This window comes from Mucilaginibacter sp. (assembly GCF_025359345.1).
Lineage (GTDB): Bacteria > Bacteroidota > Bacteroidia > Sphingobacteriales > Sphingobacteriaceae > Mucilaginibacter.
On sequence record NZ_JANYGQ010000035.1, the window covers coordinates 115343 to 173013 of the forward strand.

56 protein-coding genes (2 of these 56 running past the window's edge) are annotated in these 57671 nt (G+C 43.6%); 8 read left to right on the forward strand and 48 right to left on the reverse strand.

Going from position 1 to position 57671, the window contains the following annotated elements; genetic code table 11:
- Both ispF and porV read right to left on the reverse strand, forming a co-directional pair.
- On the reverse strand, positions 1-426 hold the 5' portion of the coding sequence (gene ispF, locus Q0R52_RS25060; RefSeq protein WP_295800199.1) for a 2-C-methyl-D-erythritol 2,4-cyclodiphosphate synthase. 60 nt of this gene lie to the left of the window's left edge; only the first 426 of its 486 coding nucleotides appear in the window; it begins with the start codon at positions 424-426; its stop codon lies off the left edge, out of view.
- A complete protein-coding gene (porV, locus tag Q0R52_RS25065; protein WP_295800202.1) occupies positions 426-1607 on the reverse strand; it encodes a type IX secretion system outer membrane channel protein PorV in 1182 nt (393 codons plus the stop codon). The genes ispF and porV overlap by 1 nt, the downstream gene beginning before the upstream one ends.
- Before the next feature lie 232 nt (positions 1608-1839).
- Here porV and Q0R52_RS25070 point away from each other — a divergent pair, with 232 nt between their 5' ends.
- Positions 1840-3534: an SUMF1/EgtB/PvdO family nonheme iron enzyme gene (locus Q0R52_RS25070; RefSeq protein WP_295800205.1), complete on the forward strand. Its 1695-nt coding sequence runs from the start codon at positions 1840-1842 to the stop codon at positions 3532-3534.
- A 73-nt stretch (positions 3535-3607) separates the two neighbouring features.
- Here the strand turns inward: Q0R52_RS25070 and Q0R52_RS25075 are convergent, their stop codons facing one another.
- The 32 genes from Q0R52_RS25075 to Q0R52_RS25230 all read right to left on the reverse strand — a co-directional run bounded on the left by Q0R52_RS25075 (position 3608) and on the right by Q0R52_RS25230 (position 32662).
- Positions 3608-4105 carry an acetyl-CoA carboxylase biotin carboxyl carrier protein subunit gene (locus tag Q0R52_RS25075; RefSeq protein ID WP_295800208.1) on the reverse strand — a complete coding sequence of 166 codons (498 nt, stop codon included), beginning with the start codon at positions 4103-4105 and terminating at the stop codon, positions 3608-3610.
- Between the two features lie 62 nt (positions 4106-4167).
- Positions 4168-4830, reverse strand: coding sequence for a DUF4159 domain-containing protein (locus tag Q0R52_RS25080; protein ID WP_295800210.1), 663 nt, complete (start codon positions 4828-4830; stop codon positions 4168-4170).
- Between the two features lie 84 nt (positions 4831-4914).
- A complete protein-coding gene (locus tag Q0R52_RS25085) occupies positions 4915-5622 on the reverse strand; it encodes a 16S rRNA (uracil(1498)-N(3))-methyltransferase (protein WP_295800213.1) in 708 nt (235 codons plus the stop codon).
- Positions 5623-5761: 139 nt separating this feature from the next.
- A complete protein-coding gene (locus tag Q0R52_RS25090) occupies positions 5762-7099 on the reverse strand; it encodes a hemolysin family protein (RefSeq protein ID WP_295800216.1) in 1338 nt (445 codons plus the stop codon).
- Between the two features lie 7 nt (positions 7100-7106).
- Positions 7107-7652 carry an inorganic diphosphatase gene (locus tag Q0R52_RS25095; RefSeq protein WP_252788687.1) on the reverse strand — a complete coding sequence of 182 codons (546 nt, stop codon included), beginning with the start codon at positions 7650-7652 and terminating at the stop codon, positions 7107-7109.
- On the reverse strand, positions 7653-8303 hold the full coding sequence (locus Q0R52_RS25100) for a VTT domain-containing protein (RefSeq protein ID WP_295800220.1): 651 nt from the start codon (positions 8301-8303) through the stop codon (positions 7653-7655).
- Positions 8304-8557: 254 nt separating this feature from the next.
- Positions 8558-9943, reverse strand: coding sequence for an NADH-quinone oxidoreductase subunit N (locus tag Q0R52_RS25105; RefSeq protein WP_295800223.1), 1386 nt, complete (start codon positions 9941-9943; stop codon positions 8558-8560).
- Positions 9944-11407: an NADH-quinone oxidoreductase subunit M gene (locus tag Q0R52_RS25110; RefSeq protein WP_295800226.1), complete on the reverse strand. Its 1464-nt coding sequence runs from the start codon at positions 11405-11407 to the stop codon at positions 9944-9946. It lies immediately after the preceding gene.
- Positions 11408-11433: 26 nt separating this feature from the next.
- Positions 11434-13338: an NADH-quinone oxidoreductase subunit L gene (gene nuoL, locus Q0R52_RS25115; RefSeq protein WP_252788691.1), complete on the reverse strand. Its 1905-nt coding sequence runs from the start codon at positions 13336-13338 to the stop codon at positions 11434-11436.
- A 104-nt stretch (positions 13339-13442) separates the two neighbouring features.
- Positions 13443-13772, reverse strand: coding sequence for an NADH-quinone oxidoreductase subunit NuoK (gene nuoK / locus Q0R52_RS25120; RefSeq protein WP_252788692.1), 330 nt, complete (start codon positions 13770-13772; stop codon positions 13443-13445).
- A complete protein-coding gene (locus Q0R52_RS25125) occupies positions 13772-14269 on the reverse strand; it encodes an NADH-quinone oxidoreductase subunit J (RefSeq protein WP_295800232.1) in 498 nt (165 codons plus the stop codon). The genes nuoK and Q0R52_RS25125 overlap by 1 nt, the downstream gene beginning before the upstream one ends.
- A 61-nt stretch (positions 14270-14330) precedes the next feature.
- The gene (locus Q0R52_RS25130) at positions 14331-14828 is read right to left on the reverse strand and encodes an NADH-quinone oxidoreductase subunit I (protein ID WP_252788694.1); all 498 of its coding nucleotides are present in this window, start codon (positions 14826-14828) and stop codon (positions 14331-14333) included.
- Between the two features lie 12 nt (positions 14829-14840).
- Complete coding sequence (gene nuoH / locus Q0R52_RS25135) at positions 14841-15869, reverse strand: NADH-quinone oxidoreductase subunit NuoH (RefSeq protein WP_295800235.1); 1029 nt, start codon at positions 15867-15869, stop codon at positions 14841-14843.
- On the reverse strand, positions 15869-16870 hold the full coding sequence (locus Q0R52_RS25140; protein WP_295800238.1) for a 2Fe-2S iron-sulfur cluster-binding protein: 1002 nt from the start codon (positions 16868-16870) through the stop codon (positions 15869-15871). Before Q0R52_RS25140 ends, nuoH begins: the two co-directional genes overlap by 1 nt.
- A gap of 128 nt (positions 16871-16998) precedes the next feature.
- A complete protein-coding gene (nuoF, locus tag Q0R52_RS25145) occupies positions 16999-18363 on the reverse strand; it encodes an NADH-quinone oxidoreductase subunit NuoF (RefSeq protein ID WP_252788697.1) in 1365 nt (454 codons plus the stop codon).
- Positions 18364-18370: 7 nt separating this feature from the next.
- The gene (locus Q0R52_RS25150; protein WP_252788698.1) at positions 18371-18550 is read right to left on the reverse strand and encodes a hypothetical protein; all 180 of its coding nucleotides are present in this window, start codon (positions 18548-18550) and stop codon (positions 18371-18373) included.
- The gene (locus tag Q0R52_RS25155; protein WP_295800243.1) at positions 18551-19075 is read right to left on the reverse strand and encodes an NAD(P)H-dependent oxidoreductase subunit E; all 525 of its coding nucleotides are present in this window, start codon (positions 19073-19075) and stop codon (positions 18551-18553) included.
- The gene (locus Q0R52_RS25160; protein ID WP_295800246.1) at positions 19068-20279 is read right to left on the reverse strand and encodes an NADH-quinone oxidoreductase subunit D; all 1212 of its coding nucleotides are present in this window, start codon (positions 20277-20279) and stop codon (positions 19068-19070) included. Before Q0R52_RS25160 ends, Q0R52_RS25155 begins: the two co-directional genes overlap by 8 nt.
- Before the next feature lie 5 nt (positions 20280-20284).
- Entirely contained in the window at positions 20285-20788 is a 504-nt protein-coding gene (locus Q0R52_RS25165) for an NADH-quinone oxidoreductase subunit C (RefSeq protein WP_295800248.1), read from the reverse strand.
- The gene (locus tag Q0R52_RS25170) at positions 20788-21330 is read right to left on the reverse strand and encodes an NADH-quinone oxidoreductase subunit B (RefSeq protein WP_252788702.1); all 543 of its coding nucleotides are present in this window, start codon (positions 21328-21330) and stop codon (positions 20788-20790) included. Before Q0R52_RS25170 ends, Q0R52_RS25165 begins: the two co-directional genes overlap by 1 nt.
- Positions 21331-21622: 292 nt before the next feature.
- Complete coding sequence (locus tag Q0R52_RS25175) at positions 21623-21994, reverse strand: NADH-quinone oxidoreductase subunit A (RefSeq protein WP_295800252.1); 372 nt, start codon at positions 21992-21994, stop codon at positions 21623-21625.
- Positions 21995-22074: 80 nt separating this feature from the next.
- Positions 22075-23814, reverse strand: coding sequence for a tetratricopeptide repeat protein (locus Q0R52_RS25180; protein ID WP_295800256.1), 1740 nt, complete (start codon positions 23812-23814; stop codon positions 22075-22077).
- Positions 23815-24052: 238 nt separating this feature from the next.
- On the reverse strand, positions 24053-24961 hold the full coding sequence (locus Q0R52_RS25185; RefSeq protein WP_295800259.1) for a substrate-binding domain-containing protein: 909 nt from the start codon (positions 24959-24961) through the stop codon (positions 24053-24055).
- Complete coding sequence (locus Q0R52_RS25190; RefSeq protein ID WP_252788706.1) at positions 24951-25178, reverse strand: hypothetical protein; 228 nt, start codon at positions 25176-25178, stop codon at positions 24951-24953. Before Q0R52_RS25190 ends, Q0R52_RS25185 begins: the two co-directional genes overlap by 11 nt.
- Before the next feature lie 14 nt (positions 25179-25192).
- Positions 25193-26008 (reverse strand): energy transducer TonB, encoded by an 816-nt coding sequence (locus Q0R52_RS25195; protein ID WP_295800262.1) that lies wholly within the window; start codon positions 26006-26008, stop codon positions 25193-25195.
- A gap of 47 nt (positions 26009-26055) precedes the next feature.
- Positions 26056-26595, reverse strand: a complete 540-nt coding sequence (locus Q0R52_RS25200) for a biopolymer transporter ExbD (protein ID WP_295800264.1) — start codon at positions 26593-26595, stop codon at positions 26056-26058.
- Positions 26596-26598: 3 nt separating this feature from the next.
- Entirely contained in the window at positions 26599-27222 is a 624-nt protein-coding gene (locus Q0R52_RS25205) for a biopolymer transporter ExbD (protein WP_295800267.1), read from the reverse strand.
- A gap of 93 nt (positions 27223-27315) precedes the next feature.
- The gene (locus tag Q0R52_RS25210) at positions 27316-28146 is read right to left on the reverse strand and encodes a MotA/TolQ/ExbB proton channel family protein (RefSeq protein WP_295800270.1); all 831 of its coding nucleotides are present in this window, start codon (positions 28144-28146) and stop codon (positions 27316-27318) included.
- A gap of 376 nt (positions 28147-28522) precedes the next feature.
- Complete coding sequence (gene pckA / locus Q0R52_RS25215) at positions 28523-30127, reverse strand: phosphoenolpyruvate carboxykinase (ATP) (protein ID WP_295800273.1); 1605 nt, start codon at positions 30125-30127, stop codon at positions 28523-28525.
- 400 nt (positions 30128-30527) lie between these two features.
- Positions 30528-30980 carry an IS200/IS605 family transposase gene (gene tnpA, locus Q0R52_RS25220; RefSeq protein WP_295800277.1) on the reverse strand — a complete coding sequence of 151 codons (453 nt, stop codon included), beginning with the start codon at positions 30978-30980 and terminating at the stop codon, positions 30528-30530.
- Between the two features lie 375 nt (positions 30981-31355).
- Positions 31356-31691: a translation initiation factor gene (locus Q0R52_RS25225; RefSeq protein WP_295800280.1), complete on the reverse strand. Its 336-nt coding sequence runs from the start codon at positions 31689-31691 to the stop codon at positions 31356-31358.
- A gap of 86 nt (positions 31692-31777) precedes the next feature.
- Complete coding sequence (locus tag Q0R52_RS25230) at positions 31778-32662, reverse strand: diacylglycerol kinase family protein (protein WP_295800281.1); 885 nt, start codon at positions 32660-32662, stop codon at positions 31778-31780.
- A 272-nt stretch (positions 32663-32934) separates the two neighbouring features.
- On the opposite strand from Q0R52_RS25230, the gene metK reads away from it, so the two are divergent.
- Positions 32935-34185 (forward strand): methionine adenosyltransferase, encoded by a 1251-nt coding sequence (metK, locus tag Q0R52_RS25235; protein WP_295800285.1) that lies wholly within the window; start codon positions 32935-32937, stop codon positions 34183-34185.
- A gap of 493 nt (positions 34186-34678) precedes the next feature.
- Positions 34679-34855: a hypothetical protein gene (locus Q0R52_RS25240; protein WP_295800287.1), complete on the forward strand. Its 177-nt coding sequence runs from the start codon at positions 34679-34681 to the stop codon at positions 34853-34855.
- Between the two features lie 60 nt (positions 34856-34915).
- On the opposite strand, the gene Q0R52_RS25245 is transcribed toward Q0R52_RS25240, so the two are convergent.
- From Q0R52_RS25245 to Q0R52_RS25280, 8 genes are all read right to left on the reverse strand, one after another.
- The gene (locus Q0R52_RS25245) at positions 34916-35473 is read right to left on the reverse strand and encodes a hypothetical protein (protein WP_295800289.1); all 558 of its coding nucleotides are present in this window, start codon (positions 35471-35473) and stop codon (positions 34916-34918) included.
- 484 nt (positions 35474-35957) lie between these two features.
- Positions 35958-36521 carry a DUF3109 family protein gene (locus Q0R52_RS25250; protein ID WP_295800295.1) on the reverse strand — a complete coding sequence of 188 codons (564 nt, stop codon included), beginning with the start codon at positions 36519-36521 and terminating at the stop codon, positions 35958-35960.
- 2 nt (positions 36522-36523) lie between these two features.
- Entirely contained in the window at positions 36524-37303 is a 780-nt protein-coding gene (locus tag Q0R52_RS25255; RefSeq protein ID WP_295800296.1) for a DUF3108 domain-containing protein, read from the reverse strand.
- A 287-nt stretch (positions 37304-37590) separates the two neighbouring features.
- The gene (locus tag Q0R52_RS25260) at positions 37591-38106 is read right to left on the reverse strand and encodes a DUF2480 family protein (RefSeq protein ID WP_295800301.1); all 516 of its coding nucleotides are present in this window, start codon (positions 38104-38106) and stop codon (positions 37591-37593) included.
- A gap of 69 nt (positions 38107-38175) precedes the next feature.
- Positions 38176-40290 (reverse strand): peptidylprolyl isomerase, encoded by a 2115-nt coding sequence (locus tag Q0R52_RS25265; protein WP_295800303.1) that lies wholly within the window; start codon positions 40288-40290, stop codon positions 38176-38178.
- 361 nt (positions 40291-40651) lie between these two features.
- Positions 40652-43135, reverse strand: coding sequence for a YfhO family protein (locus tag Q0R52_RS25270; protein ID WP_295800305.1), 2484 nt, complete (start codon positions 43133-43135; stop codon positions 40652-40654).
- Between the two features lie 206 nt (positions 43136-43341).
- A complete protein-coding gene (locus Q0R52_RS25275; protein WP_295800307.1) occupies positions 43342-43632 on the reverse strand; it encodes a hypothetical protein in 291 nt (96 codons plus the stop codon).
- A gap of 2 nt (positions 43633-43634) precedes the next feature.
- Complete coding sequence (locus Q0R52_RS25280) at positions 43635-43892, reverse strand: DUF4834 family protein (RefSeq protein ID WP_252788725.1); 258 nt, start codon at positions 43890-43892, stop codon at positions 43635-43637.
- A 367-nt stretch (positions 43893-44259) separates the two neighbouring features.
- Here Q0R52_RS25280 and Q0R52_RS25285 point away from each other — a divergent pair, with 367 nt between their 5' ends.
- Together Q0R52_RS25285 and Q0R52_RS25290 are read left to right on the forward strand one after the other, a co-directional pair.
- A complete protein-coding gene (locus tag Q0R52_RS25285) occupies positions 44260-45033 on the forward strand; it encodes a class I SAM-dependent methyltransferase (protein ID WP_295800310.1) in 774 nt (257 codons plus the stop codon).
- Positions 45034-45042: 9 nt separating this feature from the next.
- Entirely contained in the window at positions 45043-45960 is a 918-nt protein-coding gene (locus Q0R52_RS25290; RefSeq protein ID WP_295800312.1) for a glycosyltransferase, read from the forward strand.
- A 187-nt stretch (positions 45961-46147) separates the two neighbouring features.
- Here Q0R52_RS25290 and Q0R52_RS25295 read toward each other — a convergent pair whose 3' ends face one another.
- Positions 46148-47551, reverse strand: coding sequence for an aminopeptidase P family protein (locus tag Q0R52_RS25295; RefSeq protein ID WP_295800316.1), 1404 nt, complete (start codon positions 47549-47551; stop codon positions 46148-46150).
- A gap of 282 nt (positions 47552-47833) precedes the next feature.
- Positions 47834-51025, reverse strand: coding sequence for a S41 family peptidase (locus Q0R52_RS25300; RefSeq protein WP_295800318.1), 3192 nt, complete (start codon positions 51023-51025; stop codon positions 47834-47836).
- Positions 51026-51213: 188 nt separating this feature from the next.
- Between Q0R52_RS25300 and Q0R52_RS25305 the strand changes: the two genes are divergently transcribed.
- Positions 51214-51435 carry a hypothetical protein gene (locus Q0R52_RS25305; protein WP_295800321.1) on the forward strand — a complete coding sequence of 74 codons (222 nt, stop codon included), beginning with the start codon at positions 51214-51216 and terminating at the stop codon, positions 51433-51435.
- Positions 51436-51475: 40 nt separating this feature from the next.
- On the opposite strand, the gene Q0R52_RS25310 is transcribed toward Q0R52_RS25305, so the two are convergent.
- The 3 genes from Q0R52_RS25310 to Q0R52_RS25320 all read right to left on the reverse strand — a co-directional run bounded on the left by Q0R52_RS25310 (position 51476) and on the right by Q0R52_RS25320 (position 53400).
- A complete protein-coding gene (locus Q0R52_RS25310) occupies positions 51476-51913 on the reverse strand; it encodes a hypothetical protein (RefSeq protein ID WP_295800323.1) in 438 nt (145 codons plus the stop codon).
- Positions 51914-52001: 88 nt separating this feature from the next.
- Entirely contained in the window at positions 52002-52748 is a 747-nt protein-coding gene (locus Q0R52_RS25315) for a methyltransferase domain-containing protein (protein ID WP_295800327.1), read from the reverse strand.
- Positions 52749-52893: 145 nt separating this feature from the next.
- The gene (locus Q0R52_RS25320; protein ID WP_295800328.1) at positions 52894-53400 is read right to left on the reverse strand and encodes a DapH/DapD/GlmU-related protein; all 507 of its coding nucleotides are present in this window, start codon (positions 53398-53400) and stop codon (positions 52894-52896) included.
- Positions 53401-53553: 153 nt separating this feature from the next.
- Between Q0R52_RS25320 and Q0R52_RS25325 the strand changes: the two genes are divergently transcribed.
- Both Q0R52_RS25325 and Q0R52_RS25330 read left to right on the forward strand, forming a co-directional pair.
- A complete protein-coding gene (locus tag Q0R52_RS25325; protein WP_295800333.1) occupies positions 53554-54813 on the forward strand; it encodes a glycosyltransferase family 4 protein in 1260 nt (419 codons plus the stop codon).
- Positions 54813-55568, forward strand: coding sequence for a glycosyltransferase family 2 protein (locus Q0R52_RS25330; RefSeq protein WP_295800336.1), 756 nt, complete (start codon positions 54813-54815; stop codon positions 55566-55568). The genes Q0R52_RS25325 and Q0R52_RS25330 overlap by 1 nt, the downstream gene beginning before the upstream one ends.
- A gap of 144 nt (positions 55569-55712) precedes the next feature.
- Here the strand turns inward: Q0R52_RS25330 and Q0R52_RS25335 are convergent, their stop codons facing one another.
- Positions 55713-57671, reverse strand: partial view of a hypothetical protein gene (locus Q0R52_RS25335; RefSeq protein WP_295800338.1) — the 3' portion only. The gene runs 603 nt beyond the window's last position; only the last 1959 of its 2562 coding nucleotides appear in the window; its start codon lies beyond the right edge, outside the window; its stop codon occupies positions 55713-55715.

A 57671-nucleotide genomic window follows, 5' to 3' on the forward strand; every position in this document is an offset into this window, starting at 1 on the left:
GAAGCCTAGCTGTTCGTTTGTAGTAGCTTTTATAGAGATATCTTCCACATCGATACCGGCAGCTTTGGCGATATTGGCTTGCATTGCAGGAATATGCGGGTTAATTTTCGGCGCCTCAAGGCATACCATTGCGTCGACGTTGTTTATTTCCCAGCCTTTTTCGCGCAGCAGTACCATAACGTGTTGCAGCAACAACAGGCTGCTGATACCTTTCCAGCGATCGTCTTTGTTTGAAAAGTGAAAGCCGATGTCGCGAAGATTAGCTGCACCTAAAAGCGCATCGCAAATGGCGTGTAATAAAACGTCGGCATCTGAGTGTCCAAATGCTCCGGCATGGTGCTCTAAATTAACTCCTCCTAAAACAAACGGATGCTGCTCTTTTAGCTGGTGCACATCAAACCCAAAACCTACCTTAATTTTAGTCATTAATGTTTACGGGAATTTTTCTCGCCGCCAAAACTGGCCGATAAAGTGAAACGTAAAGTATTAGCCAGGGGGCTGTTTTGCTGGCTTGCAGCAAGATATGAGAAATCGAACGTAAAGCTTTCGTATTTAAAGCCAACGCCTGCAGTTAAATAGTGGGCGCCGCCTTTGTTGGCATTTTGATAATAGTAGCCTGTCCTTATGGCAAACAATTGATTATACCAATATTCAAAACCCGGCGAAATCGAAATTTCCTGCATCTCCTCTTTAAAGCCACCCGGAGCATCGGCAAATGAGCCAAAAATACCTGCCGGCACCGATATATTGTCGTCTTTACCTTTTATAATATTGCCATCCACATCCCTTATGGGCGGTGTTGGCACCAACAGCTTGTTAAAGTCAACAGTAAGTGTTATTTGGTTAAAATCATCAAGGTTGATGGTGTTGGCAAACCCAATTTTTAAGTTAGCCGGCAAAAAGTATTTAGGCCCGGCATCGCTGTAACTTATTTTTGAACCGATGTTTGAGATGTTTGTACCGAATGAAAAAACTCCGTCGGTGCCAAATTCCTGCATCGGCTTATTATAGTACAATGATACACCGGCCGAAAGTGCGTTGCCCGCCTTTGCCTGCTGACCTGAGCCCGTTGCAAAGTATGCGTTTGACAGGCTGGAGTGTATAAAACCAACTGTTAAGCCCAACGAAAAGTTTTCGCCAAATTTACGTGCAAACGAGCCATTTACTGAAAATTCATTTGGCGTATAGGTTCCCTGCGGATTTTGGCTATTGTCGAAAAGTTGAATGCTGCCGTAATTAAAATACCGCAATGATGCGCCTATGGTATTGCGGTCGTCAACCTTATGTGCATAACTTAAATACGATAAACTGATGTCGGGAACCAATTGGCGCAGCCATGGGCTGTACGATAAAGACACATTGTCGTTATTTTCGAGATAGGCAAGTTTGGCAGGGTTCCAGTAGTTTGCATTCACGTCGGGTGTTAGTGCAACACCCGCATCCCCCATCGCCCCTGAGCGCGAATCGGGCGTAATATTTAAAAAAGGCACAGCTGTAGGTATGGCTGTAGCGTAATTTGAGCCATTAGAGCTGGTTTGTGAAAATGCCAGTGCAGGCAGTAAAACCGAGACTCCGACTAAAATGGCTTTGCTGTATAAAAACTTCATCTGTGAAATTTACCCTTACTTTTAAAGTAATAAATATATGCTAATTGATGCCTATTACGTACATCCGGGCAAATAAGTTTTCCACCAAAAAAACAGGGGCAAATGTAACATACCTGGTACTTTTTTCGTTAAATGCCCGATAAAGTTTTAATTTCTTTTAAAGATTAGGGTTAAATAATTAGCATTTTAGGCAAAATGTTTTAAATTTACCCTTTAAATTAACTGTAGGAACATGAAAGTACTTTTTACTAAAACTGCAATAGTACTAATTTGCGCAAGCGCAGTGCTCAGCAGCTGCAGTAAGCATCAGCAATCTGACAAAACCGGAATGGCTTATAACGACAAAAACAATGGTGGTTATGAGAAATTCAGGCAAACACACCCATCACCGGGACCAGGCCTTATCCCTATTGAAGGCGGTACCTTTGTGGTTGGTGGCAGTGCGGACCAGGATGTTACTTATGAGTATAACAATATAAAACGCAGGGTAACCATCCCGTCGTTTTATATGGATGAAACTGAAGTTTCTAACCAGGATTGGTTAGACTACCTGCACTGGATAAATATCACCTACCCCCAGGACCACGGGTTGTATTACAATGCAATCCCCGACACGCTGGTATGGCGCAAACCCTTGTCATATAACGAGCCTTATGTTGATAACTATTTAAGGCACCCTGCTTTTCAGGACTACCCTGTTGTAGGTGTGAGCTGGGACCAGGTACAGGATTATTGCCAATGGCGTACTGACCGTACCAACGAAAACATTTTGCGCGAACGCGGAAATTTAGTGGCCTGGAAAGATATGAACGGCAATGGCAAAGGCAAAAATGCCGCCCCTGCCCCCGCAAGTAAAGAGCCATTTAACACAGACATTTATTTGAACGGACAAATTAGGGGAGCCGGTATAGATGGCAAAAAGATGCTTCCCGATTTAAGCCCTAATGCAAAACCTTCGACCACCGGTAACGGAAAAGCTGGTAAAACGGTAAGGCCTGTGCGTTTAGAAGACGGTATATTAAAACAAGGCTATCGTTTACCATCTGAAGCTGAGTGGGAATACGCAGCATTGGCATTAATAGGCAATACCGAATTTGAAAATATTGACGATAACAAAGTATATCCATGGAACGGTCTTGGCGTACGTTCCTCAAAAAGGGCTACCCGTGGTTTACTGATGGCTAACTTTAAACGTGGCCAGGGTGATAATGCCGGCGTTGGCGGTTACCTCAATGATAAGGCCGACATTACTGCGCCTGTTAGGCAATACCCGCCGAATGATTTCGGCTTGTATAACATGGCCGGAAATGTAAATGAATGGGTACAGGATACTTACCGCCAAACTTCGTTTGAAGAGTTTGATGACTTTAACCCATTCCGTGGTAACGAGTTCACCAACAAAAGGTTAGCCGATCCTACAAAGGGTTTATATGCCAAAGACAAATACGGCAAACCGATTAAAGATCCTTCGCATTCGAACAAAAAAATGAAATACAGCGAGTTGGTTGCTATGCAGGCACAGGCGCAGGCAAATGGTAACGCTCCGGCTACTCCAGGTGCAGCCCCCGCTAATGGTAATAACCCTGCTGCTCCAACCACTACGTCTGCTATTCCGGGTGTTAGGAACGATTTGGCTGGAAAACCTTATAACGCTGACTACAGGGGCTATAATGATACTGTTGTTACCTCGCTTTATGGCAAAACCACGCTGGTTAACGACCACTCGAAGGTCTACAAAGGTGGCTCATGGAACGATCTTGCATTTTGGCTAAACCCTGCAACGCGTCGTTTTATGGACCAGGACGATGCAAGCGCCGAAGTTGGTTTCCGTTGTGCAATGACCTTGGTTGGTGCTCCTGAAATTCACCCTGAAGGTAAACCGCATTACAGCATTAAAAAAGGGAAACCTTACAAGGCAACAAGATAATTTGAATATTATATAATAAGAAAGGCGCTCCAAAACCGGGCGCCTTTCTTATTTCTACGCGTTACGATCCTTTTTAAAACATCATCAAGACCTGCCCTTTTTCAACTTTATCGCCAGGCTTTATTTTCACGTTTTTTACTGTAACATCGGCTGGTGCTTTGATGATATTTTCCATCTTCATAGCCTCCAGTACAAACAGGTTATCACCTTTCTTAATTTCCATGCCTTCGTTCACAAATACTTTCAACACCATGCCTGGCATTGGCGCCATTATTTCGCTGACCTTTGCAGCGTTCAGGCTGCTTAAACCAAGCTTGTCCAGCAGGATATCAAACTGATCTTTAGCCGTAACATTGTAGGTATTGTTGTTAACCTTTATTTCTGCAGTTTTCTCCGCGGTATTAAAGCTAACTACTTCAACGTTGTACGATTGCAGGTTATTTATAACGTGATAGGCTGATGGATTTAACTGCTGCATATCCGCAGTTATTTTGTTGCCATTTATCAGCAAGCCTTTGCCATTCTGGTCTACGTCGAAATTGTATTTTTCGTTAACTTTTACCTGGAGCATGGAGTTAGAGATTAGTGATTGGAGATTAGTGATTAGTTAAGAAAGACTTACGAAATTTTTGGCTATTGGGTAAGCACGTACTGTATCATGTTTGCACCCATTTTAAGGGCCTTCACGCGATTTTCCTGGGTATCGTTGGCATAGGTGCCATAATCTTCCCAACCGTTGCCTAAATCGCACTCATAGGTATAAAAACAAACCAGCCTGCCTTTGTAAATAAGACCAAAACCCTGCGGGCGCTTGCCGTCGTGTTCGTGTATTTTTGGCAGACCATTTGGGAACGGGAATTTTTGGTGATAGATGGGATGATTCATCGGCAACTCCACAAAATCAAGCTCCGGGAAAACCTTTTTCATTTGGGGCCGGACAAACTGGTCGAGCCCATAATTGTCATCGATATGCAGAAAGCCGCCGCCTGTTAAGTATTTACGGAGGTTACGCACGTCCTGGTCGGAGAAGATAACGTTTCCGTGCCCGGTCATAAAAATAAAAGGGTAATTAAATATTTCGGCACTGCCGGCTTCAACCACCTCGTCCTCTTGCTGAAAGTTGGTTTTCAGGTTATCGTTGCAAAATTTTATCAGGTTTGGTAAGGCAGTGCGGTCGCCATACCAATCGCCGCCGCCGTTATATTTTAGCTTGGCCATTTTATAGGTTGGCGCATTGAAGCTGCTGATAACAGCTACCAGGAAAAAGGCACAGACTATATAAACAGTTTTCTTCATAAATATATTACCCGCGTTACCCGCCCTTTTTGTCATTCTTCATTGCCTTCAGGAGGCGAAAAAGAAGAATTCAAATATATCAAATTACCGGTTCAAAAAATTCACTTCAAAACAGGCTTCCAGCGCAGCTGTCTCAGTTCTTAAACGGCTTTCGCCTAAAGTTATGGCTTTAAAACTATTTTTTAACGCGTCTGCGATTTCAGTCGGGGCAAAATCGCCTTCGGGGCCAATCAATATCAAATAGTTGCCGTGCGTCTTTAACTCATCACGCAAGCTCACTTTTTCACCGGCATCACAATGCGCTATAAATTTCTGGCCGCTAAATGGCTTCGCCAGTAGTTGGTTAAAAGTTAAGGGTTCATTTAAAACCGGGTGATATGCTTTGATGGATTGTTTAATAGCCGAAGTAATTATTTTATTCAGCCGCTCAACCTTTGCATCTTTACGTTCGGACCGCTGGCAAATAATCAACGATATTTCGTCAATGCCAATCTCAGTGGCTTTCTCTAAAAGCCATTCGGTACGCTCGATATTTTTTGTGGGAGCAATGGCGATGTGCAGGTAATGGTTACGCTTGTTAAACTCCGCTGTAACCGAATTTATTTGGAGGATTGTTCTTTTGGGGTGTGGGTCCAATATACTGGCAGCGTAAAGCCCGCCTTTGCCATCAATCAATTGTACTTCGTCCCCCTTCTCCAAACGCATCACACGTATGGCGTGCTTACTCTCCTCCTCGTTAAGAAAATATTTGGGATGTGCTGGATTGATGCCGGGTGTATAAAATAGCTGCATATTTTGAGGAAAAAGCTGAAAGCGTAAAGCTAAAAGGTATAAATGAAATATCCGAGCGATTGCCCGATTATTTGGGGGATGCTCAAAGATGACCCGTTTTTAGTTATTACCCGGTGCCTCCGACTATGAACTATTAGCTTTAACGCAAATCCACAGTATCCTCTTCGTTTATCAGCAACTCAAGTTTTACCGATTCAATGTTTTGGTCAGATTTTTTGAGCACGGTGATATTATATCCGTTTGATTCTTTCTGTTCGCCTACGTCAGGAATTTTGCCGAATATATCGCCCAGCCAGCCGGATACGGTATCAAAATCGCCGTCTTCGGGCAGGTCGTGCGGCAGGTGGCTGTTTACGTCGTAAATTGGCGCAAGGGCATTCACTATAAATTCGCGTTCGTTTACAACTTCAACTATTGGCTTTTCCTCATCATACTCGTCCTGTATCTCACCAACCAGTTCTTCAACAATATCTTCTAGTGTAACCATGCCTGCCGTGCCGCCAAACTCGTCGGATACAATAGCTATCTGTATACGCTTTTGCTGTAACTCAGCCATCAGATCGTTGATCTTTTTTGTTTCGGGCACAAAATATGGTTTGCGGATTATCTCTTTTAAAACGACCTCCTCACCACGCGCGAGCAGCGGTAATATATCTTTTGCGTGAACTATGCCGATAATTTTATCTATAACATCATCATAAACCGGCATGCGCGAGTAACCTTCCGAGATAATCATCTGCACCAGTTCGTCGTGCGGTGTATTTATGTCGACCCCTGATATCTTAGTACGGGGCACCATAATGTTTTTAACCACGCGCTCGTTAAAGTCAAACACATTTTGTATCAATTCATGTTCTGATGAGTCGAGCGCGCCGGTTTCCTTGCCCTGCTCCAGCAAGTACTGTAGTTCTTCGGAGCTGTGATGTGCCTCACCCTGGACAGGGTTAATGCCCATCATTCTTAAAATCCCGTTCGCCATGTAGTTTAACACCGTAATTAGCGGCCTGAACATAATGAAAAACACCCTAAGCGGCGCCGAAACGGCAAGTGCTGTTCTCATAGAGCGCTGTATGGCAATGTTTTTGGGGGCGAGCTCACCAAATATGATGCTGATAAACGTGATAAATATAAATGCAGCCACGTGCCCGAGATTTATTACAAGGTGCGAAGTTATTTCGATGCCGCACAACTGGAATACCCGCAACGCTACGTTGGTAAACACCTCCTCGCCTATTACACCCAGCGCCAGAGACGCTATGGTAATGCCCAGTTGCGTTGCCGCAAGGTAGCCGTCAAGGTTACCCATAATATTTCGGGTAAGCTTGGCCATCCGGCTGCCCGATTTAACTTTAAGCTCTATCTGCGAACCGCGAACGCGTACCATAGCAAACTCAGCGGCCACAAAAAAGCCGTTGAGCAACACCAGGAAAAAGGTAAGAAAAATATATAAACCGTTTATTTCATGTTCAGGGTCCATACATTATTTATTGGTAAACCGGAAAAGTAGACTTATACAATTCCAAACTCTCGTTTATTACTTTGTGCGCATAACGTACGCCCAACAAGTGTTCAATGGTTACGTTTTTATCTTCCAATTTTTTGTAGTCTTTAAAAAAACGTACAATCTCGGTCATGGCATGGGGAGGCAACTCGGCAAGGTCGTTTATATAGTTAACAGACATATCGTTTTTTGCTACAGCGATGATCTTGTCATCCTGTTCGCCATTGTCAACCATGTGCATCACGCCTACCACCTTAGCTTCAATAATCGACATCGGGAAAACATCGATTGAACAAAGCACCAGGATATCAAGCGGGTCATGGTCGTCGCAATAGGTCTGTGGTATAAAGCCGTAGTTTGCCGGGTACATTACCGACGAAAATAAAACGCGGTCTAACTTTAAGAGGCCCGACTCTTTGTCAATTTCGTACTTGGCTTTTGAGCCTTTTGGTATTTCAATGATTGCGTTAACAATTTCGGGAACATTATCACCAGGCGAAACCTGGTGCCAGGGATGTTGTGTACTCATTTAATTTTCATTTAACTCTTTAACACTTCGTTTGGTTACCATTTGCTTTATAAATGCGATAACCAACGGAATTGTTGTAATTATTATCAACCCGATTATGATATACTGCATATAATCCTTTAACTGCGGGAACCTTCTGCCAAGGAAATAGCCACTTAAAGTGAACGTACATACCCAGGCAAAACAACCGATAAGGTTATAAATCGTAAATTTTCTAAGGTCGACTTTAACAACACCTGCAAAGATAGGTGCAAAAGTTCTAATTATTGGGAAAAATCTGCCTAAAACCAGCGCCATGCCGCCATATTTTGTGTAAAAATCTTCTGCAAGCTTTACATAACGCTGTTTAAAGAACAACGAGTTGTTTTTATTGAACAGTTTGGGGCCCGTTCGATAACCAAACCAGTAGCCGGTATAATTGCCCAAAACGCCCGCGGCAATAAGCGAAAGCACAAGGGTATAGATAGATACGTCGAGCTTTCCGCTCGAGCACAAAAGGCCCGACATAAACAACAGGTAGTCGCCCGGTAAAAAAAAACCGAAAAATAGACCTGTTTCAGCAAATACAACAATAAGCAAAAAGTAAAACCCCAGGCTTATGATGGATTTAGCGTCCGTTAAATTTTGAAGGTGTTCCCAAAAACTATCCATGCGCTATCCGTAAAACTACAAATATTATGTGAATTTGTAATACCCATGTTACATAATTAAAGATGAGATAGCTGTTTGGTGGAATATGTTACAGAGGGAATGAAGATTTATAACGGTAGGCGCCGACTTTGACATAGTTCATTTGTGGCGACGCAATACCTCGCGTCTCCCGTTCACCGGTAATCCCGCACCTATCACGTAAAATCATTCAGAGACGGAAGTATTCCGTCTCCACATCAGAAAATTTTATTTCCTTAAAAGAATCTCGAAATCAAGCTCGGATAAACCCCGATTAGAATGGTTACAATTGCCGAAAAACCAAGCACCAGTTTATAATAAACAGGCACAACCAGTTCGGTGCGCTCAGCATCGCGGAAATACATGGCCACTATAACCCTGAAGTAATAGAATATGCTAATGATGGCATTAACCACCGCCAAAATAACCAGCCATACCTGCATTTGCATTAACGCTGATGAGAACATGTAGAACTTACCAATAAAGCCTGCTGTTAATGGTATGCCTGCTAACGATAGCATAGCAATGGTTAACACAAGGGCCAGGAATGGATTCTTTTTGGCGAGGCCATTAAAGCTTTCGAAGCTATCACTGCCTTGTTGTTGCTGCACCAATATCAGTGCACCAAATGCGATGATCGACGCGATAGAGTAAGCAGTAGCATAAGTTAATACCGAACTGCCCGAATTTGCGCCCAAGGCAACGATGGCAAACAGCAGGTAACCCGCGTGCGATATACTCGAGAATGCCAGCATGCGTTTAAAGCTATGCTGATAGAGTGCAGTAATATTTCCTATGAAGAGTGTTACAATCGTAATTACCAATAACACCGGTACCCAGAAGTCGGACAGTGGCGCAAAGCAAGCCGAAAACAAACGCAGGAATGCAGCAAAGCCGGCTGTTTTTACCACGGTCGACATGAACGCAGTGATCAGTGTTGGCGAACCTTCGTACACGTCCGGTGTCCAGAAGTGGAAAGGTGCAGCGCCTACTTTAAAGCAAAGGCCAACTATAATTAACAGTACCCCGGTGTAAAACATTGGGGTTATATCTTTAGCATGCGGATGGTCGAGCACCCAGTCGCGGATAGTTTCTAAACTGAAGGAGCCGGTTGCACCATAAATTAATGCTACGCCAAACAATAAAAACCCGGTCGAAAATGCACCCATCAGGAAGTATTTTAAAGCGGCCTCGTTCGAAGCAAAATCGCTCTTTTTTATACCTGCCAGTATGTACAAGCTTACCGACATAATTTCGATACCGATAAACAGCATGGTAAGGTTATAAAACGAGACCATAACGATGATGCCCGCCAGCGAAAACAGGATAATGGCGTAATACTCGGCAATGTGACTGCTTATCTTTTCAAAATAGCCCCTTGATAAAAATATAATCAGGATAGTTGATATAATAGTAATTGCAGAAAAAGCGATAGAGAAGTTATCAAACAGCATCATGCCACTATAAATTGGCACTGCACTACTATTCCATTCGGCAACTGCAAAACCCAAAGCCGCAAGTAAACCAATAACTGTAACCGGCAACAAAGCTTTTTGAGCCTTGTATAAACCTAAATACAAAAGCACTAAAGGTAAAACGGATATGATGATTAAAGTATTCATTTATTTTAGTTGCGGAAATTTAGGATACACTACATTAAACAAGTGGGTAACTGATGCTTCTGATATATGAAGTATCGGCTGCGGATAAACCCCCATTATTATTATTAAAGCACAAATAATTGATAACACCAGGGTTTCCGACCCGCTGATATCAGTGAAAGTAACGGTAAGGTCGTTTGTAGGACCGTGCATTACGGTTTTATACATGCGCAGCATATAAACCGCACCAAATATCATAGTTAAGCCGGCGGCGCTTACCATCCACACGTTCCATTGAAAAACACTGCTCAGCAATAAAAACTCGCCAATAAACCCGTTGGTTAACGGCAGCGCAACAGTACCCAGTACTATAATTAAAAAGGCTATTGCAAATTTTGGGGCAGTTTTGGCGATACCGCCCAGGTCGCTTATAGAGCGTGTGCCTAAGCGCCTGCTGATAATGTCCCAGATAAAGAACATACCAACTACGTTAATACCGTGGCTTAGCATTTGTATCATGGCACCCTGTAAACCTTCTATCGTCCACACAAATATACCGGCAGCAATAAGGCCAACGTGTGCAATTGAGGAATAAGCTACCAGGCGCTTGCCATCGTTTTGTTTAAAGGCGATGATAGATGCGTAACCAATACCGATAACAGCCAGCATAATACACATGCTTTCCCAATCGAAAAAGCCGAGCGGTGCATTGGGGATCATCCAGCGGATAACGCCATAGATACCCATTTTCAGCATAATACCAGATAGCAACATGGTACCTGCCGATGGCGCTTCGGTATAAGTATCCGGCTGCCAGGTGTGCAGCGGGAACAGCGGCATCTTGATAGCAAAAGCTAAAAAGAATGCCCAGAAAACAAATGCCTGGTGATGAGCATCAAGTCCTAATTTATAAAACTCGAAAATATCAAATGTTTTGGCTGGTGTTTGCAGGTACAGGTAAATGATACCCAGCAGCATAAACAACGAGCCGGAGAAGGTATAAATGAAAAACTTAAGCGTTACCTTGATACGGTTTTCGCCGCCCCACAACGAACAGATGAAGTAAATGGGTATCAATGCAGCTTCCCATCCCACATAAAATAAAAATCCGTCTAATGCAGTAAATACAAGCAATAAGCCGGCTTGCATAAACAGTACCAGTGCATAAAAGGCACCGGCATTTTTATACTGATGTTTGTAGGTAGTTAAAATAATAAGCGGAACCAGGATTGTAGTGAGCAACACCATCATCATGCTGATTCCATCGATGCCTGCGCTAAAGTAAATACCGAATTTAGGTATCCAGGGAGCGTCAATTCCAAACTGAACACTGGCGTTGGGCACAAATTTCGATAAGAAGAACAAGGCTATTCCCAGCTCGGCTACCGAGAAAGTTAATGCCGCATGTTTAGCCGCATCGTTTTTAAACAATAGAACAGCAAGGGCTGCAATTACCGGCAAAAAAATTAAAATACTAACCGTCATTTTATGTTGTAAACGCTAATCGTTCGTTATGCTTTAATTAAAATGTACATCAATATCGAGATGATGCCAACCACCATCATAAATATATAAAACCCTACATTGCCCGTTTGCAGCAGGCGCAGACCTTTACTTGTTTCAATAGTTCCCCTGCCAAGGCCGTTCACTAAGCCGTCTATTCCCAGGCGTTCAACCACCTTGTAAAAGAAAACCGATAATGCATCCAGCGGCTTACGCACAATGGCATCATACAATTCATCGATATAAAACTTATGGTATGATATATCAACCAGTGCAGGGCGTTCTTCGCCATCCTTAACCGGTACGTGTGCATTTTTAATGTATTTAACATAAGCATAAACCAAGGCAAGCAATGCACCGCCAACTGATATGCACATTAAAGTGATCTCCATGCTTTTTGAAAGCTCAGGCGCTACCAGCAAGTGTGTCGATTTTTCGAAAACCGGCGCTAAAAAATGCTCCAGTTCGTGGTGACCACCCAGCGCTTCAGGAACGCCGATAAAACCACCGAATATTGATAATATTGCCAATACAACCAATGGGATAGTCATTGATGGTGGCGACTCATGTAAATGATGCTCCTGCTCATGCGTTCCGCGGAATTTACCGTAGAACGTAAGATACAGCATCCTGAACATGTAGAATGAGGTGAACATGGCAGTAACTACACCAATAATATACATTGGCGTGCTGTGCATAAATACGTGCGCCAAAATTTCATCTTTCGAGAAAAAGCCTGCAAAAGGAGGTATACCCGATATAGCCAGCGTGCCGATAAGCATGGTGGCAAAAGTTATTTTAAGCTTGCCTTTAAGCCCGCCCATGTTGCGCATATCCTGTTCGCCGCTTACCGCGTGGATAACAGAACCGGCGCCAAGGAATAATAATGCTTTGAAGAATGCGTGAGTTAATACGTGGAAGAATGCACCGGTGTAAGCACCAACGCCCAGTCCTAAAAACATATACCCCAGTTGTGATACTGTTGAATAAGCCAATACCTTTTTAATATCTGTTTGTGTTAACGCTATCAGTGCGGCAATAACTGCGGTAGTTAAGCCTATTACAGCCACAATGTGCATGGTAACCGGCGCAAGCGTAAATAAGATGTTTGAGCGGGCTATCATATAAACACCGGCTGTAACCATGGTTGCCGCGTGTATCAGGGCAGATACAGGGGTCGGGCCCGCCATTGCATCCGGCAGCCAGGTAAATAATGGCAATTGTGCCGATTTACCTACTGCGCCTACAAAAAGCAGGATGGTAATTAGTGTAAAAGGAGCCGAGGCAAAATCTTTCGTGGCAGCCAGGCCGAAAACTGTTTTATAATCAGCACTGCCAAAAATCACCATAATGATGAAGATAGCGATGATAAAGCCCAAATCACCGATCCGGTTCATGATGAATGCTTTCTTAGCTGCATCAGCGTAATCAGGATTGGTATACCAGAAACCGATAAGCAGGTATGAGCAAAGGCCTACACCTTCCCAGCCAATGAACATGATCAGGTAGTTCGATCCCATCACCAGCAACAACATAAAGAAGATAAACAGGTTTAAATAAGCAAAGAATTTACCGAAACCGGCATCATCCTTCATATAACCTGCCGAATATAAATGAATCAAAAAGCCCACCCCCGTTATAATCAAAAGCATAATTGAGCTTAGCTGGTCAATTAAAAAAGAGAACGAAATTTTTACGTTTCCAGCGGCAAACCAGTTAAATAACGGAACATCGATACCATGCCCGGTAGCTTTTACCTGGAAGAAAACGGCCACACTTATACCAAACGAAATTAATACCACCAAGCTGCCGATAAAACCGACAACAGCCTTTGATAAAGTATTACGACCGATACCGTTAATTAAAAAACCGGCTAACGGTAAGATAGGAATAAGCCAGATATATTTGTCCATGTTGTATAACTCTTAGCTCCTACCCCTCTAAAGGGAAACGAAACTCTTTATTTGTTTTATTGTATAAATCCGAAATCGGACATCCGACTTCCGAAATCCTCACACTACCATTTCAGCCTGTTCAGCACATTAATGTCTACCGAGTTTGTATTGCGGTAAATCATTACTATTATAGCCAAGCCCACTGCTACTTCAGCAGCCGCCAGCGCCATAACGAAGAACACGAAAACCTGCCCGGTTGCATCGCCCCTGTAAACAGAGAAAGCGGTAAGCAACAGGTTTACCGAGTTAAGCATCAGCTCAACCGACATAAATATCACGATGGCATTACGGCGTATCAAAACCCCTATAACCCCTATCGAAAAAATGATAGCGCACAGCAATATGTAATGGTTAAGGGGCACGCCCTGCATAGTTTTAGTTAATGTTTCCATCAGGCTGTTTTGGGGTCTTTAGTTGCCAGTAATACCGCACCTACCATTGCCGATAACAGCAACACAGACGATACCTCGAACGGCAGTAAAAATTCGTTAAACAATATTTTTCCAAGGTTTTTCACCAGGCCAAGGTTAGGGTTGTTCAATACTACCGGCTGCGAAACTGTAAATGCCTTTAAAGCCGCTACGATGGTTATTAAAAAACAGGCACCGCCTATAAAACCGGCTATTTTAACCAGGTTTGATTTCCGGGGCTCCGATTCCTTATTCAGGTTGATGAGCATCAGCGTGTATAAAAACAACACCAGGATGGCGCCCATATACACTATAAAGTTAACGACAGCCAAAAACTGGGCATTCATTAAAATATAGTGGATGGTGAAAGTAAAAAATGTGAGTATCAGGTACAGGATACTATGTACAGGGCTTTTTGCAGTAATAACCAGTATTGAAAAAAATATGGACAGAAATGCGATGAAGTAAAATGTACTCATGGTTTATATTTCAAAATACCTTTACCCCTTTAAAAGAGCTGGGCAAAGGTATAAAACTTCTTTATTGATTTAAGGGAGCTTCTACTAATTTGTCTTTACCGTAAATAAAATCTTTCCTTAAATAATCCGACTCAACGTGCGGGCCATCCAAATAAATGGCTTCCTTGGGGCATGCTTCCTCACACAGTCCGCAAAAAATACAGCGCAGCATGTTTATCTCGTAAACAGCAGCATATTTTTCTTCGCGGTATAAATGCTCCTCGCCTTTCTGGCGCTCAGCAGCAATCATCGTAATTGCTTCAGCAGGGCATGATAATGCGCACAGGCCGCAGGCAGTGCAACGTTCCTTCCCGTTTTCATCGCGTTTAAGCGAGTGTAAACCGCGGAAATTTTCAGAATACTCGCGTTTTTCTTCCGGGTAGCTAATGGTTACCGGCTTTTTGAAAAAGTGCTTCATGGTAATTGCAAGCCCCTGCGCAATTGCAGGCAGGTAAGCACGCTCCAAAAAATTGAGCGGCTTCGACTCAAGCACCTTTTTTCTATTAGTTAATGATTCCATCTCTGCGTTCAATTAAAAAAATGTTATCCATAACCCGGTAACAATAATATTGGCAATTGCCAGTGGTATAAGTACTTTCCAGCCCAAATCCATCAACTGATCGTAACGGAAACGGGGGATAGTCCACCTTACCCACATAAAAAAGAAAATAAACAAAAATATCTTGGCGAATAACACCGCGGTACCAATCAACGGACCAATTGTAGGGCCGGTATGTGCCAGCACCCAATCCATCCCCGGGTAGTTATAACCGCCCCAATACAAGGTAGCCATTACCGCCGATGAAATAAACATGTTGATATACTCGGCAAACAGGTAAAAACCCAGTTTCATCGATGAATACTCGGTATGATAACCGCCTACCAGCTCTGTTTCGCACTCGGGTAAGTCAAACGGCGTACGGTTGGTTTCAGCAAAGGCACACACTATAAATAGTATAAAGCCAACCGGTTGGTAGAGTACGTTCCAGTGCCAGCCATGTTGCATTGCCGCAATTTCCTTTAAGCTTAATGTGCCGGTTACCATCAGCAATGCGATGATAGAAAGACCCATCGAAATTTCGTAGCTTATGTTTTGTGATGCTGCGCGGATAGCGCCCAACAACGAATATTTATTGTTTGACGCCCAGCCGCCTATCATTACACCATATACACCCAGCGATACAACGCCGAAAATGTACAGAATACCTACGTTTATATCAGTTACCTGTAAATCGAATGTGTGGCCGCCCATGGTCACCGTTTGCCCCCAGGGGATTACTGCGGAACCTATACAAGCCGTCAGGATCGCCAGCGATGGGCCCGCGATAAACAGGAACGGGCTGGCATTAGTTGGAATAATTTCTTCTTTTAAAAACATTTTGCCACCGTCGGCCAGCGGCTGTAAAATACCCCATGGACCTGCACGGTTAGGGCCTATCCTATCCTGGAAAAACGCCGCTATTTTACGTTCGGCATAGGTAGAATACATGGCAATAACCAAACTGATAAGGAAAATAATCACTATCAGTACCAATTTAATTACTATATCTGCTAGTCCCATTATAAGCGTGTGTCTCGTTCAAATTGTTCTTTATTCGCCTCAATTAGTACCGGGTTTGTCTTAACAACCGGCAGTGGCACAAAATCGTAATGATTGGCGTTGATAACCGATTTATTAGATATGTGGCGCGGGCCGTCAATCACCCAATCAGAAGTTTTCTTTTTATCAAAGCGGCAGGTATTGCAAATAAATTCTTCTACCTCGCCGTACTGGTCCTTACGGGCAGTTACGCGCAAAACCTCTTCGCCTTTATACCAAAGCGTAACTTTACCATTACAACCCGGATGGTCGCAATCGCGGTGGGCATCAACAGGTTTGGTAAACCAAACGCGATTTTTAAAGCGGAAAGTTTTATCGGTAAGCGCACCTACAGGGCACACATCAATTACGTTTCCTGAAAAATCGTTATCAACAGCAGCTTGTATGTAAGTAGATATCTCCGAATGGTCGCCGCGGTTTAATATACCATGTATGCGGTGGTCTGTAATCTGGTCGGCAGTAAATACGCAGCGGTAGCACAGTATGCAGCGCGTCATGTGCAGCTGTATTTTATCGCCGATATCAATTTTTTCAAACGTGCGGCGGTCAAATTCGTAGCGTGTTTTAGCAGCGCCGTGCTCAAAGCCAAGATTTTGCAGATCGCACTCGCCGGCCTGGTCGCAAATAGGGCAATCAAGCGGGTGGTTTAGCAGCAGTATTTCAACAATACCTTTACGAGCTTCGATAACCTCTGGCGATGTAATGTTTTGTACCTCCATACCGTCCATTACCGTAGTACGGCATGAAGCTACCAGTTTTGGCATAGGGCGAGGGTCTTTTTCAGAGCCTTTGCTTACCTTTACCAAACAGGTGCGGCATTTACCACCGCTGTCTTTCAGCTTCGAATAATAGCACATAGCAGGCGGAACGATATCGCCACCTATCTGCCTTGCGGCATTAAGTATGGTTGTTCCCGGTTCTACATCAATGGCAATGCCATCTATTGTTACTTTCATTGACATTTATATAACGTCCTTTTATATTTTAGGATTTGCATCCTTAATTGTTCATTTTGTATCAGTTGCTGACTTAGCTACCCGCCCTGTACAGTTCGCGGTTGCTTCGTTCCCCGCAATGACAAACAGGGGGCTTACGCTACCGTCTCTTCCTTCTTGGGTAACGGATCAGCGTAATGTGCCAAACCAAAATTTCTTGTTACCGCTTCTGCGCCATTGGTTACATGCCATTCAAACTCATCCCTGAAGTGGCGTATGGCGCTGGCCACCGGCCATGCTGCTGCATCACCCAGCGGACAAATAGTGTTGCCTTCAATCTTCTTCGATACATCAACCAAAAGGTCCATATCGCTCAATTTGCCATGGCCATGCTCCAAACGGTGCAATACCTTCTCCATCCAACCGGTACCCTCGCGACATGGCGAACATTGTCCGCAGCTTTCATGGTGGTAAAAACGGGTAAAGTTCCAGGTGTTGCGCACAATGCACTGGTCTTCGTCGTAAGCTATAAAGCCACCTGAACCAAGCATGGTACCGCTAACAAAACCGCCATCGGCTAATGATTCGTAGCTCATCAGGCGGGGTTCGTTATTAATTGTCTTTAAAAACAAATTGGCCGGTAAAATTGGTACGGACGAACCACCTGCCACAACGGCTTTCAGGCGTTTGCCGTTGGCTATGCCACCGCAGTACTCATCACTGTATAAAAACTCTTCAACCGGCAGGCCAAGGTCAATTTCGTATACACCGGGGTTCTTTACATTACCACCAGCCGAAATCAGCTTAGTGCCTGTGCTGCGGCCTATACCTATTTTAGCATATTCTTCACCGCCTTCATTAATGATCGGCACAACAGCTGCAATCGACTCCACATTGTTTACCACCGTAGGGCAGCCATATAAACCTGCAATAGCCGGGAATGGCGGTTTTATGCGCGGATTGCCGCGTTTACCTTCCAGCGACTCCAGCAATGCGGTTTCTTCGCCGCAGATGTAAGCGCCGCCGCCGGGTTGTACATAAAGTTCGAGGTCGTACCCTGTGCCTAATATGTTTTTTCCTAAAAATCCTTTGTTTTTTGCTTCGGCAATGGCCTTTTCCAGTATCCGTATCTGCGGCATCATTTCGCCGCGAACGTATATGTATGATGTTTTTGCACCCAACGCAAAGCTGGCAACTATCATCCCCTCAATTAGTAAGTGAGGTATGTAAGTCATCAGGTAACGGTCCTTAAAAGTTCCGGGCTCCGACTCATCGGCGTTGCAAACCAGGTAACGGGCAACGCCTTCGGGCTTGGCCAAAAAACTCCACTTCATCCCGGTTGGGAAACCTGCACCGCCACGACCACGCAAGCCCGATTTCTTAACTTCTTCAACAATTTCGTCGGGCGACATTGTTTTCAAAGCCTTTTCAACCGAAGCATAGCCGCCGTTTGCACGGTAAACATCAAAAGTGTTGATGCCCGGTACGTTTATATTCGTTAAAAGTAATTTGCGTGCCATCTACTGCTTAATATATCCTTTTGGTATGCCTGTAAAAATTTATATGCCTGATGATGCAGCTTGCAAAGGCCGCCCCCACCAGGATTTTTAATAATACCGGAGTTTTGTCGAACCCATCGTTGTTATATCCTATAACAGTTACGGTGGCAACAAATAATAAATCCGTTATTAATAAAACTTTGTTCATTTAATTACGTGCCTTAACTTTTAAATCTGCAATTAACGCGTCAACCGACTGGTTGGTTAAATTTTCATAAAAAGTATATTCGGGCCCTATTTGTAACACCGGTCCGTAACCGCAGGCGGCAAGGCATTCCACGCCGCGCCAGCTAAACAGGCCGTCAGGGGTAACTTCACCTTCTTTTACACCCAGTGTTTGTTCAATATGGTCCATTATTTTTTCGGCGCCTACAATACCGCAGGGGCCGGTGCGGCAAACCTCCAACACGTATTTGCCCTGCGGGCGCATAAAATACATGCTGTAAAAAGTGGCCACTTCGTAAACCTCAATATCCTGTATTTTCAGGTATTCGGCAACCTTATCCATCGCCTTTGAGCTTAGCCAGCCATATTCGGCTTGCACAAGGTGCAAAATAGGTAACAATGCCGATTTTTGCTTTCCTGAGGGATAGCGGCTTACTATATCATCAAACTGTTTTACCAGCTCGGGGCTAAAGGTAACCTCCTGCTGTTGTTCGTCAACTCTAAGCATCTAACTCTCCGGCTATAACGTTTAAACTACTCATGTTAATAATTGCATCACTCAATAACATCCCCCGGCTCATTGGCGCGTACATCTGGTAATTGATAAAGCTTGGCCTGCGGAAATGCAGCCTGTATGGCGACCTGCCGCCATCGTTCACCAAATAGAACCCTAACTCGCCATTTGCACCCTCAACCGAATGATAAACCTCGGTAGTTGGGGTCGGCACCTCGCCCATCACTATTTTAAAGTGATAAATAAGGGCTTCCATGTTATTGTAAACTTCCTCTTTTGGCGGAAGGTAAAAATCAGGTACATCGGCGTGGAAAATATCGGTCGGCTCTTTTTCAAGCTTGGCCAGCGCCTGCTCAATTATGCGCAGACTTTGCCACATCTCTTCATTACGCACCAAAAAGCGGTTGTAAACATCGCCATTGGTGCCAACAGGTACTTCAAATTCAAAATCTTCGTATGAAGAGTAAGGGTTCATCGCCCTCACGTCGTAATCGACACCTGTTGCACGCAGTATCGGGCCGCTCCAGCTGTAGCTTAACGCGTCTTCGGCAGTAACTGCAGCTACGTCACGGGTACGATCAACGAATATCCTGTTACGGTTAAACAGAGATTCGAATTCTTTTAATGTCTTTGGGAAAGTCTTTAAAAACTTGCGTAGCTTATCAAACGCGATGGTATTGAAATTGCGCTCAAATCCGCCGATACGGCCGATATTTGTTGTTAAGCGCGAGCCGCAAACTTCTTCATAAATTTCGTAAATAGCTTCGCGGTGCTCCATCATATACAGGAAACCCGTGAAAGCGCCGGTATCAACACCCAATACGCCATTGCAAACAATGTGGTCGCTTATGCGGGCCAGTTCCATAACAATAACACGCAGGTAATCCACACGTTTTGGCATCTCGATACCCAATAGCTTTTCAACTGTCATGTGCCAGCCCATGTTGTTTATGGGCGATGAGCAGTAGTTCAGCCTGTCGGTTAGCGGGGTTATCTGGTAAAAGGGCCGGTGTTCGGCAATTTTTTCGAAGGCGCGGTGTATGTAGCCTATGGTTGAAACGCCGCTTACGATGCGCTCGCCATCCAACTGCAGCACATTCTGGAAAACACCATGTGTTGCCGGGTGCGTTGGCCCCAAATTCAGGGTCGACAGCTCATTTTGCGGGTCGTTATCTGTATATACCGGATGGTTTTGCATCTCTGTTATCTTCCAAAAAAGTAATCTTTCTTATCAACACGGTTCGGGTCTTCCAGCGGAAATTCTTTTCGCATCGGGAAGGCCGTCATGTCGTCAACATTCAATATCCTGCGTAAATCAGGATGGCCGTCAAATATCACCCCAAAAAAGTCATATGTTTCGCGTTCCATCCAGTTGGCACCATTCCAAAGTTCGGTAGCCGTTGGCATGTGCACATCGCCATCGGTCATGAATACCTTAAGACGGATGCGTACATTGTTAACCAGGCTGTGCAAATGGTATATTACGCCTATTTGCTTTTCCTGTTCCGGATAGTGTATAGCGGTTATATCAGTTAAGTATATAAACTGAAGAGCAGCGTCATTTTTTAAATAAGATAAAATGGCAATAATGTTGTCTTTGCCTGTTTCCAGGGTAAGCAAACCAAAAGGTTCGCCAACTAAGGTCAACTGCTCCGGGAACTCCGCGTTTAATTTATTTAAAAGCTCTTCGTTTGAAAATTTGCCCATTATTGTATTCCGTATGAAGCTAATAGTTTTTGGTATTGCGGCTCATTTCTGCGGCGCAGTGTTTCGGTTTGTACCAGTTTCTGGATTGCCATAAAGCCATCAATAATAGCTTCGGGACGTGGCGGGCATCCGGGCACGTAAACGTCAACCGGGATCACCTCATCAATACCCTGCAAAACCGAATAGGTATCAAAAATACCACCGCTTGAAGCACAGGCGCCAACGGCCATTACCCAACGGGGCTCGGCCATTTGCAAATATACCTGCCTTAAAACAGGGCCCATTTTTTTGGATATAGTGCCCATAACCATCAGCAGGTCGGCCTGGCGCGGCGAAAAGCTCAAACGCTCGGCGCCGAAACGAGAAAGGTCATAGTGCGAAGCCATGGTGGCCATAAATTCAATGCCGCAGCACGAAGTGGCAAACGGCAGTGGCCATAATGAATTTGAACGCGCTAAACCTATTGCTTTATCAAGCGAGGTGGCAAAAAAACCTGCACCTTCTACGCCTGCGGGGGCATCAACTAATTGAATATCACTCATGATGTATTTGATACAAAAACCCTTCCATTTTTACTCCGTAATTTCAAACCTATTGCAACGCTTGTGAGCTTATAACAGATTGTATACTGCCGGTAAAAAAGTTTGACAAATTTACAACAATTTATAATGTAAGAGATACACTATGCAATAAGGTGAATATATTTAGAATTATTCCAAATAGTCATTTGTCATTTCGCTTCGCTGTCATTTGTCATTGGTAAAGCAAACGATTTTATGACTAGCTCCACTTTATCTTTCGGTCTTTTCAGACTTCAGACTTCCGACTTCAGACTTAATCCCAATCCAGCGCGCCTTTTTTAATAACGTAGAAAAAGCCCAACAGCAGCGTACCCATAAAGATAAACATCTCTATCATGCCGGTTTTGCCAAGATCTTTAAAATTTACTGCCCAGGGGTACATAAATATTACTTCCACATCAAACAGCACAAAGAGGATGGCCACCAGGAAATATTTAATTGAAATTGGCGTGCGTGCGTTACCAATAACCTCGATACCCGACTCAAACGGGGTAAGCTTATCCTTGGTAGCCCGTTTTGGGCCAATTTTATGGGTTATAAACATGATGGTAACCACAAAACCTAAAGCTACCAGCATTTGAAAAATGATGGGCAAATAATTAACGGGCAAACTTTGTACTTCCATGGTGCAAATATACAAATGGTTATATAATAAAAAAGCCTCCCGGTAAATCGGAAGGCTTTCTTTTATTATTGAATAATTACTTATTTGCTTTTGCCGCCGGTTTTCTTGGTAGCAAAGTAATATTTTACCTGAGGGTTTTCAGGGTCGAACGTTTGCGCCTTAGTGTACAAATCAAGCGCCTTTGCCGAGTCCTTTTCTTTATTTTCCGCATAATTACCTAAATATGCAAGAGCAACACCCATTGATGTCTTTTCATCATCCTTAAGCGGTGTCGTTTTTGCAGTAATTAACTGAACATACTGCTCAAAAAACGGCTTAGCTAAACCTTTAATATTATTTCTATCGCCGTCTTCAAAGTCTTTAACATTGGCGTGGAAGTATAAAATTTGCGCATTAGGCTTTGCACCTAGTTTACGTTCAACATAACTAAACGCAGTGTCGGCTTTGGCAAGAATTGTCGTATCAGGCTTTATAGTTTTATCTGTCTGTTGTTTAATAAGCTGGCCTTTGTAAACCTGGTAATAGCTGAAAGCTTCTTTGAAGTGGTCGTTAAGTTGCGCGTTTCTTGATCTTTCAGTAAATGTCTTTAAGGCTTGGGCCGCGTCTGCATAGTTGTGCAAATTATACAAAGTGGTGCCAATTTCACCATAAATATCCACGTTACTGGTATCGACAGTTAAGGCAGTGCGCAACGTTTGAACGCCTACAGAATCTTTTTTCTGTAATATTTGTGAACGCCCTAAATACAAATAATCATTTGGAAGCAAACGTTTTGCATCAGCTTCTTTTATCCATTTCGTCAATGCCGACTCAGCAGCAGGATAATCCTTATTTTCAAAAGCCGCGTAACCCAAATAACGGTAAGCTCTTAAATTACTTTTCGCTGATGCAGATAAATCAGTAGCAACTTTCTGCAATTGCACGTAATCTTTTGTTCGTACCAAAAAGTCAGCATAACGCATCTGCGATTCAACCGAGTAATCAGTAAGGCTGATGTATTTTTTGTATTGCTCAGCCGCATCTTTTACCAACGCATCGTATTTCGTTGGGTCTTTTGGCGACTCACGTAAATCGGTTTCAGCCCATTCGCGGTAAGCGGGACCGTAGTTAGGGTCGATAGCTAAAGCAGCTTTAAACTGGTCTTTCGATCCGTCAAAGTTATCAGCATATTGCCATAACACGCCCAGTGCCACGTTTGCAGCAGCCGATTTCTCCATCGCCAACGCACCACTATAGCTGGTATAAGCATCATTGCTTTTTAATTGTGAGCGATATGCATCGCCCATTGCGATAAGTATTTCGGCGTCTTTCGGATTAACCGCTTTGCCTTTGGTTAGAACTGCGATAGCTGCGTCAGCATCAGCAGGTGTTATTTTCGACCCGTTAATTCCTTTACTGCTGCCGTTAACCGGTAATAAATAGCTTAAACCAATGTATAAATATGGCTTGCTGTTTTTACCTGCTACGGCAATAGCCTGGTTAAAGTTATTGGTAGCAGTTGCATTATCTTTTTCGATATGGGCCACGGCACCAATACCAACCATGTTTAATGGCGATTTTGAGTTTATGGCTAAACCTTTGTTAAATATGGCCTTCGCCGAGTCGGCGTAGTCCTGCTTGATGTATACCCAACCCAGGTAAAAGTAGTTTTCGTCTTTGTCGGCCTGTGTGGTTGTCAGGTTTTTAAGCATCGACTTTGCTTTCTGATACTGCTCGGCATCGATAGCCTTTTTTGCATCGGCTAAACTCTGTGCAAATACCGATGACCCCAAAAACATCAAACCCAGCCCTGCTCCGGCTATCTTACTGATCATTTTCATTTTGCGTTAAATTTTTTTAAAGACAGTGGTATTAAAAATGAACAGCTAATTTAAAATAAAGCCGTCATAAATATCCCACCGGATTAATAATTTATTTTAGTTATTTATAGTTTGCCACGCCTTAAAGCGTGATTTAGTTAGTTACGTAAGCTTGCTACAGCAATGTTGCATTTACAATAATATAAATTTTTGACTAAAAATCAACAAACAAGTTTAAACAAGTTTGTACAATATTATATCACTGTACTATTTTCTTCACGATGTTGACCTCCCTGCCGGGAATATCAAACGGTAAAAGTCCCGATTTAAGAATAATGCGCTGCCCGCGGTCGCCGGCAATAAACGCTGCAAATTCCATACCTAATCCCATTTTGCCCGTAAAATTTAAAATATATAATTTACGGGTAAGCGGGTATTGTTTTAATGCAAGGGACTCCTGCGAAGGCAAAAAGTATTGGCCCGAAGGCTTGCTGTCATCCTTCACCGATACAATTTTAACCTTATTTACCGCGTCTTCGTAGTCTTTCTCTGGGTCATTGAGCCAGCTAAAACCGGTAATACCTATAGCATTGGGGTGCGTGCTAACGTATTGTACAACTTCCTTGTTTGATTTTAGCGAGTAAATATTTTTCTGTTTAAATTCCTTAGTACCCGAAAATTCTTTTAAATAACGTACCAAACCAGAGTTCGGGTTATCAAAAACGATGTCTTTATCGGTTTTAGTATCCCCGGTAAGCATCTTTTTTATCTCGCTTACAGTAATAGTGGTATCGTTGGAGGCCTGGTTAACAATCAATGCGATGGCATCTATTGCAAAACAGTTAACGATCAGGCTTATATTTTTTGATTTAAGTACCTTGTTTTCTTCAGCAGTCATCTCACGCGACATCAAAAGCACCCTTGCACTGTCGGCAAATAACATATTTACGGCGTTGTTCTCGGGCGCATAAATAACCTTTGGGTGGCCATCTTTGTAAAGCGCGCCATAAACGTAAAGTTCCTGGTCAACAATCGGCTTTAACGATTCATCAACCACAAATATCTTTGAGCGGTCAACACCGCTAACAGTTTTAACCTTGTGTTCGCAGCTTGCAAACAGGGCAAGCCATGCAGCGCCGGCGGTTATAATTTTTAAACTATATTTCATCGGGCTTCTTTTTTATCAAACGCGAAAAACGTAAAACTCCGTAGCCTACCAGTACCAGGCCGAAAACTATGCGTTGTGTTTTGGATAGATTGGGTAACATGGCGTCCCAAAACATCACCATCATGGCTAATGTTATTACACAAACAAACCCCAACACGCCTAAAATAAGCAAAAACCGCCTTGCGGGCGATTTTTGCTCGTTATTGTTAAATAACATCTAATACTTATTTTTTATTCAGAAAGTGCAAACGAAATTGGCACGCTGTAAGCAACACGAACCGGACGTCCGTTTTGAATACCTGGGCTCCATTTTGGTGAAGCTTTAATTACGCGGGCAGCTTCCTCATCGCAACCATCGCCAATACCACGGGTTACGTGTATATCAGTCAATGAGCCATCGCGCTCGCAAACAAAGCTTACTATAACTTTACCTTGTGTACCGTTTTCTCTTGCTACTGCCGGGTATCTCATAGTTTTCTGCAGGTAAGCATAAAACTTCTCCATACCACCCGGGAATACCGGAACCTGTTCAACCGAGGTAAAGATCTTATTAGGGTCTTCCTCTGTTACTTTGGTATCAGACGTACCAACAGGCTCGTCAATAACCACATCGGCGTTTTTGTCGCCTTTCAGGTTCTTTTGGCCAGGGTCGGCAACCTTCAATTCTTCAATTGTAGGTGGTTTTTCTTTTACCTCAACGTCAGGTTTTACAATCGGAGGCGGGAATTTAACCTGGTCAACCTTTGGTTTAGGCGGCTCAGGCGGAGGTGGCGGAGGTGGTTTTTTCAAATCCACTGGCGGTGGCGAAAGCACCACGTTGGTAATCTTGATCTTCTCTTTACCCTTTGGTATAAAGCCGGAGATCATGTCGATAATTGTATTTGCAGATATAGCCACAACAAACACGATGATACCAATAATTAAAGCTTTAGCGGTATTTCTACCGTTGTCTTTCCTTAGTTCGTATGCACCATAAGCTTTGTTGCGATCTGTAAAAACAGTATCAATCCATTTCTGGTCTAATATGTCTAATTTCGATCCAAACATTTTTTTTGGCTTTAATATTAATTAACGTTCAAGTAATACATTTATTACTAGTAATTTCCCTGTGATTTAAGTGCTTCAACCTCTATTGGTAATATCTTAACAATAGCGTATGATTTCACAGCGGTTATGCTCATTTCGTCGAGCGTAGCCACCAGGTTTTCGTAAGTTGATTTGTCGCTTGGCTTAATCAAAACGATCATAAAATTGTCAGGTGCTGCGTGTGTTGAAGCAACCTGGTTTCCGTTATCAATTAAGGCTTTGCGCAAGCCATTAGGGCCGTATCCATCAACAGTAGGTGCTGATTTTCCCGGTAAGCCCATGTACCATTCAACTTTATTGTGGGCGCCTAACAAAATAGTCATCGTACGTGATTCGGCAACAGGTAACTGGTTTTTAATAACCGAGTTATCTGGCATTGCCAAATTCATCGCCTTTGGCTTGTTAAGCGTAGTGGTAAACATAAAGAATGTGATCAATAAGAAAGCCAGATCCACCATCGCGGTTAAATCCACGCGCGTTGATGCCTTTTTGCTTCTTACCTTCCCGCCTTTATGCTTACCCCCGCCGGAGGTATCTAATTCTGCCATTTTCTAGTGTCTTTTAGGTGCCGCTTTAAGCGTCGTAATTAAATCAAATTTAAAAAGTTTCTGGTGTCCTAATACGGATATAACCGTATTAACGGACGGGTATTCTTCCAACCTGTCACCCTTTATAGCTATGCTGAAATCTTTACCGTGCAGTGCCTTATCGGCCTGGCGCGCAGTAATTATCCAGTTTGATAGCTCATTGTTTGTGGTTGTATCGGCAGGGATACCTTTTTGTTCGAAATTTTTCATCTGGTCGCTCGGCGTATTTAAAAACTGCTTCATCTGGTTCATCGGTACGCCGAAGATCTCAGTATTGGCAAATTTATTTATTTCGGCCGGGGTGAATGATACACCAGATCTCTCACCCATTGTTTTTAATGCTTCCTGGCGTACATCGTTACCGCTAAATCCGAGGAATATTTTACCTCCCTTACCTATCGATATCGTTAAAACGTTATCATCCGGTATCGTCACTTCTTTGGATGAGGGCGGGACTTCAGCTTTTGAAGGGTCCTCAACCTTTGGTTTTGCCGTTAATATGAAAAAGGTGAGCAATAGGAAAGCCACATCACACATGGCTGTCATATCTATTGCCGTGCTTTTTCGGGCAACTTTTACTCTGGGCATAATTTTAATTTTTTTAGTGTAAGTGTATAAATTGATTATACTATCCCCGGCCGCTTTTGGCGCCCGGGGTAAAACTAAGCAACAGCGTGTTGTTTATTTATTGTGTGATGCAGCAAATGTTTGAACTATGCTAAAACCAGTTTCGTCAATAGCATAAGTAAGGTTGTCAATTTTTGATGTAAACACGTTATACATGATAATTGATAACGCTGATGTACTGATACCTAACGCGGTGTTAACCAATGCTTCAGAAATTGATGCAGAAAGTGCAGTTTGGTTAGTTGCACCGGCAGCAGCCAACTCACCGAAGGCCTTGATCATACCGAATACTGTACCTAACAAACCCGATAGTGTACCGATAGATACAAGGGTTGCTATGATAGTTAAGTTTTGCTCAAGCATCGGCATTTCCAAAGCAGTCGCTTCTTCAATGTCTTTCTGGATAGCTAATGATTTCTGGTCAACGGTCAGGTTAGGATCCGCTTCCATTTCTTTGTATTTTTTCAAACCTGATTTGATCACGTTAGCAACCGAACCTTTTTGTTTGTCGCACTCCTGTACAGCACCATCAATGTTGCCTGCATTAAGGGCAGCAGTTACTTTACGTACAAAAGCATCAACGTTGCCGGTGCCCGAAGCTTTACCGATAACAACAAAACGCTCGATTGAGAAAACGATAACCATTAACAGGTACGACATAATTACCGGTACCAGGTTACCACCTCTGTGAATTTGTCCGAAGAAATCCGGAAGGCCTTTTTCTACGTCGCCGTCAGCATAGTGGCTAGTGTCGCCTAAAATGAATTTGAAGATCAAAATTGCAACCACGATACAAATCGGGATAGTTAAAGTTGCAAACATGCCTGATGAACTTGAGCTTTCTTTTTTAACAGGACTAGTTGGTTTTGTTGGTGCGTTTGCCATTACTTTTTAGTTTTAGTTTTTAGTTTTTAGTTTATGAATATAAGTTTGTTAAATGCAACATTGTAAAGTGAATAACAAAAATAGAATTTAAATGAAATAAAAAAATATTTTATGCTATTCTTTAACAAAATTTAATTTATGCTTTACCTGTTATGAATAATCGGTTGATACATAACGGCAAAAATTAAAAATTGTGTTTTGAACAAATAATATTCTGCAATAAAACCCATTTTTTTTAATAATAGCAAACAATAATGTATAAAAATTATGTTACCGGGCATTAAGTCCTAAATTCTTAGTTCAAAAGCCTAAAGTCGGCCCGGCATTATTTTACGGCAGACTTTAGGCTTTAGACTCACATTGCCAATAAATTAGCTCAGGTTGTAACAACCACATTCGGCGCGGCGCTAATTATTGCGGAATTACAATACGGGGCGTATTGCTCAAAATTCTTTATGAATAATATAGCCAGGTCATTTGCCTTTTCATCGTAAGCATCGCGGTTGGCCCAGGTGTTACGCGGATCGAGCAGGTTATCAGGCACATCGGGGCAATGAAGCGGCATTTGCAAGTTAAAAACCGGATGCTCCGCATACTTTACATTATCCAGCCCACCATTTAAGGCAGCCGATATCATGGCACGGGTATATTTAAGTTGCATCCGCTTGCCAACGCCATAGGCGCCGCCTGTCCAGCCGGTATTTATCAGCCATACTTTAACGTTGTGCTTTTTTATTTTGGCGCCCAGCAGTTCGGCGTAGGTTACAGGGTTCAATGGCAAAAAAGCTTCACCAAAGCAGGCCGAAAAGGTTGCCTTTGGCTCGGTTACCCCTGCTTCGGTACCGGCAACTTTAGCCGTATAGCCCGAAATAAAGTGGTACATCGCCTGTTCCGGAGTTAACCGCGATACCGGGGGCAATATGCCAAACGCATCCGCAGTTAAAAAGAAAATATTTTTTGGCGCATCCGCTATTGATGGAGTAACCGCGTTGCATATATTATGTATGGGATATGCCACCCGGGTGTTTTCAGTTTTGTCGATATTCGAAAAATCAACCGTGCGCGTACCTTTTACAAAATTTATATTCTCGAGCAGTGCGCCAAACTTTATGGCATTAAATATTTGCGGCTCCTTCTCGGCGGTAAGGTCAACGCATTTGGCGTAGCAGCCCCCTTCAAAGTTAAAAACGGTGTAATCGCTCCAGCCGTGTTCATCATCACCTATTAAATTACGTTCAGGGTCGGCCGAGAGGGTGGTTTTACCGGTGCCTGATAGCCCGAAAAATATAGCAGTATCACCCTTCGCGCCCGTATTTGCCGAGCAATGCATCGACAGCACTTTTTTGTCGTGCGGCAAAATAAAGTTCAGCACCGAAAAAATGCCTTTCTTAATCTCGCCGGTATAGCCCGAGCCACCTATCAGTATCATTTTTTTAGTGAAGTTGATGATAGAGAAATTGTGCTGCCGGGTCCCGTCAGCTTCCGGATCGGCTTTAAAGCCAGGAGCCGCAATTATTGTCCACTCGGGCATAAACCCGGTGTCAATAACTTCGGGGCGTAAAAACAGGTGGTGTACAAACAGGCTCTGGTAGGCCGTTTCGGTAACTACACGAATGTCCATACGGTATTTCTCGTTGGCGCAGGCGCTACTGTCGCGCACAAAAATGTCTTTATCTGCAAGATAATCGGTTACCCTTTGCAGCAGTGCATCAAACCGGGCAGCATCAAATTTAAGGTTTACCTTTCCCCACCAAACGCTGTTGCGGGTAATATCATCATCCACGATGAAACGATCCTTAGGCGAGCGCCCGGTAAATTCACCGGTATCAACGACCAGGGCGCCGGTGTCGGCCAAAACGCCCTCATTTCTTTGTAAAGCCGCCTCAACAAGTTCGGCAGGCGTTAACTGGTAAAAAACATTCCTAGCCCGATTAAGCTGCAGGTAGCTCAAATCAGGTAAATTGGCAGCACTTATTCTCATTAAAAGTGTAAAATTGGTTTGTGCAAAATTACCGGTTTTACCAGCTAACAAGCAAGAAAATATGAGTATTTATTTACATAATGTATATTTTACACAATTCATAAAATACTCATTATCAAATATTTGATTATAAATTATATTTTCAATTCAATACACTAAGTGTAGAATTTACAGGGCTGGATTTTGGAATTTTTGGACGTTTTTTTGGCACAGGCCTGCGACCTGTGCTGATGAATTTCGCCCCGTTGGGGCTTTTTAGATTTTCTTTCATGCAAAATCCAGGATAGCAAGATATTATCAAATCTACAAAGACTAAAATTGAAGACAAGTCTCTCAGCCCCAAAGGGGCGCCCTTCGCCAGCACAGGTCGCAGGCCTGTGCGAAACGGCAGATAACGCCATCAATCCCACACGTACCGTTCGTCATATTCTGCCGCATGGTCGTTAAGCATTTTCCGATATTCATCCTGAAAAAGAATACCATTGTGATGCGCATGCTGATTAGAAATATAACTGATAACCGAATCAACATCATTTGGACTAACCGAAAACCCACCGTAACCGTTTTGCCAATAAAAGTTCGCCAGTGATTGATCGCGGTTTTTCATCCACCCAGACGATGATGTCTTTACTTTTTCAGCAAGCGTCATGAGTGCTATTTTCCGGGATAGCATACACAGGATGTGAACATGGTCGGTATATCCACCAATTTTTATTGGTAAACACTCGTGCTTTTGACAAAGCATGGCTAAGTAATTATGCAACTCGTCTTCATATGGTTGATGAATTAGCGATTCACGGTTTTTTGTACTGAACACGATATGCATATAGTTTTTTACGAGGGATTGTGGCATGGCAATGTGTTGAGATTGGCGATATGATAATTAGTGTAGCTAATTTAATCTTTAACTATTACAATTACACAGGTTATTCGCTTGTTTGGCACAGGCCTGCGACCTGCGCTGATGGATTTCTCCCCGTTGGGGCTTTGGAAAGTATTCTTCTATTTCAAAATGATGCATTACCCTTTTAAATATAAGTTGGTGTCCGAAATTTGTTAGAAAGATAAATCCGCCAGCCCCAACGGGCGGCATCCGTCAGCGCAGGTCGCAGGCCTACGGTATAAGCGGCCTTTTTTCGCGATTTGAAGGAAAGGTATTTACCGGAACCCATCAACCGTAATGTCCGCAGGAACAGGGTGTATGCAATACGCCCCTACGCGAAAAAAATTATCCGCCGGCTTTTTTCGCTTTAAATCCATCTGCAGTAAGCATGGTCAAAATCTTATCCCTGAAATCGCCCTGTATTAGTATCTCCCCATCCTTTACTGAGCCGCCCACGCCGCATTTCGATTTCAACTTTTTGCCGATGGCTTCCAAATCTGCATCGGGGCCAACAAAGCCTGTTACCCGGGTAACCAGTTTGCCGCCGCCTTTGCGGTCGAGGTATATTTTAAGATTTTGCTGTTGCGGCGGTAACGCCTGTGCTGATTCGCCCCCCTCCTGCTGATATTGAAAATCAGGATCGGTGGAGTACATTATGCCGGTAAATTTATGTTTTGCCATTTTTTGAGTCTTGAGTCTTGAGTCAGAATTTGCAAATTTAGAATTTTCCCAAAAATGACTTAAGACTTTCTGCTCAAGACTTAAGACTATTTAAAAGAAGCCCCCACAATCACCTTCAGCGAATGCGGCACCAATACAATTTCAGCGTCAATACCGGCCATTTGTGGTTCGCCATCAAGGTGTAACGGGCCCGGCTCGCTGCGTTTTACCAATATACGCTGGCCCTTTATTATTTCCACATATTTTGTTTTATCGGTGGTTTTGCGCATCATGCGTATGCCCATTTCAAAAAAGCGCCACAGCGGGAATGGTTTTATTACGCAAATATCCAGTAAACCATCCTGCACCGACGCCGTGGGCGATATGTGCGCGTCATTGCCATATTGCGACGAATTGGCAAAGCTTAGCATAAATGCCTCGCGCTCGTAATCCTTGCCGTCAATGTTGATGTTGTATATCTGGGCTTTATAGCTAATGACTTCCTTTATCGAGGATTTGATATAAGTGATAAACCCGCGCTTTTTGTTATGCGAAAACACCTCGCTGATATGTGCGTCAAAACCCATGCCCGCCATATTAAAAAATGGCTGTCCATTTACCCGGCCCGAATCCATTGTTATCCATTTGCCGGTGCTCAGCGTCTCAATGGCTTTGGCGGTGTCCATCGGGATACCCAAAAAACGGGCAAGGCCGTTGCCTGAACCAAAAGGCACTATGCCCAATGTAGTGTCGCTCCCTACAATTGCCGACGCCACCTCGTTTACCGTACCATCGCCGCCAACGGCCACTACCATTTCAAACTTGCCCGCGGCTTCGTGTGCTATTTGTTTGGCATGCGCCACACCATCGGTAAAAACAATTACTGGTTTAACCAGGCTTTTATCCAGGTGTTTGTCGATGAGTTCCGGAACGCCGTCCTTTTTCTTCCCGCCAGATATTGGGTTTATAATAAATAACGCTTTCCGTTCCAAATAAATATGATTATTGCGGCAAAAGTAAATGTATTTTCGGCTTTGTAAAAATTGTTTTAATTTCGCACCCGGAAAGTGGACTGATTTAATTGCTTGTCCCTGTCAATCGTTCATTCTGAACGGCGGGGCCTACCGGATTGCAACCACGTAAAAAAGCGCTAATACCATGCTTCTTTTTACTTCAATCCTTTAAATCTTTTTATTTCGAACCGAATGTAGAGATGCAATACTTTGTGTCTCAGGATAATATTAATTGATACATAAAAAACAAAATGTCATATTTATTTACATCAGAGTCCGTATCAGAAGGACACCCGGATAAAGTTGCCGACCAGATATCGGATGCTTTGATTGACCATTTTCTAGCGTTCGACCCCGACTCAAAGGTGGCATGCGAAACTTTAGTTACTACCGGCCAGGTTTTTTTAGCCGGCGAGGTAAAATCAAAAGCCTATCTTGATGTACAAAAAATCGCCCGCGAGGTAATCAACAAAATTGGCTATACCAAAGGCGAGTACATGTTTGATGGCAGCTCGTGCGGTGTGCTTTCGGCTATCCATGAGCAATCGCCGGATATTAACCAGGGTGTTGACCGTACTGCCAAAGAAGAGCAGGGCGCCGGCGACCAGGGCATGATGTTTGGCTACGCCACCAAAGAGACTGATAACTACATGCCTTTGGCGTTGGATATTGCCCATGCTTTGTTAATTGAGCTTGCCGCTATCCGCCGCGAAAATACCGACATCAAATATTTACGCCCTGACGCAAAATCGCAGGTAACGCTGGAGTATGATGACAATAACCAGCCCATCCGCATTGATGCTATCGTTATTTCAACGCAGCACGATGATTTCGACGAAGAGAAAGCTATGCTTGAAAAAATCAGCAGCGATATCATCAGCATCCTTATCCCGCGCGTTAAGGCCAAATATGAAAAATACGCCCACTTTTTTGGTGACGGCATTAAATACCACATTAACCCTACCGGCAAGTTTGTAATCGGCGGTCCGCATGGCGATACCGGCTTAACCGGCCGTAAAATCATTGTGGATACCTACGGTGGCAAAGGTGCACACGGTGGTGGTGCATTTTCAGGTAAAGATCCTTCAAAAGTCGACCGTTCTGCAGCTTACGCAACCCGCCACATTGCCAAAAACCTGGTAGCAGCCGGCGTTGCCGACGAAGTGCTGGTACAGGTATCATACGCAATCGGTGTTGCCCAGCCAATGGGTATTTACGTAAACACTTACGGCACCGGCAAAGTTGGCCTGCACGATGGCGAAATTGCTAAAAAGGTAGAAGCCATTTTTAATATGACCCCTTACGCAATCGAGACCCGTTTCAAACTGCGTAACCCCATATACAGCGAAACCGCTGCGTACGGCCACTTCGGTCGCCCTAACGAAATAGTAACCAAATCATTCATAGGCCACGACGGCAAAGAGATCAAACGCGAAGTAGAGCTGTTTACCTGGGAGAAATTGGATTATGTGGATAAGGTGAAAGCTGCGTTTGGGTTGTAAGGTTTTCGATTTGAAAATTTGATGATGTGCTGATTTGAAGATTAAGTCTTCGGATCAGCACATTTTTATTTTCGGGATTGTCGTCATAAAGCTTCTGTCTTAATTCGTGGTTTTTTTGTAATAATCACAAAAAGTGCTGACACTAATTTGTCAGTACTTTTTGCATTTTTTATGGTAGTAAACAGGGTAAAAAGTGAATTATTAATGCAGAAACATGGTTTTTAGCAACCCGTGGCGACTATTTACTGTTCCAACCTGTTCCTTATGTTCCACTGTGAACAGGAACATAAAACTATAGTATGATTCTGGTATAAGTTTACACTTCGGCATTTAGGGGAGGAGCTTAAATTTCCATAAATAAATCTGCCCGGAGCCCCTGCGGAAACGGGAAAACATCTGCAACTTTCCTTCAACCATTAAAAACAGCACCCCATTTATTGATAACGATCGCAAAGAGCTAGAAGTTACCCTTAAAGACGGCAAAAAAGCTAAAATGAACATCACCCCCGGCACAGGCACCTGGACGGGCTACACCACCTTTAAAAACGGTATAGTGATGGCTGATGAGCTTTTGGTTACCCGCCCGGTTACCTTAACAACCGACAGCCTGCACTTTACCGCCAGCGAGCGCGAATATATTTTGCTGAATGCTATGCCGGAGGAGAAATAATTGCGCCTCGGAATAGCTGATTTTACTATCTCCGCAGTGCAATCTGTGGAGATAGTGAGATTAACTGATATACTTTTTATCGCGTAACTTTTGCAATATAAAATTGGCCTCGGCTTCACCCAGGCCATCTGCAAATTTTATGGTCTGCATACCATAGTCGAACCTTATTGTGCCGTTGCTTCCCAGGTTGAATGCATTGTTCGATCTTGTATTACCCAAAGGGCCGCGGGGTACATGTTCCTGCCAGGCACGAAAATTTCTTGCCTCCCTTAAATCATAGGTCTTCGCTTTATAAAATAGCGCGCCGCGTTTGTCGATGGTAAGTGCACCTTGTCCAACTTTAATAATTTCCTTCCCTGCAATTGTCCAAAAAAGCGCCCTGAAAGCTATAAGGCCGCCCAATGTCCATCCGCACAACCAAACTACACTAAACAAGTCGCGCGATGAATTACTACCGGTAATAAACGAGGACACCGAAGTAAATTCACCAACCGACCACATGCATAGCCATATTGCAAAAAACACCATTATAAATGCATTTCGCTTCGCCGGGATTATGATTTCTATACCGTCAAAGTTTTCAATGATATTGGCGCTTCCGCCATATGGTGTCTCCATTTCTATTTTTTTAATACGAGGAATAAATTATCAGAGGGTATTATGTTGTTCTTTTCAACTGCTTATTCTTAGCCGCGCCAAGGGAAATCCACTCAAAAAATTATTTATTTAAATTTATTTTTCGAATTTCTGCTGGTATGAAAATTGCGATACTGTATGTGCTTATTTTTTCGTCGATAGTATAAACTATCAGGAACGGGAATTTATTAGTTAATGCATGGTGAAAGTTCTGTAGTACCTTACATAATATAGTGGGTCATTAAATATCAGGTTAAGTTTGTTTAATATGGCAGCTTTAGTCAACAGCCAAACCATCTTCAAATAAAATGAAAATAGCAATTAGCTACAGACTTCGGCTGTATCAGTATAATTATGAAGTTGTTGCCTTGTTGGGGCGGTTTACATAACTGGTCGTTGAAAACAAATTTAATATATTTTCGACAAATTCAAAATCTTTGAAAGTTCATTAACCAGGAGATTATCCCTATATTCCCGCCACAGTATCTTCCAGCTCCTGGTACCAATCAGCGCCATATTTGCGGATTAGCGGGGCTTTGAGAAACTCGTGTACACGTACTTTTAGCTCGTTCCCAAATGAGCAGGCCGGGCTGCAAATGCTCCAGCGGTCGTAGTTTAATACGTCAAATTCGGGATACTTGGTTATGCGGATGGGGTACAGGTGACACGATATTGGTTTTTTCCAGCTAATGGCGCCGTGCTCGTATGCTTTTTCAATGGCGCATTTGGTGATGCCGTTTTCAAATATCACGTAGGCGCATTCTTTGTTTACGTCAACACAGGGCGTAGTGTAATCGCCTTCAAAATCGGTAACGTAGGTGCCCACAGTTTCGACCGTGGCTATGCCTTTGGCGTTCATAAAGGGCTTTACCTTCGGATAAATTTCATCCAGTATGTCCAGTTCATCGGCATTCAGGGGTGCGCCCGAGTCGCCTTCAAGGCAGCATGCGCCTTTACACTTGTTTAAATTGCAAACAAAATTCTCTTTTACTACATCCTCGTGTACTAAAACGTTGCCAACCTCTATCATTCTTATTTTTTTAGCGGATTCAGCGCGTACTTTAAATTTTTAGCGCCGGTCAAATCCATGGTAATACTGCCTACTACTAACTCAACATGGGCCTTTACAGGTATCCGGTTTTTATCGTCAGTAATCCACAAATATAGCTTACTGCTTTTTCTAAACACACGCCCCGGGATAATTGTGGGGTTAAATTTTAAACAATTAAACGTACCCACCGAACATTCCATTTTTTCTTTCCCTGCGTAAGTAATTTCCATGGAATGCACACCATCCTCCAAAAAATACTGCAGGTTAAATTTATCACCGATCTTCAGCCTGGAGATATCAACACTCCGGGCAAAATAATACGCCGATAAAAAGTCGAACGTTTTGCCTTTCATGGGATAAACGCCTTTGGCAGCCGTTATTTTATCGGTGTTATGGTCGTACGTAACGTTATCACTATGCCTGTAACTGGCTTCCTTGCGGTTTTCAGTATAAAAGTAAGGTTCAAGCGTTTTTTGGTCAACATAAGTTTCGTAGCGGTTGCGCACTTTGTAAAAAATATCAAAAGTGCCGGCGGTTTTAGCATCGGCTACAATATGATAAGCTGGCTTATCGTCAAACTTTTTGTCGCTTTCGCCAACCCTGATGGTAGCCTCAGCAGCGGTGAAAAAACCGTATTTTAATTTATAGTCAAGCTCCTCGCCCACCTTAAATGAGGGTTCGCCCAGGTAATTCATCTCCTGTGCGGATGATTTGGCCCCAATGGTTACGAGAAAGAACGCGAGCAGAAAGTATTTGGTCATCTGTATGGCTATTAGTCTGTTGTCTTTTAAAGCAAATTTAATATTATTTGTTTTGTTAAGACTCTGACTATAAACTGCTATGAAAGTAAATTAGTATTTGGATGATGACATTCGGCTGAGATTTTAGATTAAGGGTCGAGAAATTAAGACCCAAGAGTCAAAATAGGAAAATCTGCCTGAACGCGCATTAAAATCACCTGGCAAATTCAGTCGCAAAACTCGTCCCGCGTAACTGTTTCTCTTAAATCTTGATTCTTGGCTCTTGATTCTTGGTTCTTATTTCTCCCTCAATCCCTTTTCTTATAAATAGGTACTGTTGAACAAGGCTCGCCAAACATCAGGCTTTTTACAACCGGGGTAAGTTTTTTGGTTAGCTCAACATATGCCGAAACCGGCACTGGGATATCTCCGCAGCCTTTAATTACTATCCGCTGGTCGCGGTATTGTTCAACATCAAGCTTGGCTATGCTTTTTACAAACAGCACAGTTTCCAGCACATCGGCATTGCCAAAAACAACTTCTTTTGCATAGGGCGCCAGGCGGTTTGCCAGCAACATGTAGGCCCAGGCCGGCACAATGGCATCGGCTGTGCAGGTTACGGCAACAAATTGACCGCCGTACCGCGCCCAGTCATGGCCTTTCACAAACTCCCTGAAATCCTTTTCCTTCAATATCAGCTCCATGAAAAGGTTATCCTTTATATCATAAACAACCCTTTCGCCTTCAGGATAAAAGGCAGCGGGATCCAAAGTAACCAGCCCGCTTTGGGCCACCTTATTCACAAAATTTTCCTGTATTTCCATAACCGTAAACAAAAAAAATCCGGGAGTAGCTGTAACGCCATCCCGGATACAAAATTACTTTAAAAGTTACTATAAAAACTTAGCTCTGTAATCTTTTACATTCGCCTTATCTTTCAGGGCATCAAATATCAGTGAACGTGAGCGTTGCAGCAAAGCCTGGCCCAGTTGTTCTTTCTCTCTTACCGTGTTGGTAACAGCGGCAGGGTTAACAAAGCTGTCAAGTGTAAACACAAACACACCTTGTTGTCCTTCTACCGGTTTTGATAGTTTGTTTGGTTTTGAACCAAAAACCGTACCGATAACTTTATACTCAGCTGATGAACCCGGAATTATCGGATTAGCAAACACTATGTTTTGGATAGGATTTACTTTTACACCTGCTTTTTGAGCAACCTGGTCAATAGTAGTTGAGCCGTTTAACGCAGCCTGCAACTTATCAGCCAATAATTTACCTTTTACCTTGTTTTTAACCATCGGCTCAATCTGTTTTTTCACATCATCAAGCGATAGCTGGCCCTGTGGTTTAACACTTACCAGGTGGGCTACAATGTATTGGTTACCGGTGATGTAAACCTTATCCGAAAAGTCGCCCTTCTCGGCAGTAAAGGCCCATTTTACTATGTCACGGGCGCTTTCAACACCTGGTATCGAGCCTGCAATACCGTTTACATCGGTAGCAGTTTTTGTTGCCATGCCTTCTTTTTTAGCTTCAGCAGCAAAATTCTCTTTAGTTAAATTACCTAAAAAGCGCTGTGCTTTACTGTAAACTTCAGTTTGAGTAGTGCTACTTGCTTTTAACGGAACGTCAACAAGGGCAACTTTAACCACTTTCGATGAACCTTTGGTATCTTCAATTTGCACAATGTGAACACCGAATTGAGGAGTTATGATCACTTTTACATCGCCTTTTTTGAAGGTAAATACTGGGTTATCAAATTCGGGCACCATTCTGCCGCGGCCAAACGTGCCTAAATCTTCGGCTTTCATGGCAGGAACTTTCCCTGTAGCATACAGAGCAGATAATTCAGCAAATGATTTCCCGCCGTCAACCAGTTTTTTAATCGAATCGGCTTTAGCCTTGGCTTTATCAAGACCCATGCCCGAAGGGTCGATTAATATATGGCGTGCCTTTATCGAGTCGGGCTCAACGCGCGAATCAACAAGTTTGGCTATTTTATAGCTGCCATTGCTAAGGTACGGACCAACCATAAAACCATTTGAAGCGGTAAACATTACCGAATCCAATTTTGGATCGAGCCCTTTACCTTTGTGTAAATAAGCAAGCGGAACTTTTGTTTCAGAATTTATCTGCACAAAAAGCGAATCGTTGGTTGATGCTTTAAAGTCAGCCGCCATCTTTTCGGCTTGGGTTTTGGTAGCGGCCGAATCGGCTTTTGAAGCTGATGCGTTGAAGCTCACATAGTCAAAAGTCCTGGTTTCCTGCGGTGCTTTAAACTGATTTTTATGCTCATCATAATAAGCCTGGTAGTCGGCATCAGTAATGGTAACTTTATTGTCAGGTACCGATGCGTAGTCAAGCGTTACATATTTAAAATTAGCCAGCTTGTTTTTAGCAGTATAATCTTCTTTTGCTTCAAGCGAGTTAATATACAGACTGTTTGTTACAATTGCCTGGTATTTTTCATTCAGCTTGTTTTTGCCAAGGCCGTCAATAAAAGCATCCCATTGTGCCCTAACCGGATCGTCTGCTTTGGATGCCTGCACGTTTTGCTTAAACTGGTTAAATTTAGCAACATCAACCTTGCCGGTTTGCGGGTTGCCAAAAGCCTGTACAATCTGCGGGTCGGGATTGGTGCCGTTAACCATCGAGTTAACTTCGTCATCGCCTACCACCAAGCCAAGTTTTTCAACCTCTTTTGTAAGTATCATCTGGCTTATCATATTGTTCCAGGTGTTTTCCTGTATGTAAGCAGTAAACTGCGGCGTTAAATTAGCTTGTTGCGATTGCTGTTTAAACTGTTGGCTGTTTTGTTCAAACAACTTGTTAAATTTATCATACTCAACCTTTTCGCCGCCTACTTCGCCCAGCTTGTTCCTGTCGTCGCGTAAAAACGATCCGCCCGACCTGGCAACTTCACCGATGATAAATGCAAGTAATGCAAATCCAATAAAAAATGCGAGAATCTTCCCCATTCGTTCCCGCAAAAAACCCATAATACCCATAAACGTATATAATTACTTATTTCTTTATATAATAAAAAGAGGGCGCAAGATACAACTTTTACTAAAATTCTATAACACAAAATTTTGTGTTATATTTTATTAATTGTTGCAACAAAAATGGAGGTGAAATGGCCGTAAAAAAGCACTTGGGCTATATACCAATATCATCAAGTTGACGGAGAAAATGCACCATCGGTGCAAAAGGTCGGTAGAAAACAGCATTACCGTAATTTAGCGTGCCGTCAGGCACGCAACATCGCCAACGTTCCGTAACTGACGGCACGGTATTTTTGGGTTGCTTATTTTTCTACTGACCTTGGACCCCTAATGGCGCTCTGTTAATTTATGACATCCGATACCGTCACCCTACCTCCTTTTGTCCCGTATCCGTTTTCTTCCTTTTCCGCTCCAAATAAACAGCCCCGCCCAGCGCCAGCAGCAGCAACGCCGACCCTCCCATCGAAATCTTTTCGCCGGTGTAATACGATGCCGGGTGAAATACAAATTCCACCTTATGACTGCCTGCCGGTATAATGGCGGCACGCAATAAGTAATCGGCGCGAAAATACGGTTGTTCCTTACCGTCAATCAGCATCTTCCAACCTTTGCTGTAATATATTTCCGAAAAAACCGCCAGTTGCGGCCTCGACGGGTTGGTTTCATAAATCAAATGGTCGGGATTATAGCTGGTTAATTTAACAGCTTCCTCAGCTTTTTCACTGCGGTCAAATCCTTTCCCTGCAATCATGCTTTTATACTGCTGATCCACAATGGCTTCATCCTTAGGTTTAAAATTATCCAGCGCCTTCATTTCTGCATTAGCATTGGCAACATATTTAATCTTCGATACAAACCAGGCATTGCCACAAGCTTCGGGGTTGGCCATTACAGTTAAGTTTTTAGCAGTATCGGCGTTAATTATGTATTTCGTATTCAGCATACTTAAAACCGCCGGGTTAATGCGCCTGCTGAACTGGTTCTCAATCAACTCGTCCAAACGCTTTAACCGGGCTGCCGAATAACCTCCAATGGATTTATGGAAATATGGCGTAGTAGCGTCTTGCGTTAACACCTGCGTTAAATCAATTACCCGGTAGTTAGGGTCTTTATCACGCCAAATTTCCTGGTCAACATTACGAGGCTGCGGCTTCATAACGGCCTCCCTATCAACAAACTGCTCGCTTTTCAGGTAGCGCTTGTCTACCATCCATAAATCAACCAATATTAAAACCAGGAACGCCAGCGACAGCGGCATTACTTTTATTTTTTGTTTGATGCCCGCCCACAAAATGCCAAAACCCAAAAGCAGGAAAACAATTGAGCGGATGGCATCGGCACGGGCAATGGCTATCCTGTCTTGCACCAGCGCGTTGGCAATATCATTGGCCATCGGCATATTTCCGCCGGTAATGCCGGCAGATATCTTACCGATAAGCTCCTGGTGCGAGCTTGATTTAAACGAAAGCACCGCATCGGGCAACAGCGCCAGCAGTAAAGCAATACCACCGGTAATGTAAATGGCAATTTTTGCCTTTTTAAACAGCGCAGCTTTATCAGGATTAGTGATAACCTCGTTAACAGCCAACAAAGCCAGTACGGGCACACAAAGCATAGCCACGGCCAGTATCGATTCAACCGCCCGGAATTTATTATACAGCGGGAAGTAGTTAAAAAACAAATCGGACACGAACGGCAGGTTCTTGCCAAATGACAGGAACATGGTTAATACTACAGTAGCAAGCAGCCACCATTTTATCCTGTCCTTAACCACCAGCAAGCCAAACACAAACAGCAGGCAAACTACGGCGCCAAAGTACCAGGGGCCTTCGGTAAATGTCTTTTCGCCCCAGTAAAGCGGGATGCTTTGTGCAACTTGCTGGGCCTGCCCGGCGTCAACGCCTTTGCCAACCAGCACTTTGGTGATGTTCGATTCCGCGGGATCTTCACTGCCACCCGAAGCGCCACCATAAGCATTGGGCACCAAAAAGGTAAACGTTTCGCCAACGCCTTCGCTAAACTCATAAGCATAGTCGCGCGGAACGCCGCTGCCCGGTTTTTTATCCGTTTGGGTTAAATTTGATTTACCGCGTATCGAGTCGCCGGCATATTCCGCAGTGCTCCACAACAGGGAAGCGTTTACCATTAACGCCAGTAAAGTTGCACCTGCAATATAACCCAGCGATTTAAAAAATGGAGCCGTTTTTTTGCTCTTTACGGCATGATAAAGCTCTATCGCCAGCATAATCAGCAAGGCTATCAGCAGGTAATAGGTCATTTGGATATGGTTGGCTTTTATTTCTATGGCAAGAAACAGCGCCAGCAACGACGCGCCCAATAATCTTTTTCCGCGAAGCACCAGTAGTATGGAGCCAATTATAGGTGCGAAAAGGGCTATAGCAAACTCCTGGTTGGCATGCCCAGCCGCTATGTAAATAATATTGTACGATGAAAAGGTAAACGCCAGTGCGCCCGCTGCCGCCAGCCAGGGATTCAGCTTTAAAACGTTGAACAAAAAGTATGAGCCAAACAGCAGTAAGAAGACAATATAAATAGGCGAAGGGAAGGCCGTATCCAAAAAATTAACAATATGTGTGGCTATACTTCCCGAATAAGGCGCCCATATTTGAAACGCCGGCATGCCGCCCAGTATTTGGTTGGTCCATAAAATGGTGGTGCCCTTTTCGTGATAGTCGTTTATTTCCTTTTGGGTTGATTGGGCGCGCGTAACATCGTTTTGCCCCAAAGTTTTGCCCTGGAAAGCCGGGGTAAAAAACAAAAAGCTGATAATTAAAAATGCCGCAGCAACTATAAAGTGAATCCCGTTTCGCTTGAACCAATTGCCCATCTGTATTTTTATTAAAGGTTTGAAGGTTCCAAAAATAGAAATTAACGGGAGATTGCGGTGATAGGGTGGTGATTTAATGATGTAGTAAAAAATAACCACGGAAGCGCAAAGTGAAAAACACAGAACTCACAAAGGAAAAATATCGAACTGAAAGGCTCAGTGTCCTCCGTGCCTTCTTTGTGCCTCTGTGGTTAAAACTACCCTTACTACTGAAATATAAACAACACCGCCGCAAGTATCGCCAAAGTAATCATACTCAAAACGTATACGATTTTATCAATCTTGCTGTAAACTTCAAGATTTTTGCGGAGCGAGAAGAAATTATAAACGGCCAGCAGACCAATTGCCACCCAAAAAAACCAATTGATATGGGTATGATCCCAAAACAAAGTTTCGGCCAGCGATACCACAATAAAGTTGACGATAATCAACATTATCGATTCCGGTGTATTGTTGTGTTGTTTGCGGCGTTTAAATACTTCCTCGGGTATTAACATGGTTACTTAATTTCTTCGTAGTCGATAAAGTCTCCCTCAGAGTCAGGCACTTTAGCTTTGTGGGTTTCGGGGATATAATCAACCTTAACTTTGGCATCAGGCTGCTTTTGGCTGCTGTAATTACGCTGCTGGTTTTGGTGCTGCTCCTGCGCCTTGTTTACCACACTTTGAAACAGCATCGGCAGTAAAAAACGCACCAGCGCTTTTATTATATATAAAACTACTATAACAAGTAGCAAAAAATCTAATAACCTTATCATCTTAAAAAATTTAAGCCCACAAATATAATATTATAACGGCAAATTTGTTTGCATATGATTTTGACATGGTTTTTGACAATTAATTGATGGTGTTTGTTACAGGAGAAGATGTGTGGATGTGCGAATATGACAGTGTACGGATATTTGAAATAGGACGATAATGGGCCGTAGGCACTACCGCTTTGTAGCCACCAACACATAACGGTATTTTGCCCCGTCAGGGGGCTACCCCTAACCCGCGTTTAAACAATGCCGGCTCTGCGCGCCTTCTCCGCGGCCTCCGTGGTTAAATTTTCTATCAAAAGCAATCTCCCTTCCCCCATCCTTAATTTTTACTAAATTTGACACCTCAACAACCAGCTACACTATGCAACAATCAGGCATCAGCGATAATGTTAAAACCGCGTACGATGAATTTTACGAAAAGCACGACGAGGCCTGGCGCATGCTTGGCGCCAAATACAAGGCGCAGCATATTATCGACGTTTGCCGCGGCCGCGATTTCCGCAAAGTGCTGGAAGTTGGCGCAGGCGATGGCAGCATTTTAAAACTGCTGGCCGATGCTGATTTTGCACCCGAATACCACGCGGTCGAAATATCCGAAAGCGGCGTGGAGCACATCAAAACCCGCGATATAAAGAATCTGGAATCGGTTGCATTATTTGATGGATACAAGCTGCCGTTTGGTGATAACAGCTTTGATTTAATCATCCTGTCGCACGTGTTGGAACATGTTGAGCACGAACGTGTGCTACTGCGCGAATTAAAACGCGTTGCCCGCCATTATGTGATAGAAGTACCGCTTGATTACCGCGCCGGTGTTGATAAGCGTATTAAACATTTCCTGGCATACGGTCACATTAACGTATACACCCCAACCTCGCTGCGCTACCTGTTAAACACGGAAGGTTTCGAAGTTGAGGACGATCTAACCTCGTTGATTGAACCCGAGGTTACGAAGTTTAATACATATGTAAATCAAAAAAAATCAAAGAGTATTATTACGGATTTAAAGATTGCTGCTGAGTATACCGTGAAAAACAGCCTCGGAAAAATCTTCGGAAAAAAGGTTGATGAACAATTAGCCAACGCTTATACCGTTCTTTGTAAAAAAGCCGATAAACACCTCGAAATATTCTAGTAGCTACCAATGCAAAACCTTGCCCCGATTGCCCTTTTTGTTTACAACCGGCCTGAGCACACGCGCCGCACCATCAGTTATTTGCAAAAGAATTTACTGGCCGACGAGTCGCGCCTGTTTATATTTTCGGATGCGCCAAAAACGGAGGACGACAAGGCAAAAGTGGAGCAGGTACGCAATTTCATAAAAGATGTGTCCGGTTTTAAATCGGCTAAAATTATTGAGCGCAAGGAAAACCTGGGCCTGGCCAATTCCATCATCAGCGGGGTTACGCAACTGGTGGCTGAGTATGGTAAAATTATTGTTTTTGAGGATGATTTGCTGTCGTCGCCCCATACATTGGAGTATTTTAACGAAGGATTAAACCGCTATGCCAAAGAAGAAAAGGTGATGCATATAGGTGCCTACATGTATGAGTTGGCGGATAAAAAACTACCGGAAACCTTCTTTTGGCGCGCAGCAACCAGCTGGGGCTGGGCAACCTGGGGTCGCGCATGGAACCATTTCGAGGATGATGTGGATGTACTGCTCAACCAGTTCGACAAACAAAAAACCGACCAGTTCTCCATCAATGGCACCATGAACTTCTGGAAACAGTTAACGGGTTTCAAAGCCGGTAAAAATAATTCCTGGGCCATCCGCTGGTACGCCTCGATATTTTTAAAAGGCGGACTGACACTAAATCCATCCACCTCACTCATCCAAAACATCGGCAACGATGGCAGCGGCGTACATTCCAACAAAGAGGACATGTACCAGGTGCGCATAGGCAGAGCCGCTATCAAACAATTCCCCACAGAAATAAAGGAAAACCCACAAGCTTATGCCGCTATCAAAAATTTCCTGAAAAACCGTAAAGGCACACTATTGCAGCGCGGGGTTCGGTTTGTAGCGCAGTTGAGGGTGAAGTATTTGGTGAAGAAATAAGAATACCTAATCATCTCTCCCACAAGCCATTGCGAGGAACGAAGCAACCTCTGCACAGGACAATCAGGAACCGTGATGTTTGTGAAAACCAAAATGCGGCTGACAGGTCACCACACGCTTTTTACTCCTTGATTAGCATGCATAGAGATTGCTTCGTTCCTAGCAATGACGATTCGGGGGGTTATTTTTACCCTTTCAACCCCTCTACCTCTTTCAAACTCTTAGGTAAATATTTACCTAAAACCTGGCTCCCTGTCTCCGTAATCAAAAAGTTATCCTCAATCCTTATCCCACCGAAATCGCGGTAAGTATTCAATACATCGTAATTAATAAAATCGGCGTATTTGTTTTCGGCCTGCCAGCGGTCAATCAGTTCGGGGATAATGTAAATACCCGGCTCAACTGTCAGCACAAAACCAGGTTCCAATTCACGGCCCAAACGCAATGATTTCAACCCGAAAATGGAAGTTTCTTTTTTCAGTGTATCGGTATAGCCCACATATTGCTCACCCAAGTCCTCCATATCATGCGTATCCATACCCAGCATGTGGCCCAATCCGCACTGAAAAAACATGGTGTGCGCACCGGCCTCAACAGCTTCGGCGGCATCGCCTTTCATAATACCGGCTTGGGTTAAGCCCTCTACCAATTTCTGGCAGGCAGCCAGGTGAATATCTTTATACCGTGTACCCGGTTTCAGGAGGCTGATGGCATGGTTCATGGAATTCAGCACTACCTCGTACAATTCTGCCTGCCTGGTAGTAAAAGTTTTGCCAACGGGGAAGGTACGCGTTAAATCTCCGCCGTAATGCATGGCATTTTCAGCGCCTATGTCACTTAACACCATGCGGCTTTCCTGTAGGGTATTGCCATAATAGTGAGTATGCAGCGTTTGCCCGTAAGTGGTAATAATTGCAGGGTATCCTAAATGTGCGTCATTAGCAATAGCCACTTCATGCGCCTTTGCAACCAGTTCGTATTCCTTAATGCCGGGGCGGGTATGTTTAATAACCGCCAACTGCATATCAATGCTGATATCCACTGCCTTTTCCAGTTCGGCAACCTCCAGAGGCGTTTTTATCACCCGCTGACCAATAACCGCTCTAATCAGCTTTACCGAAACATATTTGGCAATATCTGCCAGACTGGTATTTAGCCACGCCGCCAGTTTAATTTTATTCTCAGGGCGATACGGCGGTAAAATATGCACCGGTCTGCCGGCAGCTATCGCTTTATGAATATGATGTGTAATCTGCTCGTACGGTTTGGTTTCGGTAACGCCAACCATGGCTGCCATTTCGCTTACAGTAGGCAAAGTGCCTGTCCAAACAATATCATCAATCGTCAGCTCGTTGCCGAAGATCACTTCCTCGCCGGTATCCGTATCGATGATAGCAGCAAGGCCGTGGGTATCCAGCCCGAAATAATATAAAAACGTGCTGTCCTGGCGGAAAAGATAGGTGTTATCCCTATAGTTCATGCTGCTGTCTTCGTTGCCCATCAGCACAATAAGGCCGTCATTAGTTATATTTTGTTTTAAAACCTGCCTGCGGCCGGTGTAAACCTGTTTGTCAAAAAGGTGGAGATTCATGTGGCAAATATAACACGATTAAAGGATTTGAAGGATTTTCAGGATTGAGTTAGTACAAAAAACTATGTCATTGCGAAGAACGAAACAACCGCGAACTGTGCAAGTCCGTCCTGCAAAGTTCGCGGTTGCCGCGCTCGTTCCTCGCTCGCAATGACAAAGTTTTATAGCGACAGACATCTAGAAAATCCTCAAATCAAGGAAATCAAGGTTCAGACAAAAATCAGCGAAATCATCCTAAATCAAGGGTTAAAATCGGTGTAATCAATCCTTCAATCCGTGTAATCACTTCAAATCCTTCATTATCTCCTCAATCGCCCTATCCAATTGCGGATCTTTCCCTTCCAGCCTGTCTGTAAACCCGTTTTTCACGTAAATATCCGGCGCTACGCCGTTTTTCTCAATGTCTTTGCCATCCAGCGTAAAACAACCCCAGGCCGGTATGCGGTAAAACGAACCGTCGACCAGGCCTTTACCGCTAGTGAAAATTATCCAGCGATAGGTTTCGGTGCCGATGATTTTACCCAGTCCTAATGTTTTAAAGCCCTGCGCCGTCATTTCGCCGTCGCTTAGGGTTTGCTCGTTTACCAGCAGTATTATCGGCTTGGCTGCCGGTGCAAAGTTTGGCTGCGGACTTTTCTTGCCGCCCCTGTATTGCCATTGCAGGTAGGGCTTTTGCGATAAAAATCTCAGCACGGCATCATGCACATTGCCACCTGTGTTGTAACGCAAATCCAATATCAATGCATCCTTTTTATAGGCATCATCAACCATATCCTCTAAAAACGTTTCCAGCGAACCGGTGCCCATATCTTTCATGTAGGCGTAGGCAATCCTGCTTTTACTTTTTTCGGTTACTACAGCGCGGTTATGGTCTATCCATTCGTCGTACAAATCGCCGTCTAATGCACCCCGGCTTTCGGGGTGTATTTTGGCTGATACTTCTTTGCCATCACGCTCAAAAGTGAGCTCCACTTCCTTATCCATCGATGGCTTGGTGAAATAATAATTCCTATCTTGCTTTTCGTCAACGGGCTGGCCGTTTACAGCTTTCAACCTATCACCGGGCTTCACATCGATACCGGCTTTGTCTGCACTGCTATTTTTTAATACGGTCGAAACTTTGTACGGGTCGTCGTTATCAAACATTATCCCGGTTTCCATGGTGGCATAGGTAAGTGTTTTACGTTCCTCGCTGCCGTTGGAGTAAAAGCCCTGGTGCGATGAATTGAGCTCGCCCAGCATATCGTTCAGCAGCGTACGCAGGTCGCTACGGTTATTTACAAACGGCAGGTAAACTGCATACCGGTCATGCATTTTCTTCCAGTCGGTTCCGTGGAACTCGCCATCATAATAGTTTTCTTCCAACCCTGCCCAGGCCTCGTCGTACATCTGCCTGAACTCGCCGTCCAAATTCCGCTCGAATTTAAAATCTATATCAACTTTCTCCAGTTTGTTGCCATCAATATTCACTGTAAAAATATTGCCTTTGGCCAGCGCAAAGTATTTGTCGCCGCTCTGTACTATGTCAAATCCGGCGCCGTCCTCGCCGCCAACCTTTTCGGTTTTATTATCTTCAAAAGGCTGTATAGTTGTCCGGTAAATGGCCCAGTTGCCTTCCGAATGGTTCGATGCATAGTACACCAGCGTTTTATCTCCCTTCTGGATTACATAAGGCGAGCGCTGCACCCCAAACCCGGGGCTCACCTGCTCCAGCCGTTTCATAATGTCATCAGTGTTAATTATAATATCTGCCGGTGGTTTAGGCGCAGGTTGTTCCGACAGCGGTTTCTTTTTGGCGGAGGCCGCTTTGTCTTTATCCTTATCTTTTTTGTTGGCCGTACTATCTTTTTTATCTTCCTTAAACAAGTCTTTCAACTTATCCAGGCGAAAAGCTTCATCAAATTTTTGCAGTGGCATGCGGTAAACATGGATATCGCCGCCGCCCGATGGGTACAAGGGCGTTGTACGCGCCGAGGTAAAATAAATGTACTTGCCGTCGGGCGACCAAAACGGATCAGTCTCTGTAACACCGCTATTGGTAAGGTTAATGGTTTTTCCCGACTTTATACCATAAATCAAAATATCCTGCTCAAAATTGCGAAAGGCAGTGTACACTACATACTCGCCGTTTGATGATATAAAGGGTGACGGGTTTTGAAAGCCCCAAATCTCGTCGGTGGCAATGGTTTTGCTTTCCAGCGTTTTCAGGTCGAGCAGCCTTACCTCGTTGCGACCACTCAGGTAAACACCTTGGGTGTGTTCCTTATTTACAGTAAGCAGCCTGTCGTTTTGCTTATCGGTAGTTATTTGTTTTTCTGTCGATGGCTTGTCGGCAGCTGTGGTGTACCAATTGGTATAGCCGCCGAAGGTTTGTGCAAACAGCAATGATTTATTGTCAGGCAGCCATTTAACCTCGGTTACCCGCTCGGCATTACCACGCTCTATCTTCTTTACGTATTTACCTTCAATGTCGCTTACAAAAAGCTCGCCGCGGCTCACAAATGCCAGTTTTTTACCGTCAACCGATACGTCTACGGCTTCAATTTTGCCCTTTACGTTAAACTCCTGCTGCTTGGTTAGCACATCATTGCGGGATAGCGAGAGGCTTACTTTCTGGCTTTGCTTCGATGCCACATCGTACACAAAAAGCTGGTAGTCTCTTTCAAAAACCACCTTTTCGCCGTTAGCACTAACCACCGGGTGTTTTATGGATGATGGAAACTGCGTCAGCGAAGTTTTTTTACCGTTGATGAAAGTGTACAGATTATACTCCCCGTTTCCCTCGTCCGATGCGAAATAGACATTACCTTTCTTGTCTATTGATGTCCAGAAATCTTTGCCTACCCAGTCGGTATATTGCTTGTAAGCCTTGGTTTTGGGATTGTACGATTGTATATCCGGGTTATAGGCGCCCTTGTAATGCTTGCGCGTCGGGAAAATATAGCTTTCCCAGGTGTCGCTAAAAAACAGTTCGCCGGTTTGCGGGTGCTCCACTACCCCGTGTATATCGTTAAAAAAGTTACCAAAAAGGCGTGTCGGCGTGCCGCCCGTTAGCGCCACTTTATATTCGCTGAACGTATTGTAGCGATTGGAGGTAAAATAAATCGATTTCGAATCCCAGGTCCACGAATCCACCTCATCCCCTGCGCTGCTAAAAGTAAGCTGCTTAATATCACCACCGGCCAAAGGCATCACATACACATCATAATTGCCAAACTGGTTTGACGAAAATGCCAGCCATTTGCCATCAGGCGATACACGCGGCATCACCTCCTCGCCCTGCATGGCGGTTATGCGGGCTGCGCTGCCGTTATTCAAATCGGCCCGCCAAAGGTCGCCTTCATAGCTGAAGATTACGGTTTTTCCATCAGGTGTCAGGGTTGGATACGATGTAAAATAAACATCGGCACTTTGCGCATGGACAAAGTTTTGAATGGTTAAAAATGATAAAATGAGCAGGTAGATTTTTTTCATATGAGATAAATTATGTAAGTCAGGTACAATTTCATTAATGTAGAGAGACAACACTTTGCGTCTCCGAAATTTTGGTTAAAGTACTATTTTACAGGATTTAAAACAAGATGGGACGTCGTAAACTTATAAAGATACCAGAGTAAAAAAAATATTGTAAATTTGATTACGTTTAAAACAAAAGCGTTTATATGACCACACTAATCATTGAAATACCGGATGATAAGAAGTCGATACTTTCTGAATTAACCACCATTACAAAAAATGCGGGGTTAAAAGTAAGTATTGATAATGATGACGATGGCCTGAGTGAAGCTGAATTCAAATCATTGCAGGACGCGTGTAATGAAGCCGTTTTGATAAAAAAAGGTCTTTCAAAAGGCATTTTACCCTCCGAATTGTGGAATAACTAAAAACCTTATCTCAGTGCCTTCACTAAGGATTTTTCAACTTTTACTCGACAGATTGGCTATCTAAAGTGATTAGCTCTATGCTGCTTTCGCCCTCTGAAAACTGCAAGTGTAAGTTAAACCCATCACAAAAATATTTATCCCATTGAGGTGTAATGCCATATAAAAAACTAAAATCACCGCCGCCAGATGTGTTAGGAAATCCTAAAATTTGTCTTGTTTCAAACCTCGAAAAGGTAAAACTCAAATCAAATGGCAACTTATCGGAGAATTGATTTACTTCAGGTTCTTTCCCAGAATAAAAATGAATTGCTTTGATATCGTAAGTTTCAGTTAAAATCAAATCTATTCCCAATAGTGGATTGAATAACATGTATACGTCAATTCCTTTTTCCAATAAACTAGCTTCAAAATATCGAGAATAAGAGGAACTATCCTTTATCTCAGAAATATTTTCACCGATCCAATTTAATATCTCCATAGTATTGTGTTAGAGCCTCGTTTACCGCGTTCGTTCCTCGCACAATAACAAATTTCAAAGCGATAGGCCTGTGCAAAACGAATGAGCATTACCTCACCGCCTTCACCACAATATAAGGCGACAACGCCTTACTCTCCACAGGTATAATCTTCGTAAACACCTTCCCGGCAACCCAAATCGCTTTTACCAGCGCCTTTGTCAAACCGGTCCGTTCTGATTTATTTTCCAGCCATACGGTAAAACGGCCATGGTAATAGGCTTCAATATCTTTTAAACCCAGCTGTTTACAACTATCGGTAAGCAACTGCAAATCCATGCTGTTAATGTTGTGTTTATCGTAATTTTCCTTGTCAAAATTACGCTGCACCCAGCCATTTACGCTTTTAAAGTTTGGCAGGGTAATAAACAGCACGCCGCCAGGTTTCAAAAACTGCAGGTGGGTTTCAATAATGGCTTTGGTATCTTTAAAATGCTCGATCAACCCAAACGAGAGCACCATATCATACAACTTTTCAGGCTTGTAATTAAACAGGTCGGCTTCAATGATATTGATATCACCTTGTTTTAACCCGTTCTTTTCAAGCAATTGATTTATTAGGTCCTGGTGAATATAATAGTCAAACAGGGTAGTATCCAGGTGTTCGTATTTTTTCAGGTAGGTGGCATAATAACCAGGGAAACCGCCAAGCTCAATGGCGTTTTTTACATTTTTTTCGGCTATAAGCTTTGCCAGTATGTTGCCGAAAACATAGTTAGGTTTTATAAAAAATATCAGCCCTTTTCTCGATTCCCAAAAGGATTTCCAAAATGAGCGGTCGGTTAAATTTTGTTCCATTAAAACGTTAGTTCGTTATATTTTTAGTCTCCCAACCGTCATGCCGAACTTGTTTCGGCACCTCACAGGACAGGTCGCTGACATGCTGGTCACTTTGCAAATGGGGTGCTGAAACAAGTTCAGCATGACGTGTCTTTATTTTTATTTATCCTTTCTTCTCCAATACCCGCGCCGGGTTTCCTACCACCACGCAATCAGCCGGTACATCTTTTATTACAACCGACCCCGCTCCTATTATCACATTATCCCCGATAGAAATATCCCCAATAATACAAACATTGGCCCCAATATCTACATTATTCCCTATCCGCGGACAAGCGCTAAACGTGCCGTCGGCTAGTTTTTTGTGGCCGATGGTAGTGCTGTTACGCAATACGCAATTATTACCGATGATGGTGCCTTTGTTAACTACCAATGCCTGCCCGTGGTAAAGGGATAATCCCTTTCCGACTGTTGTTTTACGCGGCAATTCAATACCCAGCACCCACTCCACCCAAAAACGGTAAAGCATAAAGTACGGGTAAAATATAATTTTGGTGACCAGGTAACGGTTAAAAACCATCATCAGCCTGAAAGAAAATAAAACCGATTGTGCTTTAAAATTCTGCCGGTTGGCGCTCCAATCCTGGAATAAATAAGCAAAAAAGTTCATTTTATAGTTTTCAGATTGTTGATAACAATGCTAATAATAACCCCTGTTCGTCAAATCCTCTTGTTTGTAGAGGATTTGGTGAGGCCTTAACGCCCAAAAGTAAAGTTTTCATTTTAGAATTGTTATAATTGCTGCGATAATTAGCGCCACTGAATGAAGGTAACCTTAATAAACACATCTGATGCCGGCGGTGGTGCACCAGCTGCCTGCATGCGCCTGCTAAAAGCGCTGGAATTACAGCAGGTTGATGCCATGATGCAGGTGCAGGAAAAAAAGACCGCCGAACCACTGGTTGAAAGCATCGCCAATGATTTTTGGAGCCGGTTAAAGGCAAAATTCAATTTCTTATATGAACGCCTGCCTTTCATTTGGTTTAAGGCAAAAGATAAATCGGTACGGTTTGCGTTTTCGGTAGCAGATGCGGGTATGGATATTACCAACCAGCCCGATATTCTAAGCGCCGACATATTGCACCTGCACTGGACAAACAGCGGTTTCCTCTCCGTTAACAATTTGAAACAACTGTTCTTAACCGGCAAACCCGTGTTATGGACGCTGCACGATATGTGGGCTTTTACCGGCGGCTGTCACTACTCCGGCGAATGCGATCACTTTAAACATGAGTGCGGTAATTGCTGGATGCTGCGTAAACCGCATAGCGAAGACTTATCTTACCGTGGATTTTTTCGTAAAAAATATATGCTTAAGGCCGCTAAAAATGTTGTGTTTGTAACCTGCAGCCATTGGCTGGCGGATGTTGCGCGCACCAGCGCATTATTAAAAGGCTTCCGCATTGAAACCATACCCAACCCAATTGATACCGAAATATTTTCACCAAAAGATAACGATGCAACTAGGGCAAAGTTAAATATCGGGCAAAACTCAAAAGTGATACTCTTTGGTGCGGCCAATATAATGGACCGGCGCAAAGGCATTAACTACCTGGTTGAAGCGCTAAGCATCCTAAAAAATAATTACGCCGGCGAAGTTGAGATTGTGATATTTGGCAAGAACAAAGAGTTTGACACCGGTACGCTGCCATTTAAAGTGCACGAAGTCGGGATAGTCACCTCACAAACCGAGCTGGCAGCGCTTTACAGCCTTGCTGACGTATTTGTTTCGCCCGCCCTGGAAGATAACCTGCCCAATACCGTAATGGAAGCCCTGGCCTGCGCAACGCCTGTGGTGGCCTTTAATACCGGGGGCATACCCGACATGGTCGACCATTTTAACAACGGCTACCTTGCTGAATATAAATCGGCCGACGATTTTGCTACCGGCATAAGGTTTGTTTTAAATGCAGGCAAAACCGGCAAACTTGCAGCCAACGCCCGCAAAAAGGTGCTGGACAATTTCAGCAACGAGAAGGTAGCCCAGCAATACATGGCCGTTTATCAATCGATATTAAAATAATGCCGTTCAATCCCACCCTTTCGGTCATTACCATAGTTTACAACAACGTAAGGGATATCGAGCGCACTATGCTTTCGGTGATAAACCAAACTTACCTTAACATCGAATATATAATTGTCGACGGAAAATCAACGGATGGCACTTTGCAAATTATTGAGCGCTACAAAACCCGCATAGCAAAACTGATTAGCGAAAACGATGAGGGTATTTATGACGCCATGAATAAAGGCCTTGCCGCAGCCTCCGGCGATTACGTGATATTCATGAACTCGGGCGACGAATTTTATAAAGCCAATACAGTAGAGCAAGTGTTTGAAACCGCGCCCGATGCCGATATCTATTACGGCGAAACGGAAATGATAAACGATGCCGGCGAAAGCCTGGGCCAGCGCCGTCACAAAGCGCCCACCCAGTTTACCTGGCGCGATTTTAAATTCGGCATGAGCATCAGTCACCAGGCCATCTACATCCGCCGCTCGTTAACTGAACCGTATAACCGCAAATACCAGCTCAGCGCCGACATCGACTGGATTATCCGCGCCGCAAAAAAAGCAAAAACCATAGTAAACGCAAACCGTTACGTGGCCAAATACCTGGTCGGCGGTATGTCAAAAGCTAAACATCGCCAAAGCCTGCAGGAGAGGTTTGCGATAATGAAGGAATATTATGGGTTAATACCAACCGTTTTAAACCACGTAGTGATTGCGTTTAATTTAGGATGGTATTGGCTGAGGAATAGAAGGACTAATGACTGACCCTGATTCATTTGATTAAAGGATTTTCTGCTCCTTAAACGCGCCATGCATCATGCCCATCCGTAAATCCCAAAAATCACTGTTCAGACAAAAAAATAGCGATGAGCACCAACCCATCGCTATCCCTATCTAAAAATATTTAAATTACTTTTTACCACCCGATTTCTTCGCCACCGGCTCAGCTTTCTTAGCTTCCGGTTTCTTTGGCTCTGGATCGGCGGCAGTAGCTTCCTCTTTCATTTTGCGTACGCCAACAAAACCGGCGCCGCCTAAAGCAAGCAGCAGCAATATCGAGCCAGCCAGCGAAATCTTTTCGCCGGTGTAGTATGATGCCGGGTGGAACACAAATTCAATTTTATGATTACCTACCGGTATCTGTGCCGCACGCAGCACATAGTCAGCACGGAAATATGGTTTTTCAACGCCATCAATTAGCATTGTCCAGCCTTTTTCGTAGTAAATTTCAGAGAATACAGCCAGTTGATTGCTTGTTGAACCGCTTTCATAAATCATATGGTCAGGATTGTAGCTCACCAATTTGATAGTACCGGCAGTATCAAGCCCCAGTGCTTGTTTTTCATCAATCAGCTTCTTGTACCGCTGGTCAACAATGGCTTCATCCTTCGGTGCAAAAGCACTGATCGCGGTCATCTCCTCATCGGCGTTTTTCGCATACTTAAGGCTTTTTACAAACCATGCGTGGCCGCATGCAGTTGGGTTTGCAAACATCTTAACGTTGCGCGATGTGTCTGTCGTAATAATATACTTGGCGTTCAGCATATCCAGCACGTCCTGGTTTGGAGGGCTTTGCGACAGGTGACTATCAATAAGCTCATCATAACGTTTTAAACGCGCTGCCGAATAACCGCTTACTGATTTATGGAAAAACCCATTAAACTGGTCGAACTTGACGTTGGCAGTCGCATCATACACCCTGAAATCAGGGTCAGTGTCGCGCATAATAAAATTGTCAACTTCGCGTGGTTTTACCTGGTTGTCCAGTTTATCGGCAAAATTGGCATCTTTTAAATAACGTTTACTAACCTGCCATACATCGCCTACAGTTAACACAAGCAACAGAACCGAAAATACCAGCGTATTTTTTATCCTTTCCTTAATAAATGCCCATAAAAGGCCAAATGTCAGTACCACAAATATCAACGACCTGATGGCATCATTGCGCTCCAGCGATTCCCTGTCGCTAACAATGGCTTTTGCCACGCTGTTTGCCAGGGCACTGTCGCCCTTAAGCGCCTGGGTAAGGTATGTTATCCCTGTTTGGTAATCGGCCCCTTTAAAGCTCAGGAAAATGCCCGGCATTACAATCAGTATAAACAGGAGGCCGCCTGTAATGTAAAACGCCAGTTTAAGCTTTTTAAATATGATAGCCTTATCGTCAGTGTCAACGATTTGCTGCACCGCTAAAAATGCCAGCACCGGGAAACAAAGACTGGTAACCGCAATTATCGATTCAACCGTACGGAATTTGTTATAAAGCGGGAAGTATTTAAAGAAAATATCTGATACGACAGGAAAGTTACTGCCGAATGATAGCAGCATGGTTAATACCACAGTAGCCAGCAGCCACCATTTAAGCCTGCTTTTAACCACCAGCAAACCAAATAAAAACAGGAAGCATATTACGGCGCCAAAATAAAATGGCCCCGATGTGCCGGGTTTATTGCCCCAATACAGGGTAAGCCCCGGGAAACTTTCAACAACTTGCTGGGCAGTAAGAACAGCCCGCTGCTCGTCGGCTCCTTTAGCCAAAAACACCTTAGCTGTTTCTGAATTTTGATCGAGTGTTTCGGGCCCCGAGCCAAAGCTAAAGGCGTTCGGCACCAAAAAGGTAAAACACTCGGCAACACCCTGGCTGTACTGATAGGCATAATCTTTTGAAAGGCCGTCGCTTGGTTCCTTTGTGTTTTGTTTTAAGTTCGATTGCCCACGGTAACTATCTTTAGCGTACTCGGCAGTACTCCATAGTAACGAAGCATTTATAGCGAGAGCAAGCAGCGCAGCACCCGCCAGGTAACCCAGCGACTTAAGGAATGGTTTTGTATTTTTTGCCTTCAGCGCATGGTACAACTCAATACCAAGGAA

Coding starts and splice junctions, on each gene's coding strand:
- porV (WP_295800202.1), bottom strand. CDS start 1,607: ATGAAGTTTTTATACAGCAAAGCCATTTTAGTCGGAGTCTCGGTTTTA.
- Q0R52_RS25070 (WP_295800205.1), top strand. CDS start 1,840: ATGAAAGTACTTTTTACTAAAACTGCAATAGTACTAATTTGCGCAAGC.
- Q0R52_RS25075 (WP_295800208.1), bottom strand. CDS start 4,105: ATGCTCCAGGTAAAAGTTAACGAAAAATACAATTTCGACGTAGACCAG.
- Q0R52_RS25080 (WP_295800210.1), bottom strand. CDS start 4,830: ATGAAGAAAACTGTTTATATAGTCTGTGCCTTTTTCCTGGTAGCTGTT.
- Q0R52_RS25085 (WP_295800213.1), bottom strand. CDS start 5,622: ATGCAGCTATTTTATACACCCGGCATCAATCCAGCACATCCCAAATAT.
- Q0R52_RS25090 (WP_295800216.1), bottom strand. CDS start 7,099: ATGGACCCTGAACATGAAATAAACGGTTTATATATTTTTCTTACCTTT.
- Q0R52_RS25095 (WP_252788687.1), bottom strand. CDS start 7,652: ATGAGTACACAACATCCCTGGCACCAGGTTTCGCCTGGTGATAATGTT.
- Q0R52_RS25100 (WP_295800220.1), bottom strand. CDS start 8,303: ATGGATAGTTTTTGGGAACACCTTCAAAATTTAACGGACGCTAAATCC.
- Q0R52_RS25105 (WP_295800223.1), bottom strand. CDS start 9,943: ATGAATACTTTAATCATCATATCCGTTTTACCTTTAGTGCTTTTGTAT.
- Q0R52_RS25110 (WP_295800226.1), bottom strand. CDS start 11,407: ATGACGGTTAGTATTTTAATTTTTTTGCCGGTAATTGCAGCCCTTGCT.
- nuoL (WP_252788691.1), bottom strand. CDS start 13,338: ATGGACAAATATATCTGGCTTATTCCTATCTTACCGTTAGCCGGTTTT.
- nuoK (WP_252788692.1), bottom strand. CDS start 13,772: ATGGAAACATTAACTAAAACTATGCAGGGCGTGCCCCTTAACCATTAC.
- Q0R52_RS25125 (WP_295800232.1), bottom strand. CDS start 14,269: ATGAGTACATTTTACTTCATCGCATTTCTGTCCATATTTTTTTCAATA.
- Q0R52_RS25130 (WP_252788694.1), bottom strand. CDS start 14,828: ATGGAATCATTAACTAATAGAAAAAAGGTGCTTGAGTCGAAGCCGCTC.
- nuoH (WP_295800235.1), bottom strand. CDS start 15,869: ATGGGACTAGCAGATATAGTAATTAAATTGGTACTGATAGTGATTATT.
- Q0R52_RS25140 (WP_295800238.1), bottom strand. CDS start 16,870: ATGTCAATGAAAGTAACAATAGATGGCATTGCCATTGATGTAGAACCG.
- nuoF (WP_252788697.1), bottom strand. CDS start 18,363: ATGGCACGCAAATTACTTTTAACGAATATAAACGTACCGGGCATCAAC.
- Q0R52_RS25150 (WP_252788698.1), bottom strand. CDS start 18,550: ATGAACAAAGTTTTATTAATAACGGATTTATTATTTGTTGCCACCGTA.
- Q0R52_RS25155 (WP_295800243.1), bottom strand. CDS start 19,075: ATGCTTAGAGTTGACGAACAACAGCAGGAGGTTACCTTTAGCCCCGAG.
- Q0R52_RS25160 (WP_295800246.1), bottom strand. CDS start 20,279: ATGCAAAACCATCCGGTATATACAGATAACGACCCGCAAAATGAGCTG.
- Q0R52_RS25165 (WP_295800248.1), bottom strand. CDS start 20,788: ATGGGCAAATTTTCAAACGAAGAGCTTTTAAATAAATTAAACGCGGAG.
- Q0R52_RS25170 (WP_252788702.1), bottom strand. CDS start 21,330: ATGAGTGATATTCAATTAGTTGATGCCCCCGCAGGCGTAGAAGGTGCA.
- Q0R52_RS25175 (WP_295800252.1), bottom strand. CDS start 21,994: ATGGAAGTACAAAGTTTGCCCGTTAATTATTTGCCCATCATTTTTCAA.
- Q0R52_RS25180 (WP_295800256.1), bottom strand. CDS start 23,814: ATGAAAATGATCAGTAAGATAGCCGGAGCAGGGCTGGGTTTGATGTTT.
- Q0R52_RS25185 (WP_295800259.1), bottom strand. CDS start 24,961: ATGAAATATAGTTTAAAAATTATAACCGCCGGCGCTGCATGGCTTGCC.
- Q0R52_RS25190 (WP_252788706.1), bottom strand. CDS start 25,178: ATGTTATTTAACAATAACGAGCAAAAATCGCCCGCAAGGCGGTTTTTG.
- Q0R52_RS25195 (WP_295800262.1), bottom strand. CDS start 26,008: ATGTTTGGATCGAAATTAGACATATTAGACCAGAAATGGATTGATACT.
- Q0R52_RS25200 (WP_295800264.1), bottom strand. CDS start 26,595: ATGGCAGAATTAGATACCTCCGGCGGGGGTAAGCATAAAGGCGGGAAG.
- Q0R52_RS25205 (WP_295800267.1), bottom strand. CDS start 27,222: ATGCCCAGAGTAAAAGTTGCCCGAAAAAGCACGGCAATAGATATGACA.
- Q0R52_RS25210 (WP_295800270.1), bottom strand. CDS start 28,146: ATGGCAAACGCACCAACAAAACCAACTAGTCCTGTTAAAAAAGAAAGC.
- pckA (WP_295800273.1), bottom strand. CDS start 30,127: ATGAGAATAAGTGCTGCCAATTTACCTGATTTGAGCTACCTGCAGCTT.
- tnpA (WP_295800277.1), bottom strand. CDS start 30,980: ATGCCACAATCCCTCGTAAAAAACTATATGCATATCGTGTTCAGTACA.
- Q0R52_RS25225 (WP_295800280.1), bottom strand. CDS start 31,691: ATGGCAAAACATAAATTTACCGGCATAATGTACTCCACCGATCCTGAT.
- metK (WP_295800285.1), top strand. CDS start 32,935: ATGTCATATTTATTTACATCAGAGTCCGTATCAGAAGGACACCCGGAT.
- Q0R52_RS25240 (WP_295800287.1), top strand. CDS start 34,679: ATGAACATCACCCCCGGCACAGGCACCTGGACGGGCTACACCACCTTT.
- Q0R52_RS25245 (WP_295800289.1), bottom strand. CDS start 35,473: ATGGAGACACCATATGGCGGAAGCGCCAATATCATTGAAAACTTTGAC.
- Q0R52_RS25250 (WP_295800295.1), bottom strand. CDS start 36,521: ATGATAGAGGTTGGCAACGTTTTAGTACACGAGGATGTAGTAAAAGAG.
- Q0R52_RS25255 (WP_295800296.1), bottom strand. CDS start 37,303: ATGACCAAATACTTTCTGCTCGCGTTCTTTCTCGTAACCATTGGGGCC.
- Q0R52_RS25260 (WP_295800301.1), bottom strand. CDS start 38,106: ATGGAAATACAGGAAAATTTTGTGAATAAGGTGGCCCAAAGCGGGCTG.
- Q0R52_RS25265 (WP_295800303.1), bottom strand. CDS start 40,290: ATGGGTATTATGGGTTTTTTGCGGGAACGAATGGGGAAGATTCTCGCA.
- Q0R52_RS25270 (WP_295800305.1), bottom strand. CDS start 43,135: ATGGGCAATTGGTTCAAGCGAAACGGGATTCACTTTATAGTTGCTGCG.
- Q0R52_RS25275 (WP_295800307.1), bottom strand. CDS start 43,632: ATGTTAATACCCGAGGAAGTATTTAAACGCCGCAAACAACACAACAAT.
- Q0R52_RS25280 (WP_252788725.1), bottom strand. CDS start 43,892: ATGATAAGGTTATTAGATTTTTTGCTACTTGTTATAGTAGTTTTATAT.
- Q0R52_RS25285 (WP_295800310.1), top strand. CDS start 44,260: ATGCAACAATCAGGCATCAGCGATAATGTTAAAACCGCGTACGATGAA.
- Q0R52_RS25290 (WP_295800312.1), top strand. CDS start 45,043: ATGCAAAACCTTGCCCCGATTGCCCTTTTTGTTTACAACCGGCCTGAG.
- Q0R52_RS25295 (WP_295800316.1), bottom strand. CDS start 47,551: ATGAATCTCCACCTTTTTGACAAACAGGTTTACACCGGCCGCAGGCAG.
- Q0R52_RS25300 (WP_295800318.1), bottom strand. CDS start 51,025: ATGAAAAAAATCTACCTGCTCATTTTATCATTTTTAACCATTCAAAAC.
- Q0R52_RS25305 (WP_295800321.1), top strand. CDS start 51,214: ATGACCACACTAATCATTGAAATACCGGATGATAAGAAGTCGATACTT.
- Q0R52_RS25310 (WP_295800323.1), bottom strand. CDS start 51,913: ATGGAGATATTAAATTGGATCGGTGAAAATATTTCTGAGATAAAGGAT.
- Q0R52_RS25315 (WP_295800327.1), bottom strand. CDS start 52,748: ATGGAACAAAATTTAACCGACCGCTCATTTTGGAAATCCTTTTGGGAA.
- Q0R52_RS25320 (WP_295800328.1), bottom strand. CDS start 53,400: ATGAACTTTTTTGCTTATTTATTCCAGGATTGGAGCGCCAACCGGCAG.
- Q0R52_RS25325 (WP_295800333.1), top strand. CDS start 53,554: ATGAAGGTAACCTTAATAAACACATCTGATGCCGGCGGTGGTGCACCA.
- Q0R52_RS25330 (WP_295800336.1), top strand. CDS start 54,813: ATGCCGTTCAATCCCACCCTTTCGGTCATTACCATAGTTTACAACAAC.